A 57,671-nucleotide genomic window follows, 5' to 3' on the forward strand; every position below is an offset into this window, starting at 1 on the left:
GCCGCCATCGACGCGACGCACGCGAGGATCCGCCGGTCCATCCCGAGCCGCGTATAGAGCGGCATCATCGCGGGCAGCGTGACGAGAAACGTGACGGCGCCCGAGCCGTCCAGGTGGATCAGCAGCGCGAGCAGCGCCGAGCCGACCACGATGCGCGGCGGATGGCAGCCGATCACGCGCAGCACGCCCGCGATGATCGGGTCGAGCATCCCCGCGTCGGTGAGGATTCCGAAAAATAGAATCGCAAAAACGAACATCCCGGCGATCGGGCCGATGTTCTGCACGCCGTGCACGATGAACTTGCCCGTCGAGAGTCCGAAGCCGGCCGCGAGCGACGCGGCCACCGGCACGACGATCAGCGCGACGAGCGGCGACAGCCGCTTCGTGATGATCAGGCCGAACAGCGCGACGATCGCGATCGCGCCGATCCATGCGAGCATGATGTGTCTCCTGTTGCGCCGGCGCGCGTCGGGCGCGGCGCGGCGTGGTGTGGTTTGGTGTCCGACGGGTTGCGCGGTCGTGCGGCAGCGCTGGACGCCATCGCACGGCCGCCGGCCGCGATGCGTGTCAGTTGCCGCGTGTGCCGCTGTCGTTGCCGTTGCCCTCGCGTTCGTCGTCGGCAAACACCTGCGCCGCATGTTCGTTCAGCGCCGGCGGTGGCCGCCGATACGTGGCCGGCGTGCGGCCGAGCTTGATCGGCGACGCGATGCCGCGATGCCGGCCCAGTTCGACCTTCATCCGCCGATGCGCGACGTGCGGATGGTCGAGCGCCGCGTCGAGTCCGAGCACGGGCGCGCACGGCACGCCGCGGCGCATCAGCCGCTCGGCGAGCGCCGCGCCGTCGTGTGCGGCCAGCGCCGTTTCGAGCAGCGCGCGCAACGCGGTGCGGTTCGCGCTGCGCGCGCGGTTGTCGGCGAAACGCGGATCGTCGGGCCAGTCGCGCGTGCCGAGCACGTCGCACAGCGCGGCGAACTGCCCGTAGTTGCCGACCGCGAGAAAGATGTCGACGCTCGCGGTCGGAAAGCTGTCGTACGGCGTGATGTTCGGATGCGCGTTGCCGGTGCGCACCGGTGCCTTCCCCGAATGGAAGAAGTTCGGCGTATGCGGATGCAGGATCGACAGCGCGCAGTCGAACAGCGTCGATTCGACGAACTGCCCGCGCCCGCTCGCATCGCGTTCGCGCAGCGCCATCAGCACGCCGAGCGCCGCGTTCAGCCCGGTGACGAGATCGACGATCGGCACGCCGACGCGCAGCGGCGCGCCGCCCGCCTCGCCGTTTACGCTCATCAGCCCGGCCAGCGCCTGCACGGCCGCGTCGTAGCCGGGCAGCCCGCCGAGCGGGCCGTCCGCGCCGAAGCCCGACACGCGGCAATGGACGAGCCGCGGAAAACGCGCGTGCAGCGTGTCGAAGCCGAGCCCCCAGCGCTCCATCGTGCCGATCTTGAAGTTCTCGACCAGCGCATCCGCGTGCTCGAGCAGGCCGAGCAGCCGCTCCCGATCCTCCGGCTGGGTCAGGTCGAGCGCGATGCCGAGCTTGTTGCGGTTCACGCCGAGGAAATACGACGCGGTGTCGCCGTCGAACGGCGGCCCCCAGGTGCGCGTCTCGTCGCCCGACGGCGGTTCGACCTTGATCACCTCCGCGCCGTGGTCGGCGAGGATCTGCGTCGCGTACGGGCCGCCCAGCACCCGCGACAGATCGATGATGCGCAACCCCGCCAGCGCGCCCTGCTGTTCCAGCTCCGCCATGCGTCTCGCTCCTGCTTCCGGTTGATCGGATCGCCGGTTTCGCCGGGCCGACAGTGGCGGCACGGTTTCCCGGACTCGAAGAATAATTCTTGAACGTGAATTTATATTCACACCCAGGAATTTTATTGTCAAGCCGGACATGCCCCGGCAGCCGTGCGGAGTACGCGGCCGCCCGCAAGTGGGGACGACACCGAACGCGGGGCGGTTGCGGCGTCGTGCCGCCGTTCGCTAAGCTCGCGGAACGTACTTATCTGACCCAAGGCGGACTTTTCATGAAACGCATGCTGCTCGCGGCCATCGTGCTGGTGTCGACGCTGGGTGTCGCCCGCGCGCAAACCCGGACCTTCCATTTTGGCGAGGGACAATCCGGACCGCGGGCCACCGCGCCGGAGGCACGGCCCGCGCCCGCGCGCCCGCATGTGACGCCGCCGCATCACCACCGGCGTGTCGTCCACAAACGGCGCCACGTGCGGTCCGGGAAGCCGGCTCGCTCGGCGATCGACACGCACGCATGACGCGATGCGCGTTGCGCTGGGTAACGCACGGAACTGTCACGAACGCCCGGTATGATCGGCGCGGCGGCTTGCATGCCGTCGTGCCCGACGATCGGGCGACAGGCCGGCAACGCCGGTCGACGTGCATTTCCCTCCACGATTCAGCACCTGTTTTGCCGAACATGAATACCGGGCCGGATACCGTCGCCAGCATCAAGGAACGCGCCACGATCGTGTGCCGCCAGCGCAGCAGCGTGCTGCTGGTCGCCCGTAGCGCGGCGCGCTGGTCGCTGCCGGGCGGCACGATCCGGCGCGGCGAGACGCCGCTGGAGGCCGCGCAGCGGGAACTGGCGGAAGAAACGCGGCTGGAGGGGCTCGCGCTCGACTATGCAGTGCAGTTCGGCGGCCTCACGAAGCTCCATCACGTGTTCGTGGCCGACGTGCCGAAACACCTGACCCCGCGCGCGAGCAACGAGATCGCGCGCTGCAAGTGGTTCGACGTCGAACGGCTCGAGACGCTGCGTGCGAGCGTGCCGACCCGCAAGATCATCGAACTGCTGCACCTCGACCGCTTTTCCGCGCTCGCGGACGGCCCGCTTCGCTCGCGCTGAACCGGCCCGCGCCGCTCGCGCGCGCAGCAACGGCCCGGCCTTGCGGCGAACACCGCCTCGGCCGTCGGGCTGCGCAGCCGGTTGCGGCTGCAGACGAACAGGGCCCGCGTCATGCCGCGGCGCCGCCGCCGGATCGTCCGCTCATTCGTTCAACCCTGAGGAATCGTGCCGGGCCGCACGTACGCGAGCATGTGCGGCACGTAGTCGGCCTTGCCGAGATCGACGCCGTAATGGCGCAGGATCGCGTACGCGGCGATCGCGTGAAAGTAGAACTGCGGCAGCGCCCAGTCGCGCGCGTACTGCTCGCCCGTCATGTCGAACGCGATGCCGTTCGGCAGTTCGAGCGCGATAGGCAGCGCGGTGCCACCATCGAGCGCGTCGGGCGCGAGTTCGCCGAGGAAGGCGATCGTGCCGGCGAGGATCCCTTGCGCGTCGCTCAGCGTGCCGGGCTGCGCATCGGCATGCCAGCCGGCTTCCCGCAACGCCAGCAGCGCGTCCGGCAGCGGTTCGCCGCGCAGACGGTAGACGGGTTCCATGGCCTGGAAGCACGAAAACCGCACCTGGGCGGCGAGCGGATACATGTCGGGCGCGAGCTTCAGCGTCAGCACCGCGTCGGGCGCGCTGCCCTCGGCCTGCCGGTGCGCCGCGGCCTTGTCGAGCCACGCGGATTGCGCGCGCAGCATCTGGGTGAACGTGGGAACGAGAAGTTGGGTCGGTGACATCCATGCCCTCCGGTGGGTCGTTCGCGCCGCGACATCCATGTCGGGGCGAATCCGTATTCTGCCGTAGCCGACGATTCGACGCGAAACCGGTGACGCATCGCATGACCGGCTCCCGGTGCGTCACGGCGTGCCGCGGCGTGCCAGGAACCGGTCGAACTGCGACGCGAACGTCTTGCCGTCGCGTGCGCTGAACGGCGCCGGCCCGCCCGTATCGATGCCCGCGCTGCGCAGCTGATCCATCATCGCGCGCGTCGACAGGCGTTCCTCGATGTTCTCGCGGCTGAACCAGTTGCCGCGCGGGTCGAGCGCATGCGCGCCCTTGTCGAGGACGGCGGCGGCCAGCTGGATGTCGGCGGTGATCACGAGATCGCCGGCTTCCACGAGCTCGACGATCCGCGCATCGGCCACGTCGAAGCCGGCCGGCACCTGCAGCGCCTTGATGAACGGCGACGGCGGCGTGCGCAGGAACTGGTTCGCGACCAGCGTCACGCAGATCTCGGCACGACGCGCGGCGCGAAACAGCATGTCCTTGATGACGGCGGGACACGCGTCGGCATCGACGAGTACTTGCATGGCAGGCATTCCGGTGAGTTGAAACGGCGATCATAGCGCAGCGCCGGCGATCGTCCCGCGCGGCCGATCACCGGATCCGGATCAGCCGGCCAGCCCGGGAGACAGTGACGCGGCCGTCGTCCATTGCGCGCCCCATGCATCGGCGAGCCGCCTGCCCTGCCCGATCCGCACGGCCGCGTCGTCGAAGTCGACGAACACGACGTGATCGGCGGCCGCCGGCTTCGGCGGCGTTTCGCGCGTGCGTCCGTCGGACAGCACCCACAGCCAGCGCTGCTTGTCCGGCGTACGCCGCGCATCGCGCGCGAGCAATTGCGCGGCGGCCGCGATGCCGTCCGCGAGCGGCGTGCCGCCGCCGCCGTCCACCGGTTCGAGCCAGCGCGCATTCCACCAGCGCGGCACGGCCGGGCCGAAGCGCCGCGCGGCGCCGTTGCCGCCGAAGCAGATCAGCGCGGTTTCCACGCGGTGGCGCGCGGCCTGATCGAAGTACGCGACGATCAACCCTTTCGCGAGCGCGAGCCGTTCGTGCGACAGCATCGACGCTGAACAGTCGAGCACGAAGCAATGGAGTGCGCGTGGTGTGCCGGCCCGTTTGCGAAAACGCAGGTGGTCGGCGTGCAGCGGGCCGCCGCGCTTCGCGGCGAGCGTCGCCGGCCACGCAACGGCCGTGCCGGCACGCACCGTACCCGGCACGCGTGCGGCGGCGCCTGGTTGCCATCGAGGACCGCGAACCGTGTTCGCGGCGGCGTCGGCTCGATGGCTCAGCGTTTTTTTAGCGGCAGCGGCACCACGCTTTTCACGTCGCGCAGTCCGGCCGGCTCGGGCGGCAGGTAGCCCCAGTCGCCTTGCGACGCGGTCGCATCGTTTCGCGCCGCGTCCGGTCGATCGTCGGGCTGCCGGCGTGTGTGCGGTGGCGAACGGCCGTCGCGGTTACCGTCGCCGTCACCATTCGACTGCGACGTGCCTGACGACGGCGGCGTACCTGCATGACGCCGATGCCGCAGCACCGCGTCGGCCACGCGTTCGACATGCGGCACCGTCACCGCGTCGGCCTGTTCCAGCGCCGCGAGCGCGCGCGCGGCGCGCAGCATCACGAGGTCGGCGCGCAGGCCGTCGACGGCCGCGTCGATGCACAGCGCGCTGACGCGCGCGTGAACCGCGTCGTCGAAATCCAGCGTCGACAGTCGTGCCCGCGCCGCGTGGATCCGGTCGCCGAGCTCGCGCTGCGCGGCCGCGTGACGTGCACGGAACGCGTCCGGATCGAGATCGAACGCGAGGCGCGCCTTCACGATCTGCTCGCGCTGCGCGGCGTCGAAGCAGTTCTCGAGCTCGATCATCAGCCCGAAGCGGTCGAGCAGCTGCGGGCGCAGTTCGCCTTCCTCGGGATTCATCGTGCCGACCAGTACGAAGCGCGCGTCGTGCGCGTGCGACACGCCATCGCGCTCGATCACGTTCACGCCGCTCGCGGCGACGTCGAGCAGCGTATCGACGAGCCCGTCGGCGAGCAGGTTCACCTCGTCGACGTACAGCACGCCGCGATGCGCGCGCGCGAGCAGGCCCGGGCGAAAGCGCACGCCGTTTTCGGCGAGCGCATGCGCGAGATCGAGCGTGCCCGTGACCTGCTCGTCGCTCGCCGACAGCGGCAGCGTGACGAATGCCCCTTCGGGCAGCAGTTCGGCGAGCGCGCGCGCGGCGGTCGATTTCGCGGTGCCGCGCGGCCCGCTGACGAGCACGCCGCCGAGCGACGGGTCGATCGCCGCGAGCAGCAGCGCCTGCTGCAGCGGTTGCTGCGCGACCAGCGCCGCGAACGGGAACACCGCGCGTGCGCGATGCGTCGTCGGATCGGTCATCGCCGTCCCCCTTCCTGAAGTTGTTCGCTGTCGAGCCAGACCGCTTCGATCCGCTCGCGATAGTCGCCCGGCTGCTGCCACAGCCCGCGTTGCATCGCTTCGACGAAGCGTTCGCAGATGCCGTGCAGCGCCTTCGGGTTGTGGCGTTCGAGGAACGCGCGCGTGTCGTCGTCGAACAGGTATGCGTCGGCGACGAGCGCGTACTGGTGATCCGACAGCACGCGCGCGGTCGCGTCATAGCCGTACAGGTAGTCGACGGTCGCGGCCATTTCGGCCGCGCCCTTGTAGCCATGACGCTTCACGCCGTCGAGCCATTTCGGATTGACGACGCGCGAGCGGATCACGCGCGCGATTTCCTCGCGCAGCGTGCGCATCTTCGGCGCGACCGGGTTCGCATGGTCGCCGTGGTAGATGCTCGGCTGCTGCCCGGACAGGTGGCGCACGGCCGCCGTCATCCCGCCCTGGAACTGGTAGTAGTCGTTCGAGTCGAGGATGTCGTGTTCGCGGCTGTCCTGGTTCTGCACGACGACGTCGATCGTCGCGAGCCGCGCGCCGAACACGTCGGGCGCGGCGTCGCCCGCGCTGTTCTGCGCGTACGCATGGCCGCCCCACTGGCGGTAAGCGTCGGCGAGGTCGGCGTCGGTCTGCCAGCGGCGCTGGTCGATCAGGTCCTGCAGGCCGGCGCCGTAGCTGCCCGGCCGCGCGCCGAACACGCGCCAGCCGGCCCGGCGCCGCGCTTCGTCCGGCGCCACGCCCTGCTCGATCCATGTCGCGCGTTCGCGCTCGATGCGTGCGCGGATCGGGTTCAGTGCCTCGGGCTCGTCGAGCGCGGCCACGGCCTGCACGGCCGCGTCGAACAGGTGCATCAGGTTCGGGAACGCGTCGCGGAAGAAGCCCGACACGCGCAGCGTCACGTCGATGCGCGGCCGGTCGAAGATCTCGATCGGCAGGATCTCGAAGTCGGTCACGCGATGGCTGCCGTGCGCCCATTTCGGCCGCACGCCGATGAGCGCGAACGCCTGCGCGATATCGTCGCCGCCGGTGCGCATCGTGGCCGTCCCCCAGACCGACAGCCCGATCGCGCGCGGATAGTCGCCGTGATCCTGCAGATGGCGTTCGATCAGCTGCTGCGCGGATTTCAGCCCGAGCGACCAAGCGGCCTGCGTCGGCACCGCGCGCGTATCGACCGAATAGAAGTTGCGGCCCGTCGGCAGCACGTCGGGGCGGCCGCGCGACGGCGAACCGCTCGGCCCCGGCGGCACGAAGCGGCCGTCGAGCCCGCGCAGCAGCTGGCGCATTTCCTCGCCGCCGCACGCGTCGAGCGCGGGCAGCAGCGCCGTGCGAACGCGTTCGAGCACGGCGAGCGTGTGCGGCCATGCACCGGGCGGCGTCGCTTCGATGCCGGGATCGCCGCCGGCATGCGCGCACAACCCGTCCAGCCACTGCTGCGCGAACCGTTCGAGCCGCTCGCGCGTATCGCCCGCATGGCGCCACGGCGATGCGTCGAGCAGTTGCAGCGCGGCCGGCCGCGGGCCCGTCCACGGCGCGGCCCAGTCGGCCGCGAGCGGATCGAAATCGTCGCCGAGCGCGAGATCGCGCGCGAGCGCGCCGATCAGCCCCGCGCGTTCGCCCTTGCCGTCGCCGACCGGAAAACGCGCGAGCGCGAGCAGCGTGTCGCGCCGCTGACGATCGGCCGGCGATGCGCCGAACACGTGCAGCCCGTCGCGAATCTGCGCTTCCTTCAATTCGCACAGCCACGCGTCGACGCGCGTCAGCAGCGCATCTTCGTCGCCCGCATCGCGCGGCGGCGACACGCTCAGTTCGTCATGCAGCCGGTGTTCGGCGATCGTCGCGAGGATCGTCTTGCGCAGCAGCTTCGCGCGCCGCGCATCGACCATCAGCGCTTCGTAGTATTCGTCGACCTGCCGTTCGAGATCCTGCAGCGGGCCGTAGTTTTCCGCGCGCGTGAGCGGCGGCATCAGGTGATCGACGATCACCGCCTGCGCGCGGCGTTTCGCCTGGCTGCCCTCGCCCGGATCGTTGACGATGAACGGATACAGGTGCGGCAGCGGCCCGAGCGTCAGGTCGGGCCAGCACGCGTCGGACAGCGCGACGCTCTTGCCCGGCAGCCATTCGAGGTTGCCGTGCTTGCCGAGGTGGATGACCGCGTCGATGCCGAACGCATCGCGCAGCCAGAAATAGAACGCGAGGTACGCGTGCGGCGGCACGAGGTCCGCATCGTGGTAGCTCGCATAGTCGTTCTCGCCGCGCGAACGCGACGGCTGGATGCCGACGAACACGTTGCCCGCGCGCCAGCCGGCGATCGCGAAGCGCCCCTGCCGCAGCGTCGGGTCCGCTTCGGGCGGGCCCCAGCGTGCGTTCAGCGCGTCGCGCACGGCGGCCGGCAGCCGCGCGAAATGCGCGACGTAGTCGGCCAGCGCGAAACTCTGGAACGCCGGGCGCAATGCGCGCACGGCCGGATCGTTGGTCACGCCTTCGGTGAGCCGCGCGATCAGCGCGTCGCCGTCGGCCGGCAGGTCGGCCACGGCATAGCCGGCATCGCGCAGCGCCACGAGCACGCGCAGTGCGGACGCCGGCGTATCGAGCCCGACGCCGTTGCCGATCCGCCCTTCGCTTTGCGGATAGTTCGCGAGGATCAGCGCGATGCGCTTGTCGGCATTGTCGAGCGTGCGCAGCCGGCACCAGCCGCGCGCGAGCGCCGCGACGAATGCGATCCGTTCGGCGTCGGGCTGGTAACGCACGACGTCGACTTCGGTGTGCGGACAACGATACGCCAGCCCCTTGAAGCTCACCGCGCGCGTGACGATGCGCCCGTCGACTTCAGGCAACGCGATGTGCATCGCGATGTCGCGCGCGTGCAGCCCCTGGTTGTCGGCCACCCACGCGTCGCGGTTGCCGCCGGACAGGATCACCTGCAGCACCGGCGCGTCGCCCGCGAGCACGTCGGGCTCGGGGCTGTCGATCGCGCCGGCCGCGAAGGCCGTGGTGTTCAGCACGAGCGCGACGCCGTGCGTGTCGCAGAGCTGCGTGATGACCTCGCGGCTCACGGCGTCCTTCAATGACGTGACCGCGATCGGCAGCGGATTGAGTCCCTCGCGCACGAGTGCATCGGCCAGCGCGTCGAACACGGCGGTGTTCGCGGCCTGCCAGTGCGCGCGATAGAACAGGATCGCGACGACGGGCGCGCCGGGCGTCCAGCGCGCGCGCCAGTCGTCGACGCTCGCCGGGTCGCGCGCCGGGTGATACAGCGCGGCGGCCGGCAGCGGGCGCGGCGGCTCGGGTTCGTCGCCGAAGCCGAGCGTATGGAATGCGATGCTGCGCAGCAACGCTTCGGCGTTGTGCATTCCGCCTTCGCGCAGATAACGCCACCACAGCCGGCACAGGTCGGGCGCGACCGTGCTCTTCGCGACGAGGTTCGGGTCTTCCTGCAGGTCGCCGGAGAACATCGCGAGCCGTTGCCCGCGCTTGGACGCGAGCGACACGGCCTGTTCGATCCCGTACGGCCAGTACGCCTCGCCGCCGAGATGATCGATCACGACCGTCATCGCGTGACGCAGCACGTCGTCGACATAGAAATCGACCGACGCCGGCTGCCGCAGGAACGTGACGTTCGCGAGCCGCACGCTCGGAAAGCCGGCCGGCAGCTTCGGCACGACGCTGGCCAGCAGCGACAGCGTCGTGTCGGCCGAGCTCAGGATCACGATGTCGGCCGGCTGCTGGTCGATCCGGACGACACCCTGCGTATCGTCGACGAAGCCACCCGGCGTGGTGCGCAGCAGATGCATCGCGCGTTACGCCTGTTGCACGTCGGCCGCGCACGCGGCGTCGAACGCGCGCTGCAGCGCGGCTGCGTCGAGCTCCTCGCCGATCAGCACGAAGCGGCTCGCACGCGTTTCGCCGTCCTGCCAGCGACGGTCGAAATAGCTGTCGAAGCGGCGGCCGACGCCCTGGATCACGAGTCGCATCGGTGCGTCGGGCAGCGCCGCGAAGCCTTTCGCGCGGTAGATCGTGTGCGTCTCGACCACGCGCTGCAGCGCAGCGATCGTCGCCTCGCGCGACCCCGCGTCGCCCGACACCACCACCGAATCGAAATCGTCGTGATGGTGGTCGTGATCGCCGTCGTCGGCCGAGCCGTGATGGTCGTGCCGCAGATGGATCGTTTCCTCCGATGCAGATTCGAGGCCCAGCAGCATCGCGAGGTCGAGCTCGCCGCGCGTCGCGCGCACGATCTTCACCTGCGGCGGGATTTCCTCGCGGATCGCGGCTTCGACCGCGGCGAACTGCGCGTCGGCGACGAGGTCGGCCTTGTTCACGATCACGAGATCGGCGGACGACAGCTGGTCGGCGAACAGTTCGTGCAGCGGCGACTCATGGTCGAGATTTGGATCGGCGCGGCGCTGCGCGTCGACAGCCTGCGGGTTCTCGGCGAACTGGCCGCTCGCGGCGGCCGGCCCGTCGACGACGGTCACGACCGCGTCGACCGTGAAGCTGTTGCGGATCGTCGGCCAGTTGAAGGCCTGCACGAGCGGCTTCGGCAGCGCGAGGCCCGACGTCTCGATCAGCACGTGATCGATGTCGGCGCGGCGCTCGACGAGCGCTTCCATCACCGGATAGAACTCCTCCTGCACGGTGCAGCACAGGCAGCCGTTCGCGAGTTCGTACAGCTGGCCCGACGCTTCGCCCGGTGCGCCCTCCGCATCCTCGCAGCCGATCCCGCAGCCCTTGAGGATTTCGCCGTCGATGCCGAGTTCGCCGAATTCGTTGACGATCACCGCGATGCGGCGGCCTCCGGCGTGCTGCAGGATGTGGCGCATCAGCGTGGTCTTGCCGCTGCCGAGAAAGCCCGTGACGATCGTGACGGGAAGCTTGCGTAGGGTCATGGTGGGTCCTGTGTCGAAAAGGGAGTCAGGCCGAGAGCGTCACGTCGATCTCGTCGTAGCGTTTGATGCGGTAGATCGCGGCCGATACGATCCAGCACGCGAGGAACAGGCCGATCACGACGTAGCCGAGCATCCCGAAATGCGAGGCGACCATCGTCGAGAAATTCCACACCGGGCCCTGCAGCGAGAGTTTATCCGCGAGCAGCGCGAGCACCTCGATGCCGCCGATCAGCGCGGCAACCAGCACCGACACGAACGTGATCGTCATGTTGTAGTAGATCTTGCGGATCGGCCGCACGTATGCCCAGCGGTACGCGCCCATCATCAGGATGCCGTCGGTCGTGTCGACGAGCGTCATGCCGGCGGTGAACAGCACCGGCAACACCATCACCGACCAGAACGACAGGCCGCCCTGCACTTGCGTGGCCGAGATGCCGAACAGCGCGATTTCGGTCGCGGTATCGAAGCCGAAGCCGAACAGGAAGCCGACCGGATACAGGTGCCAGCTGCGCGACACGAGGCGGAACAGAGGCCGGAACAGGCGGGCCAGCACGCCGCGCTGGTTCATCAGCATGTCGAGGTCGGCGTCGACGATCGGCTCGCCGCGGCGGGCCGCGCGAAACGTCCGGTAGACGGAGATCAGGATCAGCAGGTTGGCGGCTGCGAGCACCAGCAGGAAGAATGCCGACACGCTCGTGCTGATCACGCCGCCCCAGGTCTTCATGCTCTCGAAGCGCGCGAGCGATGCCGCGGTCAGCGCGACCGCCACGGACATCACGATCACCACCGTCGAGTGGCCGAGCGAGAAGAACAGGCCCGCGCCGAGCGGGCTACGGCCCTCCTGCATCAGCTTGCGCGTGACATTGTCGATCGCGGCGATATGGTCGGCGTCGACCGCATGGCGCAGCCCGAACACGTAGGCGAGCAGCGCGGTACCCAGCAGCACGGGCTGGTCGCGAAACGCGACGAATGCCCAGATCCACGCGCCGGCGTTGAACGCGACGAGCAAAGAATAGATCGCGATGATTTTGCCGCGCAGCCCGGACGGGCTGTCGTTGAACAGACGGAAGAACGAGTCGAGCATGATGCTCCTTTGCGAACGGTCGACATGATGAATGCCAACACGGCCGTCGTCGGCCCGGCGCGCGGCGCCGGCCGTTCCTCGCCCCGGCCCGCGCGCAGCGGTTGACGGATCGGCGGAGGAAGCGGGCAACGCTCGGGCGTCCGGCGAACGGCGGCCGTGGACGATGCGCCGCCTCCCCGCGGCGCTGAACCCCAACGTTTCGGCCGGTATCCGGGCTGACGAACACGCCGCTTCGCCTTCCCGGATGCGCGGCATCCAGTGGCGGTCGTCCGCATGCGGCAGGCATGCGGCGAAGCGGCGCTGCATCGCGCTGGGCGCGACGCGTTCGCTTACCGTTGCGGGGGCAGCACAGGTTGGCTCGACTGCGGCGCAGGCAGGCTCCCTGTTTCCCGTTTAACTGCGCGCGCCGGAGGAGCGCGCGCGAGCACCGAAACGCGTGCGAGTGTAGGCGGCGGTGCGGGGAGCGTCAAGGCGGAACGGGCCGCCGCGGCGCGTTCGGCGTGGCCGCGCACCGTGCGGGGGCCGCTCGCGGCGCCCGCACGGCGGGTTCGCGCGGGCCGACCGCTGTGCTATCGTATGCGCCGCGTTCGGTGCTCGCATGCGTATTCCGCGCACGCAGTTAAACGGGAAACAGGAGGCGGAGGTCCGCCCGGCCTGTGCTGTCCCCGCAACGGTACGCCGCCCGCGCGCCGCGGTTCCCCCGCACGCGCCCAGGCCGCCCGCGATGCCACTGCCCTTCAGCGGGCGGGAAGGCTGCGGCCTGGCAAGCGGCCAGCCCGGATACCGGCCGACGCAAGGGGCGAGCCCGCTGCTCGCCGAACGCCCGATCCGCGGGGGACGGATGGGGTGCGCTTTCCGCCCGCGCTCGCGCGGGCTTTGCCCGATCCGTCATGCCTTGCCTGTCCGCCGGCCGCCGATGTGCCGCTCGCTGTCCCCTTTCCACCGCTACGACACGGTGTGCGCCGTGCCGCGTCCGATGAGCCGCGCCTGGCTCGTCGGCGCCGGCCCCGGCGACGCCGATCTGCTGACGCTGAAGGCCGTGCGCGCGATCGCCGCGGCCGACGTGCTGCTCGTCGACGATCTCGTGAACCCCGACGTATTGCGCCATGCGCGCGCCGACGCGCGTATCGAGCATGTCGGCAAGCGCGGCGGCCATGCGTCGACGCCGCAGCAAACGATCGTCGCCGCGATGCTCGCGCACCTGCGCGCGGGCCGCAGCGTCGCACGGCTCAAGGGCGGCGATCCGTTCGTGTTCGGCCGCGGCGGCGAGGAGTTGCTCGCGCTCGGTGCGGCGGGTTTCCCGGTCGAGGTCGTGAACGGCATCACGGCCGGGATCGCGGCCCCGGCCGCGCTCGGCATTCCGGTCACGCATCGCGGCGACGCGCAGGGCGTGATCTTCGTCACGGGCCACGGCGCGGGCGCCGACGAACCCGACTGGCGCGCGCTCGCCGCGACGCGGATGACGATCGTGATCTACATGGGCATACGCCGGCTCGACGCGATCGTGGCCGCGCTGCGTGACGGCGGCGTGCCCGGCGACACGCCGTGCGCGGCGATCGAGAACGCGACGCGCGATGCGCAGCGGCACGTGCTCGCGACGCTCGACACGGTCGTCGAACGCGTGGGCGCGACCGGTATCGGTTCGCCCGCGATCGTCGTGATCGGCCGCGTCGCGGCACTCGCCGACGATCCGGCGGTGCGCGCGGCGCTCGGCGGCCGCGCATGATGCGCGTCGCGCTCGGCGTCGGTTTCCGCGCCGGCGTGACGGCCGCGCAACTCGATGCCGCGATCCGCGCGGCGCTGGCGCACTACCCGGGCGCCGAGCCGGCCGTCGTCGCGACGCTCGCCGACAAGGCGCATGCCCGGCCGCTGCGCACGCTGTGCGCGCGCCGCGGCTGGCCGCTGGTTGCGTTCGACGCAGCGCAGCTCGCGCAGTGTCCCGAACCGGCATTGAGCGGCCCGTCGGCTGCCGCCCTCGCGCGTTTCGGCGTCGCGGGCGTGGCCGAGCCGTGCGCGCGGCTCGCGGCGCCCAATGGCCGGCTGCTCGGCCCCAAATCCATCCGGGACGGCGTGACGGTCGCGCTCGCCGGCCCGCTCTGAACCCTTTGTTTCGCTTTCGACAGGACGATTCCCGATGAAGACCGATGCCGAATCCCATCAGCGGATGACCGAACGCCGCCGCGCCGGCCATGAAAAGAAGCAGGCTGCCGCCACCCAGGAAAAGGGCCTGCTGATCGTCAACACCGGCAACGGCAAGGGCAAGAGCACGGCCGCGTTCGGCATGGCCGTGCGCGTGCTCGGCCATGGCATGCGGCTCGGCGTCGTGCAGTTCATCAAGGGCGCGCTGCACACGTCCGAGCGCGACTTCCTCGGCGCGGTCGCGGAATGCGACTTCGTGACGATGGGCGACGGCTATACGTGGAACACGCAGAATCGCGACGCCGACATCGCGACCGCGCGCAAGGGCTGGGACGAGGCGCGCCGGATGATCGAGAGCGGCGAGTACCGGATGGTGATCCTCGACGAGCTGAACACCGTGCTGAAGTACGAATACCTGCCGCTCGACGAAGTGCTCGCGACGATCGTCGCGCGGCCGGATTCGGTGCACGTCGTCGTCACCGGCCGGCATGCGCCCGATGCGCTGATCGATGCGGCCGACCTCGTCACCGAAATGCGGCTCGTCAAGCATCCGTACAAGGAGCAAGGCGTGAAGGCACAGCGCGGCGTGGAGTTCTGACCGATGCCGGCCTGCCCCGCGCTGTTCGTCAGCGCACCCGCGTCCGGCCAGGGCAAGACGTCGGTGACGGCCGGCCTCGCGCGGCTGCACCGGCGGCTCGGCCGGCGCGTGCGCGTGTTCAAGACCGGCCCGGATTTTCTCGATCCGATGCTGCTCGAACGCGCCAGCGGCGCCCCCGTGCATGCGCTCGACCTCGGGATGGTCGGGGAAGCCGGCTGCCGCGCGCTGCTCGCCGATGCGGCGCGCGACGCGGACCTGATCCTGATCGAAGGCGTGATGGGCTTGTTCGACGGCACGCCGAGCAGCGCCGATCTCGCGGCCGCGTTCGGCGTGCCGGTCGTCGCGGTGATTTCCGCGAAGGCGATGGCGCAGACGTTCGCGGCGATCGCGTTCGGGCTCGCGCGGTTCCGGCCGGAGGTGCCGTTTCACGGCGTGCTGGCGAACCGCGTCGGGTCGCCGCGACACGCGGAGCTGTTGCAGCAGGCGCTGCCGGACGACTTGCGCTGGCTCGGGCACGTGCCGGCCGATGCGGGCATCGCGCTGCCCGAGCGGCATCTCGGCCTGCACCAGCCGGCCGACATCGACGACCTCGATGCGCGGCTCGAGCGCGCGGCCGATGTGCTCGCGCGAACGGCGCTCGCCGAATTGCCGCCCGCCGTTGTGTTCGCCGAACCGGACGATTGCGCGCCGTTGCCGCGTGCGCTCGCCGGCAAGCGGATCGCGATCGCGCGCGATGCGGCGTTCTCGTTCATCTATCCGGCCAATCTCGCGCTGCTCGATGCGCTCGGTGCGCAGTTGCGGTTCTTTTCGCCGCTGGCCGACGAACCCGTGCCGGACGATTGCGATGCGCTGTTCCTGCCGGGCGGCTATCCGGAGCTGCATGCGGCGACGCTCGCGGCGAATGCCGTGACCGCGCGGACGATTCGCGCGCACGTGGCAGCCGGCCGCCCGATCGTCGCGGAATGCGGGGGGATGGTGTATCTGTGCGAATCGCTGACCGACGTGGACGGCGTGACGACGCCGCTGCTCGGGCTGCTGCCGGGCCATGCGACGATGCAGCGCCGGTTCGCGGCGCTCGGGATGCAGCAGCTGGACACGCGCACCGGGCCGATGCGCGGTCACACGTTTCATTACTCGCGGCTCGATACGCCGCTGGCGCCGGTGGCCGCCGCTGCCCGGCCCGATGGGGCGCCCGGCAGCGGTGAAGCCGTTTATCGCACGGGCGCGATCGTCGCGACGTACATGCACATGTACTGGCCGTCGAATCCGGAGATGGCGGTGGCGTTGTTCAGTGGGGACGTGTTCCAGTTCGACACATGCCGCAATTGAACCGAGACGGCGTGTCATACCGGAATGGCGGGCCGTTTCGGCATGATCGCACTGCGCGGTGCGCGTGATTACAGATGCCGCTCGATGTCCATTCGCTGATGCAGAATCCGGATGACATCGAGCGAGTCGTTCGTTTCGCGATAGAACACGACGTGTGAGCTCACTGCGTACCGGCAATAGCCATCGCGAACAACGCAAGTCCGGCCGACCTTTTCGCCGCGCGCCAGCGCTTCCATGGTTGCAATCGGATCGCGATGGTAGTGGTCTGCCTGCCCGATCGACCAATGCTTGGCGGTATCGCGCCAAATGTCTTCGAGATCGAGTTCGGCCAGAGGGGTCGATTGAAGCTGTCGACCTTTAACCGCCATGCGATCCCCGCACGCGCGTCAGGAACGCCTCGCTATCGAATGGCTTGGGCGCTCCCGAGGCTTCACCGGCCTTCAACGCTTCTTGCAACGCACGCACCTGCGTTTCGTGTGACTCGAGGAGCCGCGAACCGGCCCGTACGACATCGCTTGCAGAGCCATATCGCCCGGATTGCACTTTAGCATCGACGAATTCGGCAAAGTGGTCACCAAGGGAAACGGATGTGTTTCGGGGCATGGGTCACTCCTTTTCAAGGCAACCATCAGATACCAAAATTTGGTACACATTGCGTTCGGCCGGCGCGTCGGCTCACCGATGAGCGGCCCCGGACCTCACGCCGCACGCTCCGTCACGCCAGAAACGCCTCCGCCAGCTTGACCCAGTACGAGGCACCGGTCGGCAGTGCCGCGTCATTGAAGTCATAGCCAGGGTTGTGCACCATGCAGCCGCCCTCCCCGTCGCCATTGCCGATGATCAGGTAGCAGCCCGGCCGCTTCTCGAGCAGGAACGCGAAATCCTCGCTGCCGGTGAGCGGCACCATCCCGTCGATCAGGTTCGCGTCGCCGACCCACTCGCGCGCGACGCCGCGTGCGAATGCCGTCATCTCAGCATCGTTGACGAGTACCGGGTAGCGGCGCTGGTAGTCGATCGTCGCGGTTGCGCCGAACACCGCCGCCTGCGCATGAATGACCTCCTTGATGCGCGTCTCGAGCAGGTCGCGCACCTCGGGCCTCAGCGCGCGCACGGACAGGCGCATCTGCGCGCGGTCGGGAATCACGTTCGGCGCCTCGCCCGCGTGGATCGCGCCGACCGTGACGATCGCCATGTCGAGCGGCGATACGTTGCGCGACACGATCGTCTGCAGCGCGATGACGATTTGCGCGCACACGACGACCGGGTCGATCGCCTTGTGCGGCACCGCGCCGTGGCCGCCGCGCCCCTGCACGTCGACGATCACCGTGTCCGACGAGGCCATGAACGGCCCCGGCAGGAAGCCGAACTTGCCGGTCGGGAAGCCCGGCATGTTGTGCATCGCGAAGATCGCATCGCACGGGAACTGCTCGAACAGCCCGTCGTCGAGCATTTTCTTCGCGCCGCCGAGCCCTTCCTCGGCCGGCTGGAAAATCAGGTTCAGCGTGCCGGAAAAGCGGCGCTCGCGCGCCAGGTGCTTCGCGGCCGCGAGCAGCATCGCCGTATGGCCGTCGTGACCGCACGCATGCATCTTGCCGGGAATCGTGCTCTGGTACGGCAGGCCGGTCGACTCATGGATCGGCAGCGCGTCCATGTCGGCGCGCAGGCCGAGGCGCTGCGTGCCGCTGCCGACCTTCAACTGCGCGACGACGCCCGTGCCGCCGAGCCCGCGATGCACCGTATAGCCCCACGCCTGCAACTGCCCGGCGACGAGGTCGCTCGTCGCGAATTCCTCGAAGCCCAGTTCGGGGTGGGCATGAATGCGGTGGCGGATCTCGATCATTTCGTCGGCGAGGCCTGCGGGGATCACGCTGTGCGTCACGGTGTCGTCTCCTGGGTTCGATGGGGAATGTGCAGGCAAGGATAGTCGGTTGGACGGCAACCGGACAGACATAAAGTCGTCGTGGCGACAACCTGGAGTTGCCGGTCGATCAGGGTGGCACGCGACGAATCGCCCGACGGGAGGAAACCGGCCATCCGGGTGACTGCCGCGCCCGATCAGGATTCGCGACACTGTGTGTTCGGTGTCGATTTTTCAGGTGGGAGCGATCGTTGATTGCCATGCGTCATTCGGAAATAACTCCGTCACATCAACGGTTTGAGCGTATTTGTTCATTTTTTGACGGTTGTACATTTTTTGTGTACGCTGATGAAAAAGTGAACAAGCGATCCGCCCCGATGCCCGAGAACGCCACCCTGCCGATATCGGAACAGCACGTGCTCGACGAAGCCTGCGCCGCGTTCGAACGCGCGACCCGGCGCTTCGACGCACGGCCCGTGCGCGTGCCGGCCGCCTACCACGCGCATGCCGACGCAATGATTCGCTTCGGCATTGCCGGGCAGACCTTCGAGATGCCGGCGGTTGTGAGCGTCGGTGTCGAATCGCTGCAAGGCGCGCTCGCCGCGTTACGCCGCCGCGCTACCCCGACGCCCGGCGAGCGGCCGCTGATGCTGGTCGCGCCGTATTTTTCCGCCGAACTGGCCGCCCGCCTGATCGAGCACGAGATCCCGTATCTCGATACCGCCGGCAATGCGTGCCTGATCCAGCCGGAGGCGACCGTGATGATCTCCGGCCGGCCGAAACCTGCACGCACGCCGCGCCGGCCGGCATCGCGCGCGACAACGCCCAAGGGGCTCGCCGTGATGTTCGCGCTCGCGACGCAACCAGGCCTCGTCGCGCAACCGCTCCGGGCGATCGCCGCTGCGTCGGGCGTCGCGCTCGGCACGGTCAATCTCGCGATGGACGACCTGATCGCACGCGGCCTCGTCGCGCAGCGGCGCAACGGCGAACGCGTGTTTCCCGACTGGCCGGGCTTCGTGCGGGAATGGGTCGCGCTGTACCCGAGCCGCCTGCGCGCGAAACTGCCGAGCCGGCGGTTTGCCGCGCTCGCGCCCGACTGGTGGCGCGGCTTCGATTTCGCGGCGTTCGACGCGCGGCTCGGCGGCGAACCCGCGGCCGACCTGCTGACGCACGACCTGAAGCCGGCCGCGATCACCGTCTATACGCACGGCGCCGTGTCGAACCGCCTGCTGCTCCAGGCGCGCCTGCGCCCGGACGAGCGCGGCGACGTCGAGCTGCTCGAAGCATTCTGGCCGCCGTCGCCGGCGCTCGACTGGCGCGAGCAGGACGTGCCGCTCGTGCCGCCGCTGCTGATCTACGCGGATCTCGTCTCGTCCGGGGACAGCCGCAATCTCGCCGCCGCCGAACACCTCCATGACCGATACCTCGCCCACCCGCCCGCTTGAAGTCGACGCGCGCCGGCCGCTCGAGCCGGCGGCGGTCGCGCTGCTGCAGGCGGTCCGTGCGGCCTGCGCGCCACTCGACGCGGCATTCGTCGTCGCCGGCGCAACCGCGCGCGACATCCTGATGTGGCATGTCCACGGCATCCGGCCAGTGCGTGCGACGCGCGACGTCGACATCGCGGTGTGCGCGGTGAGCTGGCCGTTTCACGAACGGCTCGTCGAGGCGCTTGTCGCGACCGGACAATTCGCGCGCGCGCCGAAGCATCAGCAGAAACTGCTGTTCGACAGCGGAACGCAAGGCTTTCGCACGGAGCTCGATCTCGTGCCGTTCGGGCCGCTCGAAGCGCCGCCCGGCGAAATCGCGTGGCCGCCGGGCGGCGATGTCGTGCTGAACGTGCTGGGCTTTCAGGAGGCGGTCGATACCGCGCTGGCCGTGTCGATCGGGGCCGGCATCGCGGTGCCGGTGGCGAGCCTGCCTGCCCTTGCGCTGTTGAAGCTGCTTGCGTGGAAGGACCGGCGCGCGCGCCAGAACAGCGACGCATACGACCTGCTGTTCCTGCTCACGCATTTTCACGACGCGGGCAATCGCGAGCGCATCTGGGACGTTGCGCCCGACCTGCTCGAGCGGCACGGCTTCCAGCCGGAGCTGGCGGCGGCGGCGCTGCTGGCGCGCGATGCGAAGCGGATTGCTGCGCCGCAGACGCACGATGCGATCCGCGCGCTGTTATCCGACGACGCGACTTACGCGACGCTCGGGCAGGATCTGCAGGCCCGCGCGTTCGCGCTGCTGCCGGGCGAATTCAGCGATGACGCCGACCGGTATCTCGACGCATTCCGTGGCGCTTTCCTCGCGGATCCGCCCGTGCCCCGCACCTGACGTGCGATCGCGCGACGGCAACGCCATCGCGCATTCCCGGCGCTAGGCGGAGGCTGCCCAGTCTTCGAGCGACAACCCCGCGACGCGGCTGAACTCGCGACGATTGTTCGTGACGAGCACGGCCCCGGCCGCGATCGCGTGACCGGCGATCGACGCATCGTTCGCGCCGATCGGCGTGCCGCGTGCGGCTAGGTCGATGCGAATCGCCGCTGTTGCATCGACCGCCGCGGTATCCCACGACAGCACGCCGTCCAGCCGCGCGACAAAGGCCGTCACGAGTTCCGCATGCTTCGGCGATGCCTTTCTGCCGATCGCGCCGAACCGCATTTCGGCATAGGTAATCGCCGACACGACGATCCGGTGCTGCGCATTGACGCACGACTGCAACCGGGACAACACCACGGGCGGCCGCTCGCGCATGATGAACGAACAGATATTCGTATCGAGCATGTAAAGCGTGGTCACCGGCCCGACTCCGTCGGTGCGTCGTCATCGGCACCGGACAGGTCGAAACGGCCGGATTCGACGACAGCCGGGCGCTCGACGAGGAAATCGGCATCGGCCAGCGGTTCACTTGCGAACGACAGCCACGTCGGCCGCACCGGACGCAGCAGCAGCGTGTCGCCCTCGCGGCGGATTTCGAGTTCCGTCACACCCTCGAATTCCATGTCCTTCGGGATGCGGATTGCCTGGTTACGGGCGTTCTTGAAAATGGAAACGGTGCGCATGAGCCACTCCATGGGAGTACGATGCGCCCATTCTAGACATATGCCAGCATATGTCAATGTTGGGGAGCATGGATCGGGAATCGCGCCCGATGCCGTCGCGGGTGTGCTTGCCATGTTTTCGTGACCTGTCGGCGATGAGGGAGCGGTCCATTCTTCCTCATGCTGCTCGCCCGATCCATATCCCGAACGGCCGATGCCCGCCCCCTTCTCGCCGCGCGAAACGTCGACGCTTGCAAATCGACACATCGACACATCGACGCTTCGCGCACCCGTCCCGTCACGGCAACCGGAAAGTGTCGAAGAATGTCTCGCGCGCCATCACGGTGAGCGCCGCGCGCTTGTGCGGGAAGTCGAACTCCTTCAGCGTATGGAACCCGAGCCGGTGCATGTATGCGATATGGCGCACGTGATCGACGCGCGGCTCGCCGACGAGCCGCTGCGTGCGCGGTTCGTCGACGAACATGTAGTGCAGCACCCCGCTCCACCATGCATGCAGCTTGCCCGCGCTCTGGAAGCGCGAGTCGCCGATCAGCAGGTGCAGCCCGCGATCGTAGTCATGCGCGTCGTAGAACGGTGCGAGGCGGTCCTCCTTCGCCCAGTAGAACTCGAAATAGCCGAACGGCGTGTCGTCGAAATAGCCGATCATCGGATGCATGTGCGGATCGGCGAGCCGCTCCGCGAGATACGCGGCGTGCTCGTCGCGCGTGCCGCGCTGATCCCAGAAATGCGCGACGCGATCGAGGTTCATCCAGTCGCTGAACAGCTGCGCATGCGCAGCGATGTCGACGGTGCGCAGGCTGAACGTCATCCCGACCTGCGGCATGTCGCGCGCATAGATCTCGCCGGCCGGCGACGGCGGCCGCACCGGATGCCGATGACCGTTCGTGATCGTGTAGCGCAGCGGCATCCCGCCCGACGCGGGTGCCTTCAGCCACGGCCGCGGGTTCTGCCAGAACGTCGCGCGCGACGCGCTCAGGCGCAGCCGGTCGCCCGCGACCTGCGCGTCGTCGATCACGCCTTCGCGCACCGCGCGGTCGACGTACGACGCGACGGCCGCCGGAGCCGCGCCATCGAGCGGCACCGATACCGTCGCCGCGTCGTGCCGCGTGTCCGTGTTGAACAGCGCGACGAATTCCGCGAGCAGCGCGGCCGGCGGATCGTCGGGCCGCCACGCGTCGAGCGTGCGCTCGACGGCGGGCGGCTCCTGCTCTTGCGCGGCACCGTCGAGTGCCGCGGCCACCTCGCCTTCGACCGCGTCTGTCGCGTTGGCCGGTTTGGTCAGCGTGTCTTCCATCACAGTGCTCCCGCGTCGTGGCGATCGGCGAGGATGTGAAGCCCCCGCTCGAGCGCCGGAAACAGGCTGCGCTGGAAGTTGTTCCAGCGCAGTTCGAGAATCGTGTCGTCCGGCGCGATCGGCGTGTCGAGCACGTCGCAGATCACCTCGCCGGAATCGATGCCGTTGTCGACGTAGTGGAACGATGCGCCGGTCATCGTCACGGGTTCGATGCGCGAGGTCGCGCCGCTTGCCCAGTCGACCCGCTCGCCGCGCGCGCCGTGCAGCGCGTCGAGCGTCGCCCACGCGCCGCGCCGCTGGTACGGCGAATCGTCGGCCGTGATGCCGGGGTGGATGTTCGCGATGCGGCGGTGAAAGCGCGCGCCGGGACGCACGAGCTCGTCGACGATCACGAGCAGCCCGTCGAGCACGACCACGTCGGCGTCGAGTTCGAGCAGGCGTTCGAGCAGGCGGCGCTCGAACGCCTGCTTGCCCGTCACGCGCTCGCGTGCGTCGCGCGGCAGCCGGCGGTACGTCGACGCAATCGTGCAGAACAGTTCGTCGACCGGCCGGCCCTGCACCGTCAGCCCGTCGGGCAGGATCCACGGGCGGCCCGGCGTGCGCGCGAAGCCGTAGTCGGCGACCTTCGCGCGGTCGGCCGGCGAGCCTTCGTCGTCGTCGACGATCACGCCCTGGAGCGCATAGCGTTCGCCGAGCGGCGAGTCGTTCAGGCGCTCGACGAGGAATTCGAGCGGCGCCTTCATGTAGCGCGTGCCGCCCTGGTAAGCGACCGGCTGGCCGGCGCGATCGGCCGCGCCGTTGCGCAGCGACTGGATGTAGACGAGATTTTTCTTCGGCATGGAGGCGTCGTGGAAAGAGCGGACGACGGCGCCGCGGTCCGCCCGCACCGGCCCGAAGGCCGGCGGGCGCGCCGCGGCGCGCGGCGTCACCAGTTGTATTTCGCGGTGGCGATCACCGTGCGGTCGGTACCGAAAATGCAGACGTTCGTCGACTGGCAACCGCTGATGTAGTGACGGTTGAACAGGTTCGTCCCGTTTACGGCAAAGCGCCAGTTACGTGTGTCGTAGTGCACGCCCGCGTCGAACAGCGTGACGCTCGATACCGTCAACGAATTGTCGGCCGCGCCGGCCGACGCGCTCTGGTAGCGAATGCCGCCGCCGAGGCCGAGGCCCGCGAGCGGCCCCGTGTGCCACGTCCAGTCGGTCCACAGAGACGCCATCTGGCGCGGCCGCGGAATGTCGACCGGCCAGTTGTTCAGCGATGCGTCGTTGGCCTTCACGTTCTTCACGTCCTGGTAGACGTACGACGCGATCAGCGACAGGTTTCGCGTGAGCTTGCCGGTCGCGCTCAGTTCGATCCCGCGCGAACGCACTTCGCCCGTCTGCACGGACTTCGTGCCGGTATCGTCGAGATCGGTCGGCGCCGGCGTGAGTACGTTGGTCTGGTTGATCTGGTAGATCGCCGCGTTCAGCATCAGGTTCCGGCCGGCCGGCTGCCAGCGCAGGCCGGCCTCGATCTGCTTGCCGCGCGTCGGCTGCGGCAGGCCGCCGCCGAGCAGGTTCACGCCGATCAGCGGGTTGAACGACGTCGCGTAGCTGATGTACGGCGACAGCCCGTAGTCGCCCTGGTACGTCAGGCCGACACGGCCGGTAAACGCCGTGACGTCGGCCTTCGACTGCGTGCCGCCCGCGCGGTCGTCCATTCGCATGTCGACCCAGTCCTCGCGGCCGCCGAGCGTCAGCGTCCAGCGGTTCCACTTGATCTGGTCCTGCGCGTACAGGCCGAAGGTGTTCATCGTCGTGTACGTGTTGGTGCGGAACGTCGAGTCCGGATTGAACACCGACGTCGTCACCGGCAGGTAGACCGGGTTGTAGATGTTCAGCGGCGGCGCGGCGGCGAGCCATTCGCTGTCGGTCGCGGTCTGCCGGTTGTACTGGAAGCCGAGCAGCAGCGTGTGCTCGAGCGGGCCCGTGCCGAAGCGGCCCTGCACGTTGTTGTCGATGTCGAAGCGGCTGTAGTTCATCTGGAACACGCCGGCCCAGCGCGACACGTCGGTCAGGCTGCCGTCGACGAAGCCGTTGCCGAACACCGATCCGTTGTCGAGCGACAGGTGCATCCAGCGCACGTTCTGCCGGAACGTCCACATCGGGTTCAGGTTCCGCTCGAACTGATAGCCGAGCGACCACTGCTTCTTGCGGTAGTAGTTGAAGTCGCCGTCGCCTTCGTACACGTCCTTGTTGATCTGCCCGTTCGGGTTCGGCAGCACGGTGCCCTGTGCGGGCAGGAAGTTCGACGAGATGTCGCCCCAGTCCTGCAGGTACGTGGCGGACAGCGTCAGCGACGTATCCGCGTCCGGGCGCCAGCGGAACGACGGCGCGAGCGCGACGCGCTGGTCGTTGTTCGGGCCCGTCAGCGCGTTGCCGTCGCGTGCGACACCGACGAATCGGTACGCATATTTGCCGTCCGCATCGAGCTTGTCGCCGACGTCGATCATGAACTGCTTGCGCGCATAGTTGCCGAACTGCACGCCGGCTTCGCGCACGCGCTCGCCGTCGGCCGTCTTGGTCTGCACGTCGATGATCGCACCCGGATCGCCCGCGCCGTACAGCACCGACGTCGGCCCACGCAGCACGGTAATGCTGTCGATCATGTACGGATCGACGCGCCAGCTCGCCAGGTTGATCGTGTTCGGCACCTGCAGTCCGTTCACGTACGCGGTCGGCGTGAAGCCGCGCAGCGCCGCGTACCAGTCGGAACGGTTGTCCGAGCCGTACGACGAGAAGCCCGGCACGTAGCGCAGCGCCGCGTTCACGTCGGTCGCACCGGTCATCTCGATCTGCTGCGCGGTGACGACGTTGATCGTCTGCGGGATTTCATTGATCGCGGTGTCGGTCTTCGTGCCGCTGCGGCTGCGCTTCGCGACGAGCCCGACCGTGCCGTCGCCTTCGGAGCCCGCGTTGACGTTGATCGCCGGCAGCGCGCCGGACGTCGAGCCATTCGGCGCGCTGGCCGCCTTACTGGCCGCCACACCATTCTGCGTACTGCCGGCCGACGCCGCGGCGCCTGCGTTCACGGCCGGTGCCGTCTGGGCGAATGCGTGCCCTGCCGCCATCCCGAACGCCACGCTCGCCGCGGCTGCGATCGCACGCACACGCGTGCCTGTTGCCCACTCCATCTTTCTCTGCTCCACTTTTTCGATGCGGTCTCCGACCGCGCCTTTGTCAAAGAGCGAAAGCCATGCGGCCCGCGCTCGCCCCGTTGTGATGTCGTTGTTCGTGCAGTGCCCGGGCCGCGCCATCGTCATGGGCGGGCGCGATCCCTTCTTCGAGCGACGCGCAGATCTCGTCCGCGCGGCGCGCCAGGACCGACAGCAGCGTGTCGGACAGGCCGTGGCTGTCTTCGCAGCAGCCTTGCAGGTAGATGCGCGGCGCGAAGTGCTCGGGCGTCGCGAGCAGGTAGTCGCGCGTGACGTCGCCGCGCGTGAGCGCATCGCCCAGATGCGGCACTAGCCCCTCGAGCAGCGCCGAATGCGTGTCGCGCCGGTAGCCGGTCGCGAGCACGAGCGCGTCGAAGCGCTCGACGCGCGTGGCACCGTTCATCCGGTCGCGCAGCGTCATCTCGATGCGGCCGTCGGCGGTGCGCACCACGCCCTCGATCGCGCTGTTCGCGAGCAGCGCATGGCGCGGCGTGCCGTCGATGCGCTGCAGGTACAGCATTTCGTAGATCTGCTCGATCAGCGGCCGGTCGACCACCGCGTAGTTGGTGTCGCGATAGCGCTCGAGCAGCGCGCGGCGCGCGTCGTGCGGCTGCGCGTAGACGATGTCGGTGAACTCGGGGCTGAAGATCTCGTTGACGAACGGGCTGTCGTCGGCCGGTTTCAATGCGCCCGCGCGCATCACGAGGCTCGCGTCGACGTGCGGGAAGCGGCGCGCGAGGTCGATGAACACCTCGGCCGCGCTCTGCCCCGCGCCGATCACCGCGACGCGGCGGCGCTCGCCGTCCGGCGACGCGACCAGCCGGTCGATGTCGGTCAGGTAGGATGACGAATGGATCACGCGATCGCGGCCGAGCGCGGCGAATGCGGCCGGCACCGCCGGCGTGCCGCCGACGCCGACCGACAGCGCACGCGTCACGCGCTGGCGCTCGCGGCCGGCCGCATCGCGCGACAGCACGCGCAGTGCATCGATCCGCGCGCCGTCGCCGCGCACGGGCTCGATCGCCGTGACGGTCTCGCTGTAGTGGACGTGCTCGTCGAACGCGTCCGCGACCCAGCTCAGGTAGTCGTGGAATTCGACGCGGGTCGGATAGAAGTTCTTCAGGTTCACGAATTCGTTCAGCCGGCCACGTTCGAACAGATAGTTGATGAACGTGTAGCGGCTCTTCGGATCGCGCATCGTGACGAGATCCTTCAGAAACGAGATCTGCATCCTGCAGTCGTCGAGCAGCATGCCGCGGTGCCAGCCGAATTCCGGCTGGCGTTCGATGAAGCAATGCGCGAGCGGGCGCGCCGCGCGCCGCTCCTCGAGGCGCACGGCCAGCGCCAGGTTCGACGGCCCGAAGCCGACGCCGATCAGGTCGAATACGGTTTCTCTCTGCATGTCTCTCAGCTCCCTTGTCGGTGAAACCGGCCCGTCAGACGTGACGGCCGGAGAAGAAGGTCTCGCGCAGCGTGCGCATCCACAGCGGCTGCGCGTCGTCGCGCGCGGCGATCAGGCCGTCCGCGAACGCGAGACGGCAGGTATCGGGCATCGTGAATCCGTCCGGACGCACTTCAGCCAGCATCGCGCACCTCCTGCGCCGTTTGGGCCGACGCATCGATGCGCGCGCCCAGCGCCGCGAGCGTCGGCGACGCGAATACGTCGGCCACCGTCAGCGCGTGACCGGCGCGGCTGGCCGCGTCGACGAAGCGCACGACGTGGAACGACGTCGCGCCGGCTTCGAACAGATCGGCGTCGGGTGCGGGTGCGGCCGTCGCGAACGTGTCCGACCACAGGGCGGCAAGCGCGGCTGCAGCGCTCGGGGCACGCGATGCCGTCTTGACGTGCGTCGCCAGGCCTGTGGCCGGGCCGACTGCGACCGCCGCCGGCGCGGCGAACAGCGCATCGGGCAGGCCGAGTGCCGCTTCCGGCGCACCGGCGAAACGCGCGACTTCGTCGTGATAGCGTTCGACGAGCGCATCGACGAAACCCCCGTCGAGCAGTTCGTCCGCATACGAGAACGCGGCGCTCACGCGGCCGTCCGGATGCTCGACGACGTCCAGCTCCAGCGTGAACACCACGCGATGGCGCACGTCGTCGAAGTCGGCGAGCGACAGGCCGGCCCAGTCGCGCGCGGCGGCGCCGCTCGGGCGCAGGTAGTTGAACATCACCTGGAACAGCGGATTGGCCTGCGCGGCACGTGGCGCGCGCAGCGCCGCGACGACGTCGGCGAACGGCACGTCGGCATGCGCATACGCGGCGAGCGCCGTGTCGCGCACCTGTGCGAGCACGTCCGCGCGGCGGGCCGTCGCGTCGATCCGCGTGCGCACGACCACGGAATTGATGAACAGACCGAGCGCATCGCGCGCCGCATCGCCCGTCAACTCGCGCGTCGATGCCAGCACGCCGACCGGCTGGTCGGCCGCGCCCGTCACGCGGAACAGCGCGGTGTTGAGCGCCGCATGCAGCAGCATCGGCAACGTCGCGTGCGCAGCCGACGCGGCATCGCGCGCGGCACGGATCAGCGATGTGTCGAACTCGAACGCGATGCGCGCCGCGCGCCATTGCGGGACGGCCGGCACGTTCGCGCGCTGCGGCAGCACGGGGGACGGCAGGTCGGCCAGCGCGTCGCGCCAGTACGCGACGCGCGCCGGATGGCACGGGGCGGGCAGCACGAGCGGTGCGCTTTGCGCAGGCGTCGACACCGATGCCGCCAGGCCGCGGACCAGGTCGACATAGCGTGCCCGCACCGCGTCGAGCCACAGTTCGATCGATTCGCCATCCGACACGATGTGATGGATCGTCACCGACAGCACGTGATCGTCCGCGGCGAGCCGCAGCACGCACGCGCGCCACAGCGGCGCATCGGCCGCGAGATCGAACGGCGCGAGCGCATCGGCGTCGGTCAGTGCCGCCGCGCGGGCGAGCGCGTCGGGCTGCGCGGACAGGTCGACGAGCGGCAGCGCGACGGGCGCAGCGGCATCGATCCGCTGGCCCGGCAGCATGCCGTCGCGCATGACGAGCCGTGCGCGCAGCGCCGGGTGCGCGACCGCCGCCGCCGAGAACGCCGCGCGCAGTGCATCGACGTCGAGCGGACCGCGCACGCGCAGCACGACCGGAATGTTGTACGCGGCGCTGTCCGGCTGCGCGCGCCACAGGAACCACAGGCCGAGCTGCGCGGGCGACAGCGGCCACACGCCGTGCGCATCGGGTTTGACCACCGCGACGCCCGGCGCCGCGGCACCGGCGTGCGCGGCGCGCGGCGCGTCGGCCACCTGGCGCGCATACTGCGCGAGCACCGGCGCTTCGAACAGCGCACGCACCGGCACGTCGCGGCCGAGCCGCTCGGCGACGCGCGTCGCGACGCGCACCGCCGCCAGCGAATGGCCGCCGAGTTCGAAGAAGTGATCGCCGCGGCCGACACGCTCGACATTCAGCACGTCGCGCCAGATCGCCGCGAGCGCGGCTTCGTCGCCGTCGTGCGGCGTTTCGTAGGCACGTTCGACGCGCACCGGCGCCGGCAGCCGCGCACGGTCGACCTTGCTGTTCGCGTTGCGCGGCAGCGCGTCGAGCACGATCAGCTGCGCGGGCACCATGTAGTCGGGCAGCGTGCGGCGCAAATGCGCGTCGAGCGTCGCGGCTTCGACCGGTCGCGCGGCGGCCTGCGCGTCGGCGGTCAGTTCGACGTAGGCCACGAGCTGCGCCTGCGCGCCCTGCCCGTGCACGACCGCGCACGCTTCGCGCACCGCATCGTGCGCGGCCAGCTGCGCTTCGATCTCGCCGAGTTCGATGCGCAGCCCGCGCAGCTTCACCTGATGATCGACGCGGCCGATGAAGTCGAACACGCCGTCCGCGCGGCGCCGCACGAGATCACCCGTGCGGTACAGGCGCGTGCCCGGCGCACCGTACGGATCCGGCACGAAGCGCTCGGCCGTCAGCGCGGGACGATCGAGGTAGCCGCGCGCGACGCCGATCCCCTCCCCGCCCAGGTACAGCTCGCCGATCACGCCGACCGGCAACGGATGCAGCCGCGCATCGAGTACGTGCGCGGTGCGCGCGCCGACCAGCGTGCCGATCGGCAGATAGGCGGCGTCGCCGAGCTTCGCGAGATCGTCGCCGGGACGAAACATCCACAGCGTCGGCGTGATCACGGTTTCGGTCGGGCCGTAGCCGTTGACCACGCGCACGTTCGGCATCGCGCGGCGCAGCATCGCGAACGCCTCGCGCGACGTCGCCTCGCCGCCAACGGTCAGCGAGCGCAGCGTCGGCGGCGCGCCATGCGCGAGCGCCCATTCCGCGAGCTGCGCGGCGCAGCCGGGCGGCACGTAGGTCATCGTCACGCCGTCGCGAACCATCATCGCGCAGGTCTGCGCGGGCGGCCACAGCACGTCGGCCGTCACCGACACGGCGGCGCCCGACAGGTATTGCGAAAACCAGCCTTCGTGCGCACCGTCGAAATTGACCGACTGGAACAGCAGGAACACGTCGTGCTCGCCCGCGCCGTAGCGCTTCGCGATCGCCACGCAGTGCCGCGCGAACGCCGCGTGATCGACGACCACGCCCTTCGGCTTGCCGGTCGAGCCCGACGTATAGATCACATACGCCGCATGACCGGGCAGCACGTCCGGCAGCCCGACATCCGCGGCTTCGTCGAGCGCGTCGACTTCGTCCGCGCGCCAGACGCGCAGCGACGGCAGCTCGGGCAGCGACGCGGCGCTCGCGCCGTCGGTCAGCACGTGCGCGATGCCCGCGTCACCGACGATCTGCGCGACGCGTTCGCGTGGGTGGGCCGGATCGAGCGGCACGAACGCGGCGCCCGACTTCAGCACCGCGATCAGCGCGACCAGCAGGTCGACCGAACGCTGCAGTGCGACGCCGACGCGCATTTCGGGCCGCACGCCGGCCGCGACGAGATTGCGTGCGATACGTGCCGCGCGCGCGTCGACCTCGCCGCGCGTCAGCGCGCGATCGATGTCGGCGACGCCGCGTGCGTCGGGCCGTGCGTTCGCATGCGCGGCGATGCGCGTGTGCACCGGCACGAATGGTTCGGCGTCGGCGGCGCCCGCCGGCGCGTTCCACGCACAGAGCTGCGCGAGCTCGTCGGCCGGCAGCCAGTCGAGATCGCCGACCGGCATGTCGGGGCGCGCGAGCGCATCGCCGAGCAGCGTGACGAAGCGCGCGGCCAGCCGCGCGATCGCGTCGCCATCGAACAGGTCGCGCGCGTAGATGAACGCGGCGTCGAACGTGCCGTCGGGCGTTGCCTCGACGGCAAGCGTCAGGTCGAATTTCGCGGACGGCGTGCCGGACGGCAGCAACGTGGCCGAGGTCGCGCCGAGCGCGGGCAGCGCGCGGCGTTCGCCATACGCGGCCATCACCTGGAACAGCGGATGGTGGCTCGCGCTGCGCGGCACGCCGAGCGCGTCGACGACCTGCTCGAACGGCACGTCCTGATGCATCTGCGCATCGACGAGCGTACGCTGCGTGCGCGCGACCAGCGACGCGAAATCGCCGTGCGCGGGCACGTCGACGTCGATCGCGAGCGTGTTCACGAAGAAGCCGATCAGCCCGGCGGTTTCCGCACGCTCGCGGTTCGCGGCCGGCACGCCGACGCAGATCCGCGCATCGCCGGTCGCGCGCGCGAGCAGCGCGTCGAGCGCCGCGAGCAGCACCGCGAACGGTGTCGCGCCCGACGCGGCCGCGAACGCGCGCAATTGCGCACCGGTGCGCGCGTCGAGCGAAAACACATGACGTGCACCGCGCGCGCTGCGGCGTGCGGGCCGTGCGGCCGCGCCGGGCAGCGTGATCACGCCGCGCTGCGGATCGAGCCGCTCGCGCCAGAACGCCAGCTGGCGATCGCGTTCGCCGGCATCGAGCCAGCGGCGCTGCCACAGCGCATAGTCCGCATACTGGATCGGCAGCGGCGCGAGCGGCACCGGCTCGCCCGACGCATAAGCGCGATAGAACGACGCGAGCTCGAACATCATCACATCCGACGACCAGCCGTCCGACACGATATGGTGAACGGTCAGCGCAAGCCAGTGATTCGATGCGTCGAAGCGGATCAGATGCGCGCGCACGAGCGGCGCCGTGCCGAGATCGAACGCGTCCGCTTCGTCCGCCGACGCGACGCTTTCCGCGCGTGCGGCGCGCTGCGCGTCGGACAACGCTTCGAGATCGGTCTCGCGCCACGGGCAGCGCAGCGGCGGATGGATCGTCTGCGCGACACCGTCCTCCGCTTCGTCGAACGTCGTGCGCAGTGTTTCATGGCGTGCGATCAGCGCATCGCACGCGAGCCGCAGCGCGTGTGCGTCGAGCGGGCCCGTCAGCGCGAGCCGCTCGGTGATGTGATACGCGTCGGGCGCGTCGATCAGGCGCGCATGCAGCCACAGCCGCGTCTGCGCGAACGACGCCGGCACGCGGTCGCTACGCGGCGTGCGCGGCGGGATCGGCAGCACGCGAAAGTCGATGCCGGCCGCGCCGAGCTTGTCGAGAAACACCGCGCGCTGCGCGTCGGGCAGTTGCGCGAAACGCGTCGCGAGCGCGAGCCAGTCGGGTTGAACCTTCGTCATCCGTCGTCCTTATTGGGTTTCCAGTTCGCCGAGCAGCGCGTCGATCGCGCTCGCCGCGTCGGTCTTGCCGCGGGCCGCGCAGGCCGCGTCGATCGCGTCCGCGCAGCGTGCGAGCGTGCGGGTGTCGAACAGCGTGCGCAGCGGCAGCGCGAGACTCCAGTGCAGGTTCGCCTGCGCGTGGGCCTGCGTCGCGAGCAGCGAGTGGCCGCCGAGCAGGAAAAAATCGTCGTCGCGGCCGATCGCGTCCACGTGCAGCACGCGCTGCCAGATCGCCGCGAGCGCGCGCTCCGTGTCGGTCGCGAGTTCGACGGCCGCGGCCGTCTCGCGCACCGGCGCGGGCAACGCATGGCGGTCGCACTTGCCGTTCGGCGTGACCGGCAGCGCGTCGAGCTCGATCAGCTGCGACGGCACCATGTATGCCGGCAACTGCGCGCGCAGCGCATCCAGCAGGACTGCACGGTCGAGCGGCCCCGCGTCGCCGCGTGCGACATAGCCGACCAGCTGCTCGTCGCGCACGATCACGACCGCGTCGTGCACGCCCGGCGCCGTGCGCAGCAGCGCCTCGATTTCGCCCGGCTCGATCCGCTGGCCGCGCAGCTTCACCTGCGTGTCGACGCGGCCGAGGTAGTCGAGCGCGCCATCGGCGCGACGCCGTGCGAGGTCGCCGGTGCGATACATGCGCGCGCCCGGCACGAACGGATCGGGCACGAAACGCTCGGCGGTCAGACCCGGGCGGCCGAGATAGCCGCGCGCGAGGCCCGCGCCCGCCAGATACAGTTCGCCGGTCGCGCCGGCCGGCACCGGCTGCCAGGCCGCGTCGAGCACGTGCAGTTGCAGGTTCGCGATCGGATGGCCGATCGGCACCGCGACGGCGCGCGCGTCGTCGGGGCCGCAGGTCCAGTGCGACACGTCGATCGCGGCTTCCGTCGGCCCGTACAGGTTCACGAGCGTCGCGTTCGGCAACAGCCGTGCGACCTTCGCGACGAGTTCGGGCGCGAGCGCCTCGCCGCTCGCGACGATCAGGCGCACGCTGTCGCATTGCGCGGCGGCCGGGAAATCGTCGAGGTACGCGGCGAACGCGGCCAGCATCGACGGCACGAAGTGCAGCACCGTCACGCCGTGCGCATGGATCGCGGCCGCGAGGCGGGCCGGATCGCGATGGTCGCCGGGCGCGGCGATCGCGAGCTTCGCGCCGGTCGCGAGCGGCCACACGAATTCCCACACCGACACGTCGAAGCCGAACGGCGTCTTGTGCAGCACGACGTCGTCGCGGGTCAGCCGGTACGCGTGCTGCATCCATGCGATCCGGTTCGCGAGCGCGCCGTGCGAGTTGCCGGCGCCCTTCGGCTTGCCGGTCGAACCGGACGTGTAGATCAGGTACGCGAGCTGTGCAGCGTCGACGATGTCGGCGGCGGTGGCGCCCGCTTCATCGGCGAGCAGATCGGCGAGCGTCAGCAATTGCGTCGTCGCGTCGTCGCCGAGCGCGGCCTCGACCCGCGCGCGCAGATGCGGCTGCGTGATCGCGACGGCGGGCCGCGCATCGCGCAGCAGATACGCGATGCGCTCGGCCGGATAGTCGGGATCGACCGGCAGGTACGCGGCGCCGGCCTTCAACACGCCGACGAGCGCCGTCACCATGTCGAACGAGCGCTCGACGCACAACGCGACCGGCGTGTCGGGCTTCACGCCGCGCCGGCGCAATGCGGCGGCCACGCGCGTCGTGTTCTGGTCGAGTTCGCGATAGGTCGCACGCCGCATGTTGCCGTCAGCGTCCGCATACTCGAGGGCGATCGCGTCGGGCCTCGCGTGCGCGGCTCGCGCGAATTGCAGATGCAGCGGCCGCCTTTGTGCGGCCGGCCACGTCCGCGCGGTGCCCTGCGCGCGTGCCAGTGCGTCGTGCGTCGCGTCGTCGGCGATCGACAGTGTGCCGAGCAGCGCGTCCGGCGTGCGGGCCAGTGCATCGAGCGCACACGCGAACGCGCGGTGCCAGGTCTCGACCTGGTGCGCATCGACGCGCGTGGTGTCGTAGCCGTAGTCGATCGTCAGCTCGGCGCCGCTCTCGATCACGAGCGTCAGCGCGAAATCGGTCGACTCGCTACTGCGCACGCCGCTCAGCGCGAGCGCGCGCGGATCGGCGTCGCGTGCCGTGTCGTCGACCGGATAGTTCTCGAACACGACCAGCGTGTCGAACAGTGCGCCGCCCGCGCCGCGTGCCCAGCGCTGGATGTCGGCGAGCGGCGTGTGCGCATGCTCGGCGGCGGCCGCGTTCTCGCGCTGCAGCGCCTGCAGCCAGTCGGCCGCGCGTTGCTGCGGCGCCGGTGCCGTGATCACCGGCAGCGTATTGATGAAGAGGCCGAGCACCGTATCGACGTCCGCGAGCGCATCGGGACGGCCCGCGACGGTCGCGCCGAACGCAACGGCCGGCTGGTGCGTCATGCGCTGCAGCGCGAGCGCCCAGGCGCCCTGCACCAGCGTGTTGACGGTCAGCTTCAGCGTACGCGCCGTTTGTGCGACGCGCTTCGTCGCAGCCACGTCGAGCGTCGCGCGCCACGTGACCATCTCGGCGTCCGCGCGGTCGGCCGCGCGCCCGGCGATCAGCGTCGGCGCGTCGAGACGCGCGAGCCGACCGGTCCAGAAGCGCTCGTCGGCCTTGCGGTCGCGCGTGCCGAGCCACGCGATGAAGTCGCGATAGCGCAGCGTCGGGCGGCTCGCGAACGGCGACACCGCATCGGGGTCGCGATAGTCGCGCAGCACGTCCGCGAGCAGGCGCGCGGTGCTCCAGCCGTCGAGCAGCACGTGATGGCGCGTCCAGACGACGCGCCACGCGTCATCGGCGACGCGGATCAGTGTGAGCCGCATCAGCGGCGGCTTGCGCCAGTCGAAGCCGCGCGCGCGGTCGGCCGCGAGCCACGCGTCGAAGTCGGTGTCCAGCGTGGCGCCGCGCGTGCGCCAGTCGAGCTGCTCGACCGGCATCCGCGCATGGCGATGCACGCATTGCAGCGGCGCGGCCTCGTCGGGCATCACGCTCGTGCGCAAGATGTCGTGGCGCGCGACGGATGCGCCGAACGCGGCCGCGAGCCGATCGGCATCGAGCGCCGTCGCGGTCGCGACGAGCTGGTTCACGTAGCTTGCGTGCCCCGGCACGAACAGCGCATGGAACAGGATCCCCTGCTGCATCGGCGACAGCGGGTACACGTCGTCGATCGTGCGCCAGTCGAGCGGCGCGCGTTCGATCGCGGCCTGCGTGAGGCCGGCGGCCTGCGCGAGCGGGAAATCGCCGGGCGTCGCCCCGCCGCCGCGATGCGCGACCCGCGACGCGCATGCATCGGCGAGTTCGCGCAATGCGGCGGCAAAGCGTTGCGCGAATGCATCGATCGTCGCGCGCTCGAACTGCGGCGCGCCGTATACCCAGTGAACCTTCAGCGTGCGCGCGCCGTCTCGGTCGGTGTCCAGGTACGCATGGATCGCGAGCGTGTTGCCGAGCGGCCCTTGCGGGTCGCGTTCGATGCCGGTGCCGCCGAAGCGCGGCACGAGCGGCGCGTCGCGCGGTGCGTCGAACTGGCCGAGATAGTTGAACGTGACGCGCGGACGCGGCACGGCGGCCAGTGCCGCACGTGTCGCCGCGTCGCCGTAGTGCGCGAGCACGCCGAAGCCGAGCCCCTTGTGCGGCACCGCGCGCAGCGTGTCCTTGACCGCGCACAGCGTGTCGCGCGCCGTGGCTTCGACCGGCAGCGTCACCGGATAGTGGCTCGTCAGCCAGCCGATCGTGCGGCTCGCGTCCGCATCGTCGAACAGCGCCTCGCGGCCATGCCCTTCGAGTTCGACGCGGCACGAAGCAGCGCTGCGAGCACCGGCCAGCGTCAGGGCGAGCGCCGCGGCCAGCAGTTCGATCGTCTGCGTGCGATACGCGGCGTGCGCGTCGGTCAGCGCGGCGCGGGTCAGGGCCGCGTCGATCGTCTGCACGACGACGGCCGCGTCGGCGTTCGTCGCCGCTGCGTCGGGATGATCGGGCACGAGGTCGTCGCCCTGTGCCATGCCGGCCCAGTAAGCCGTTTCAGCGGCGAACGGCGATGCCGGTTCCGTCGCGGCGCGCGCGAGGCGTGCGGCCCATGCATCCGCGCGCAGGCCGGGCTGCGACAGGCGAACCGGCATGCGCTCGCATGCGGCGCGATACGCGGCGTCCAGGTCCTCGAGGAGGATGCGCCACGACACGCCGTCGACGATCGCGTGGTGAATCGCCAGATACAGCTGCGTCGCGCCGTCCGGCAGCCGTGCCGCGCATGCGCAGGCGAGCGGCCCGCGGCCGAGATCGAGACGGCGCTGCAGCGCATTGAAGCGCGCCAGTGCGTCGGCTTCGTCTTGTGCGGCGACTTCGACGAACGGCAGCACGTCGCATGGTTTGGCCGCCTCGCTCGCGTGCCAGTTGCCGTCCGCGCCGCGCGCGAAGCGCTGGCGGAATGCGTCGTGATGGGTCAGCAACGTATCGAACGCCCGCGCGAATGCATCGGCGTCGAACGGACCGCGCACGTCGAACGCGACCGACTGGTTCCAGTGGCCCGGATGCGGCACGTCGAGCGCGAAGAAGCGCTGCTGTGCAGGCGTCAGCATCACGTCCGCAGCCGCTGCGGGCCGAGTCGGCGCAGGCGCTGCAGAGCCCGCGGCCGGCGCGGGGGCGGCAACGTCCTCGGTCTTCGCGATGCGCGCGAGTTCGGCGACCGTCGGGCCGTCGAACAGCTGCTTCGGCGTGAAGCGCACGCCTCGCTTGCGGGCGCGTGCGATCACCTGCAGCACGAGGATCGAATCGCCGCCGAGCTCGAAGAAGTTGTCGTCGCGGCCGACGTGCGGCGCCTTCAGCACCGCCTGCCAGACTTCCGCGAGCGCCGTTTCGACCGGGCCTTGCGGCGCGTCGCCGGTAACTGCGGCCACCGGCGCGGCGGCCAGCTCGCGCAGCGCCGCGCGATCGATCTTGCCGTTCGTGGTCACCGGCAGGCGCGCGAGCGCGACGAACTGCGCGGGCACCATGTAGTCGGGCAGCGTCGCGCCGAGCGCCGCGCGCACGGCGGCTTCGTCGAATGCCGCGCCGTCGCGCGTCACGACGAACGTCGCAAGGCGCAGGCGGCCGTCGTGCGCGATCGCGAGCGTCTCGGCCTGCGCGATCGGGCCGGCCGCGCGTACCGCCGCGCTCACCTCGCCCGGTTCGACGCGATAGCCGCGGATCTTCACCTGCTCATCGATGCGGCCGAGGAACGCGAGATGACCGTCCGCGCGCAGGCGCACGCGGTCGCCGGTGCGATACAGGCGCGCACCGGGCGTGAACGGATCGGGCACGAAGCGCTCGGCGGTCTGCGCCGGCCGGTTCAGGTAGCCGCGCGCCACGCCCGGCCCGCCCAGGTACAGCTCGCCCGTCGCGCCGGCCGGCACGCATGCGCCGAACGCGTCGAGCACCAGCGCGCGCGCATTCGGCAGCGGCACGCCGAGCGGTACGCCACTCGCGGGATCGCGCGCATCGGCGGCGACCGATGTGGTGTCGCACGCGATCGCGCCGACGGTCGCTTCGGTCGGCCCGTAATGGTTGATCACGCGGCAGGCGGGCGCGAGCGCGGCGATGCGCGCCACCAGCGTCCACGTGAGCGTTTCCCCGCCGGTCACGAGCGCGTGGCGCGGCAGCACGTCGGCCGGCACGCGCGCGTCGAGCAGTGCCTGCAGGTGGCTCGGCACGATCTTCAGCACACCGACGTCGCGGCGGCGCATCTCGTCCGCGAACAGGTCCGGGTCGAACGCGCACGCGGCCGGCAGCAGGTGCAGCGTGCGGCCCGCGCACAGCGCGCCGAACAGCGTCGTGTGGCCGAGATCGGCGGCGACGGTCGACACCATCGCGAACGACGCGTCCGGTGCGAACGCGAGTTCGTCGAGCATCCCCTGCACGTAGTCGGCCAGTGCGCCGTGCGACACGACGACGCCCTTCGGCGTGCCGGTCGAACCCGACGTATAGATCAGATAGGCGCCCTGTTCAGGATGCGGCGCGACGCGTACGCCGGCTGCAAGTGCGAGCGCTGCGTCCTGCATGAGCGCGTCGACGTCGAGCGGCTGCGCGTCGCCGGCGGCCGGCCACGCGGCCACATCCCGGCCCTGCGCGACGAGCGCCCAGCGTGCGCCGCAATCGGCGGCCGCGGCCGCGAGGCGTGCGGCCGGCTGCGCCGGGTCGAGCAGCACGGCCAGCGCGCCGGCCTTCAGTGCGCCGAGCAGGCCGACGACGAAGCGGGCCGAGCGCTCGATGCAGACGATGACGGGTGCTTCGGCCGTCGCGCCGCGCAGTTTCAGTGCATGTGCGATGCGGTTCGACGCATCGTCGAGCTCCGCGAACGTCAGCGACGCCGACGCATCGGCGAGCGCGACACGATGCGGATACGCAGCGGCCTGCCGTGCGAATGCGGCGACGATGTCGGCGTGTTCGGTCTTCAATGCACGGCCGTCGCGCGGCTGGCGCGATGCCGGAGACGCATCGCACGGCAGTTCGGCCGTCGTGCGGTGCGGTTCATGTGCAGCAGACCCGACGAGCGTCGCATAGCTGTCGAGCCATGCGCGCGCGGTGTCGGCATCGATGCAGTCGGTCGCATGGGCGGCGACCAGTTCGATCCCGTGCGCGTCGTCGGTGAAATCCAGAGCGAAGTCGAAGCGTGCGGCGAGATCGGGCCCCGGCGTTGCAACCGCGGTCGCGCCCGGCAGCACGCTATCGTGCCGTGCATCGAACTGCTGCGCGAATTTCACGCGCAGCCATTCGTCGCCGCGCTTGACGGGCGGTTTCACCGCGTCGACGACGCGCTCGAACGGCACGTCCTGGTGCGCGACCGCGCCGAGTGCCGCCGTGCGTGCCGTGTCGACCAGCGCGCGGAACGGCAGCGTCGGCGTCACGCGTACACGCAGCGCGACCGTATTCAGGAACAGGCCGAGCAGCGCGCGCGTTTCCGGACGCTGACGATGCGCGACCGGCACCGCGACGACCACGTCGGTCTCGCCGGTCAGGCGCGACAGCCAGGCGTCGAGCGCGGCCAGCAGCACCGTGAAGACCGTGGCCTGCGCGTCGCGCGCGAGACGGCGTACGTCGGCCGCGACCGCGTCGGGCAGGCGGACCGACACGCGTGCACCCTGCAGCGTGCGCGTCGCGCCCGGCTGCCGGTCGACCGGCAGCGCGAGCGGGCCCGGCACGCCGCGCAACGCACCGCGCCAGTAGTCGAGCTGACGCTCGCCTTCGCCGCCGGCGAGCATGTCGCGCTGCCAGTCCGCGTAGTCGGCGTACTGGATCGGCAGTTCCGGCAACGACGGTTCGCGGCCCTCCGCATACGCGCGGTACGCGGCCGACAACTCGTCGAATGCGCAGCGCGAGCTCCAGCCGTCGGTGATCGCGTGATGCGCGGTGAGCAGCAGCCGATGGCGCGCGTCGGCAAACACGACGAGCGTCGCGCGCAGCAGCGGCCCGTTCGACAGATCGAACGGCGCGCCCGCGTCGCGTTCGGCGATGCGCGCGGCTTGCGCATCGCGTACAGCCGGCGGTTGCGTGCGCAAATCGAGCATCGCGATCGAAACCGGCAGATGAGCATGGATGCGCTGCATCACGATGCCGTCGTCATGGTCGACGAGCGTCGTGCGCCACGCGGCGTGCCGCCCGATCACGTGATCGAGCGCGCGCTGCAGCGCGGCGCGGTCGAGCGCGCCGTCGATCTTCCAGTGCGCGGCGATGTGATACGCGGCGCTGGCGTCGCGCGTTTGCGCGAGCACCCAGAACCGTTGCTGTGCGAGCGATGCGGCACGATCGACATACGGCACATCCGATGCTGCGCCATCGGCCGGTGCACGGCGTGCGGCAATCGCGGTCAGCGGCTCGCTCGTTTCGCGTTCCGCGCGATCGACGTGCGCGGCCAGCTCGGCCAGTACCGGATCGGCGAACAGCGTGTCGAGCCGCAGGTTCACGCGCAACCCGGCGCGGATCGCGGCCTGCAGTTGCATCGCGGCGAGCGAGTCGGCGCCCAGTGCGAAGAAGCGGTCGTCGCGCGACGGCGTCGTGTCGAGGCCGAGCAGCGTCTGCCAGAGACCCGCGATCTGCTGCTCGGTCGGCGTGCACGGCGCGTCGCCTGCGGGTTGCCCGGTGTCGCGCGCGGCGGCGATGCGCTCGCGCAGCGCGGCACGGTCGATCTTGCCGTTCAGCGTGTACGGCAGCGCGTCGCAGCGCACGAACCGGTGCGGCTGCCACGCGGCGGGCAACTGCGCGCCCACGTGCGCCTTCAGCGCTGCGTCGTCGGCAGCCGCGCGCAGCGCGACGCACGCGATCAGCCGCGTTGGCCCGTTGCCGTCTTCGGCGATCACGGCCGCATCGGCCACCGCCGGATGCGTGCGCAGGCATGCGGCGATTTCGGCGGGCTCCACGCGCACGCCGCGCACCTGGACCTGGTCGTCGAGGCGGCCGAGATAGTCGAAAGCGCCGTCGGCACGCAGTCGTGCGAGGTCGCCGGTGCGGTATACGCGCGCACCGGGCTCGCCGTCCGCATCGGGAATGAAGCGTTCGGCGGTCAGCGCCGGGCGGCCGTGATAGCCGCGCGCGATGCATACGCCGCCGAGCAGCAGCTCGCCGCCGTCGCCTGCTTCGCCCGATGCGCGTTGCGCGTCGCGATCGATGCGCGCGACCCGCGGGCCGATCGCGCGGCCGATCGGCAGCGACGCATACGCGTCGTCCGCCGCCAGCACGGGCGTTTCACCCGGCTCAACCGGCCACAGCATCGGCGAGATCACGGCCTCGGTCGGCCCGTAGCCGTTGATCAGGCGCACCGACGGGAACGTGCGGCGCACGAATTCGAATGCCTGTTGCGGCAGTGCTTCGCCGCCGAACGCGAGCACGCGCAAGGCCGGCGGCACGCCGTCGCGCGCGGCGACGGCCGCGAATTCACGCAGGTAGGCCGGCGGGAACGCGGCGACGCTGACCGACTCGCGCATCATCAGCGCATGGGCGGCGTCCGGTGAGAACGGCTGCGGCGGCGCAATCGTCACGCTCGCGCCGATCGCGAGCGGCGCGAGCCAGCATTCGTGCGCGGCATCGAAGTTGACCGACGCGAAATGCAGCAGGCGGTCGCCGCCTTCGATCGGCAGCGCGGCCGCGAGCGCGTCGCAATGCGCGGCGAGCGGCCCGTGCTCGACGACCACCGCCTTCGGCGTGCCGGTCGAGCCCGACGTATAGATCATGTAGGCGGCCGAGCGCGGATGCACCGGCACGTCTTCGTCGTCGACGTCGACGAAGGCGGCGTCCTCCGCGGACGCCGCGTCGAACACGTATTCGAACGACGTGACGAGCGCAGCGCGGCCCGCCGCATCGACGATCCCGTGGCGCAGTTGCGCATCGCGGACGATCCAGTCGAGGCGCGCGGCCGGATGACGCGGATCGAGCGGCACGAACACGCCGCCCGCCTTCAGTACGGCCAGCAAGGCGACGAACAGCTCGCACGAGCGTTCGACGCACACGCCGACCCGCACTTCCGCGCCGACACCGGCCGCACGCAGCTGGCTGGCAAGGTGCGACGCACGCGCGTCGAGCGCGCCGCGCGACAGGCGCAGGTCATTCTGGAAAGGCGCGGCGAGCGCGGGCGCGTCGGGCGCACGGCGCGCCAGTTCGCGGATTCGGTGATGCAACGCAGTCGGGAAACTCGTCATGTGCGTGAAGTCCTTCGGTCCGGCCGCTTCGGCCAAGTCTCGGGGCCGCATGGGGCGGCTTCACTGGTGTGACGAACGGCGCGGCCGATTTTTTACCGTTTTGCGGGCAAAGTCGGCACGGACGCATTTTTTGAAGGCAGGGCTAAATATTTGCGCGGCCCGTTCGTCTATCAGGGAGGAAAGCCGCGACCGGGCCCGTCCCGCGTGCTGCTTTCGCACCAGTCCTGCCGTTTCCGCAGGGTTTGCCTGCCCATCATTTACCGACGTTGCCGATGACAGCCGCCCACGAGCCTTCTTCCCCGCCGTCCCTCGACGCTTCCCCCGGCCGCCCCGCGGCCCGCCTGATCCTCGCGCTGCTGCGCGAAAGCCGCGCATCGCTCGCGCTGGCGCTCGTCGCCTGCGTACTCAACGGCGTCGCGAGCGTGCTGCTCGTCGCGACGCTGAACCGCGCGCTCGCGACGCCCGGCGCAGCCGATGCGTCGCTCGCGTGGCGCTTCGCGCTGTGCGCGGTGATCGCGCTCGTCACGCGCATCGTGTCGGGCACGCTGTTCGCCCGGCTGTCGCAGGACACGATGGCGCGGCTGCGCGTGCATCTCGCGCGGCGCGTCGGCGCGGCCGAGCTGCGCGATATCGAGCGGATCGGCGCGGCGCCCGTGCAGTCGGTTCTGACCGACGACGCGACCAACGTGTCGATGCTGTTCTTCGCGCTGCCGAACCTGGTGATGCACGGCTCGATCGTGTTCGGCTGCCTCGGCTATCTCGCGTGGCTGTCGTGGCCCGTGTGCGTGCTCGCGCTGACCGCGATCATCGCGGGCTCGCTCGGCTATCACACCGGCGATCGCCGCGCGATCGCGTCGCTCGAGGCGGCCGGCCACGCGCAGGACCGCCTGTTCGGCTATCTCGGCTCGCTGTTCTCCGGTGCGAAGGAACTGAAGCTGCACGACGCGCGCGCGCGCCAGTTCGTCGACGGCCAGCTCGGCGCCGCGATCGGCGAGGTGCGCGACCACCGCCGCCGCGCGTTCAGCGCGTACGCGGTCGGCGTCGGCTGGATCATCTTCCTGTTCTATGTGTTCCTCGGCGCGGCCGCATTCTGGCCGCAGCTCGGCGTGCATGCCGATGCGGGCACGGCGGCCGGCTACGTCGTCGTGTTCCTGTTCATGCTGGTGCCGCTCGACGGACTGCTGAACAACCTGCCGACCGTCAATGCGGCGCGCGTGTCGCTCGGGCGCATCGAAGGCGTGATGGCCGAATTCGGCGCGCTGCGCACGGTGCCGCCCGCCAGCGTTGCCCCCGACGTGCCGCCGGCCGGCGCCGTCACGTTGCGCGGCGTCACGCACGCCTACTTCCACGAGCGCGACGAACGGATGTTCCGCATCGGGCCGATCGACCTGACGATCCGGCCGGGCGAACTCGTGTTCATCGTCGGCGGCAACGGCAGCGGCAAGACCACGCTCGCGAAGGTGCTGACGGGCCTCTACGAGCCGGAGGAAGGCGCGATCGAGGTCGACGGCCACACGATCGGCTGGCGCGAGCGTGCCGCGTACCGGCAGCGCTTCAGCGCGGTGTTCAACGACTTCCACCTGTTCGATGCACTGCTCGGCATCGTCGACCCGGACGATCCTGACGATCCGGCGCGTGCGCAGGCCGATGCGCGCGCGAACGCGCTGGTCGCGAAGCTCGCGCTCGATCACAAGGTGAAGGTCGTCGACGGCGCGTTCTCGAACCGCGCGCTGTCGACCGGACAGCGCAAGCGGCTCGCGCTCGTCGTCGCGTATCTGGAGGACCGGCCGTTCTACCTGTTCGACGAATGGGCGGCCGACCAGGATCCGTCGTTCAAGGCAGTGTTCTACGAGCAGCTGCTGCCCGAGCTGCGCGCGCGCGGCAAGGCCGTGATCGTGATCACGCACGACGACCGCTATTTCGATCTCGCCGATCGCCTGCTGAAGCTCGACAACGGGCAGATCGTCAGCGACACGACGCCCTCGCGTTCGCGCGCACGGGAGGGGGCGGACGCGCTGAGCGCGTAAACAAGCATCAACACCGGCCGCCCGCGCGCAACCATTGCGGTGCGCGGGGCGGTGTTCGGTTCAGAAGATTCGGACGATCGGGAAGATCCGGAAGGAAATATTATTCGGTGTACTTAGACACGTGACATCACCGGAATGCCGCAGAACGAACGTCAATGCGGCACGCGGATGACAACGCGGCCCGACACGCTGCCCCGCCCGCTCACGACGAGCGACTCGTTCAGCGCACGGCCGGCAGCTTCAGCATCGTATCGGTCATCACGTCGGCCAGCTTCAGCGCCGACATCGGCCCGCCGAACCCCCAGATGTTCCGCTCGATGAGCGCGATCCTGTGCTCGCGCAGCGCGGGCACGAAACGCCACACCGGCGAATCGAGCTTCGACGACAGCGGCACGTCGATCCCCATCGCGGTGACGAACAGCACGGCGAGATCGCGTTGCCGGAGCAGATCGGCGGATGTCACGTAAAGCGTGCCTTCCCGCGTCGGCTTCTTCGGCCACGGATCGAGCCCGAGCGCGCGCGCGAGGCCCGCCGACGTGCTGTTGCCCGTATAGGCCCAGTAGCGGTCGGGCAGCCCGAGATCCTGCAGCAGTGCGATGCGTTCGCCGCCGCGCCCGGCCGTCTTGAGCCGCGCCGCATTGCGTACGATCCCCGCGTCGAGTTGCGCTTCGACCGCCTGCGCGCGCGCATCGCGTCCGGTCACGGTGCCGATCGTCCGGAAGATCTGCCGCATCCAGTCGAGCTGCGTGACCGGCATGCCGTGTTCCGACACGTTCGGGCTGAACTGGAACAGGATCGTCGGCGCGATCCGGTCGAGCGCGGCGAAGATCGGCGCATGCCGGAAGCCCACGCCGATGATGAGATCGGGCTTCACCGCGGCGATCGCCTCGAGCCCGGGCTCCTGGCGGGAGCCAATGTCGGTCACGTGCGCGAGCCGGTCGCTCTGGTAGCCGAGCCAGCCCGGATAGAACGCGGTATCGGCCATGCCGACCGGCACGATGTCGAGCGCGATCACGCTTTCGGCGAACATGAAGTCGAGCGCGACCACGCGCTGGGGTCGCTCGGGCATCGTCGCGCTGGCCTGCGAGACCACGGGATTGCCTGCGAGCGAGCGGCCTTGTCGCGTTGTCGTGCTGCCCTGCCCGGCGCGCGCGTCGCCGGCGACCGCGACGGCCGGCGCAACCCACGCGCCGCAGCATGCGGCGCCGAGCGCGGTCAGTGCGCCGAGCGCATGACGGCGGGCGGCACGTCTCACCGGCGTCACCGGATCGCGTCCTGCCCGGCCAGCGCCGCGTCGTCCATCGTCAATAGAAGGGGGCAGCTTCCACACAGTTGCGTTTCTCCAGGAATTTCATAGCGCAGGCAGCACACGCGGCGCGCGCGAAACGGCGTCGGCAGCAGCGGCGAGCGCGGCACGGCGTCGCGCACCGGCAGGCGCAGCGGATTCGGTTCGCCATGGACGCAGGACGCGCCGAACAACCAGTCGGCATCGCTTACGGGATTCGCCACGCACGGCAGCGCACGGTAGGTATCGAGCAGATAGTCGAGCAGGTTGCCCGCGTTGCTCCACAGCACGCGCGGCGTGACGCGGCCCATCGCCGCAAGCAGGTCGATCACCGCGCCGAGATGCGCGACGAGCCCCGCATAGCGCGACGCGGGCGCGTCGCACGGTGCGCCGAGCGCATCCGGCGAGAAATAAAGCGCGGCCGGCATCCCGTCGTCGAGCGCGACGAACGTGCGTTCCGGCGCCATGTCGAGCGGCCGGCCGAGCGTCAGCGCGGCGACCACGCCGGCGGGTGCCGCGCGGCCGAAGTAGTACTTGCTCCATTGCGACATCAGCGCACGCGCATGCTGCGCGGGATTGCCGCCGTAATGGCGGACCATTGCGTCGAGCACGGCCTCGCGATGATCGGGCAGCGCGCTGACCGGCACGAGGATCCGGCCCGGCGCGTGTGCATCGTCCGGCATCCCGAGCCACACGACATCGAGATGCGCGGCGAACGCTTCGGGCGCGAACGCCGAGAAGCGCGTGGCGCACGCGCCGTCGAGCGCCGGCGTCATCGCCCCGCGCGCCGGGCGCGGCGCCCCTCGAGGATCAGCAGCCCGAGCAGGTATGGCGCGCCGATCAGCGCGGTCAGCACGCCGGCCGGCACTTCGCGCGGCGCGACGACCGTGCGGGCGGCCAGATCGGCCAGGCCGAGGATCAGCGCGCCGCATGCGGCCGCGAGCCACAGCCGCGTGCGATGCCGGCGCGCGCCGAGCATCGTCGCGACATGCGGCGCCATCAGCCCGATGAAGCCGACCGGCCCGACCGCCGCGACGGCCGCGCAGGCGGCGAGCGTCGCGATCGTCAGCGCGAGCGGCCGCAGCGCGGCGACCGGCAGGCCGAGCGCGGCCGCCTGGTCGTCGCCGAGCGCGAGCATGTCGAGCGGCCGCGCGAGCCATGCGAATACGGGGACCGCGAGCACGCACCACGGCAGCAGCATCGACACCTCGCCCCAGCTGCGGCCATAGGTGCCGCCGACGAGCCAGACGACGAAGCGCGCGGGCTGCACGCTTTCCTGGGTGATCAGCCATTGCGCGAGCGTGGTCCACAGCGCGCCGATCGCGATACCGGTCAGCGCGACCGCGAGCGGTGCGTAACGATGCCGGTGATTCAGCACGAGCGTGATCGCGAGCGACAGCGCACCGCCGATCAACGCGGCCGCCGCGAGCGTCACGTGGCCCATCAGCGGCCACGTCGACAACGCGAACAGCGTGACGAGCCCCGCGCCCTGCGTGACGCCGAGCACTTCGGGGCCGGCGAGCGGATTGCGCACGACGCTCTGCATCGCGACCCCGCTCGCCGCCAGCAGAGCGCCCGCGAGGAGCGCGCACAGCAGCCGCGGCATGCGCAGGTCGATCAGCATCCGCGCGACGGCATCGTGGCCCGACAGCGCGGCGGACCAGCGTGCCGGCGACAGCCATTCGGGGCCGGCCGACACACCGACGAACACGACGAGCACGGCGGCCGCGACGAACAGCGCGCTACGCAGCGGCCAGCCGAGCCGTTCGAGCCAGCCGACCACGCGTGTCGAGCCGTTGCCGGCCGCGGGTTCGGCCTGCGCGTGCAGCACGCCCGACCACGCGGCGCCGCGCCGGATCATTGCGAGCATCAGCGGCGTGCCGACGAGCGCGATCGCGACGCCGGTCGACAGCGTCGCGTCGAGGCCCGACGCGAGTACCGCGCTGTCGGTGACGAGCACGAGCGCACCGCCCGCGAGCGCCGACAGCGGCACCAGCACGCCGAGCCGGGCCGCGCGGGCGCCGCGCACCTGGCGCAGCAGGTTCGGCGCGACGAGCCCGACATACGACAGCGGGCCCGCGATGCTGACGGCCACGCTCGTGAACGCGACCGCGACGATCGTCGCCGCGAGCCGCGTCGCATCGACACGCACGCCGGCCGCGGCCGCCGCCTCGTCGCCGAGCGCGAGCGGATTCAGCGGCCGGATCACGAACGGCAGTGCCAGCAGCGGCACGACCAGCCAGCGCGCGGCGAGCGCGAGCCCGGTCGCGCCCGGTTGATAGAGACTGCCGTTGGTCCACAGCGCGGCGCCTGCGATGTTCTGCTCGAAGAACGCGAGCACGAGCGTCGACAGCGCCGCGAACAGCAGCATGCAGACGCTGCCCGCGAGCACGAGCCGCAGCGGCGTCGCGCGCCAGCCGCCGGCCGCGACGATCGCGCACGCGGCGGCGATCAGCCCGCAGACGAACAGCAGCGGCACCGACGCGACACCGGCGAGCGCTGGCACCAGCATCGCCGCGAGCAGGCCGAGCTGGGCGCCGCCCGTCACGCCGAGCAGGTCGGGCGACGCGAGCGGGTTGCGCGTGAGCGACTGGAACAGCGCGCCCGCGATGCCGAGGCAGCCGCCCGCGACGAGCGCGGCAGCGACGCGCGGCAGGTTGAGGTCGAACAGGAACACGCCCGCGAGCGCAGCAGCGTCGCTGCCCGGCACCGCGTTCCACCACACGCGCAGGTCCGGTGCGACGCGCAGCACCGCCAGCACCGCGATCAACGCGACGAAGCCAAGCGCGATCGCGCCGGCACGGCGGCCGGATGCCGCTTCCTGCCCGCTCGCCGCGAGCCGCTTGCGCATCGCGAACGTCGTCATACGGCGATATCCGGGTCGACAGCGCGATCGACGGCGCGATCGAACGCGCCCGCCCTGCCGGATGCCGGCGGCCCGTAGGCCGGCACGCACATCGGCGCGCCCGTCCGCGGATGCGCGAGCTTCAGCATGTCGACGCCGAAGGCCGTGCGCAGCCGCGCCGGCTCCAGCATCGCGTCGGGCGAGCCCTGGGCGACGAGGCGGCCGGCACGCATCAGCACGATGTCGTCGCTGTACGCGGCCGCCTGGTTCAGGTCGTGCAGGACCCACACGATCGTCAGCCCGCGCGCGCGGTTCAGCGCACGCAATGCGTCGAGGATGTCGAGCTGGTGATGGATGTCGAGATAGGTCGTCGGCTCGTCGAGCAGGACGATCTGCGCCTGCTGCGCGAGCGCCATCGCGATCCACGCACGCTGGCGCTCGCCGCCCGACAGCGAGCCGACGTCACGCTCGGCGTCGCCGGACAAGCCGCTCGTGTCGAGTGCCTCGTCGATCGCCGCATGATCGGCGCGCGACAGTCCGCGCAGGAAGCCGCCATAGGCGTAGCGCCCGTACGCGACGAGCTCGCGCACGGTCAGCCCCGACGGAATCTGGTTGAACTGCGCGAGCATCGTGAGTTCGCGCGCGAGCGCGCGACGGCGGAACGACGCGAGCGGCTTGCCGTTCACGTCGATCTGGCCCGCACGCGCGGGCTGCAGGCCCGCGAGCGTGCGCAGCAGCGTGCTCTTGCCGCAGCCGTTCGGACCGCACAGCGCCGTGACGCGACCGGCCGCGATCGACAGGTCCAGCCCGTCGATCACGACATGGTCGCGATAACCCACCGTCAGTCCGCGCGCGGCAAGCGCGGCGGTACTACGCGTCATCGGTCCTCCGTTCGGTCGCGCGCGGGACCGTGTAACTCTGCGCCATCGCGACGACCACCTTGCGCGGCCCGTCGAACGGATCGCGCGCATGCGCGGTCAGCATGTTGTCGAGCATCAGCACGTCGCCCGTTCGCCACGGGAACACGATGCGCTGGCGGTCGAGCACGCCGCGGATTTCCGCGAGCGCGTCGGCCTCGAGCGGTTCGCCGTCACCGTAGTACACGTTGCGCGGCACGTTCTCGAGCCCGACCGCGTCGACGAGCGCTTCCTGCATGTCGTCGTCGAGCGCGGACAGGTGAAACAGGTTCGCCTGGTTGAACCACACGCGGTCGCCGGTGCGCGGATGGCGCGCGACGGCCTGGCAGCGTTCGCGCGTGCGCAGCAGCAGTTCGCCGTCGTCGTCGGTGCGCCATGCGCATTCGATCCCGCGCGCCGCGCACATCCGCTCGACCGAGGCTGGCTCGTCGGTGCCGAACGACTGCTGCCATGGCAGGTCGAGCCCCTGGCCGAAATTGCGCACGTACAGCAGCTCGCGCTGCTCGAAGCGCGCGACCAGCGCCGGATCGAGCGCGCGATGGACGGCGCGGCTGTCCGCGATCGGCGTCGCACCGCCCTTCGGCGCCGCGAGCGCGCAATGGAACCAGATCCGCAGCGGCCACTCGCGCGTGTACGACTGCTCGTTGTGCAGCGGAATCGCACGGTGCGGCGGGTATTCGGTCGACGTGTAGACGGCACCTTCGACCTGGCTGCGCGGCGTCGACGCGTATTCATAGCCGATCAGCGGATCGCCGAACGATGCCGCGAACTGCTGGAACGCATCGATCGACGGCACGTGAAAGCCCGTGAACAGCACACCGCCCGCCCGTTCGAGCGTGTCGGCCGCGATCGCATGCGCGAGCGGCGCGATCTCTTCGATCGACATGCCGTCGGCGCTGCGCGGCGATACGACGGTGGGCAGCCCCGGCTCGATACGCAGGTCGTCGAGCGTCGGCAACGAAAGCAGGGTCATGCAACGTCCTCTTCAGGTGGCGCGCCGCACACGCGGCGCAGCGGGTCACGACGCGCGCATCGCGCGGTCGCCGTCCATCGCGCGGCGCAGGCTCGCGGGGCGCATGTCGGTCCAGACGGTCTCGATGTGCGCGAGGCAGTCGGCCTTCGGGCCGCGCATGCCGACCTCGCGCCAGCCGGCCGGCACGGGCCGGAACGTCGGCCAGATCGAATACTGTTCTTCGTCGTTGATGACGACCGTGTAGACGAGGTCGTCGGTGTCGGCGGAAGGCGTCGTGGCTTGCGTCATGATCGAAAAAAGGCGGGAGGTGGTTGAAGGATGCGAAGCGGCGAACGGTCGAATCGGCCGCTCCTGTCTTGAAGACGATTGGCCGGCGCGATTTTTTACCGCCGTCGCGCACGGCCGCCGAGAAACACCGGGCACGCGACGCCGCGATGGCATGCGTCGAGGCATTCCGCGCAGTGCCGCTCCGCGTCGCGCACCATGAAATGCACGAGTGTTTGCGACACGTTCAGCGCGCGCGCCGCGGTCTGCAGCGTCTCCTCGCGCAGCCGTACCATCTCGAACGCCGCGCGGCTGCGCGCCGGCAGGTCGTCGAGCGCGGCCCACACGCGGCGCAACGTGTCGCGCGTCATCAGCGCGGCCTCGGGTGTCGGTTCCGGCGACGGCACATCGAAGCCGTCGTCCTCTTCCGTGTGATAGACGTTCTCGAGGCTTTGCCGGCGGCACGCGTCGATCGACGCGTTGCGCACCATCCGCGTCACGTACGCGACCGGCTGGCGCACCGCGTCCTGGTTCGGGAATTCGACGAGCTTCACGAACACGTCGTGCACGACATCCTCGGCCCGGCTCGCACAACCGACGAAGCCGCGCGCGACGTTGACGAGCATCGCGCGATGGGAAACCAGCACGTCGAGCAGCGCGCCCTGCGCACGCGGCGCGGCGCGCGATGGCAGGTCCGGATAACTGCCGAGGAACGGGTTCGCCGTTGCCGCCGCCGGTCGTTCGAGCACTTCCGCCATTGCCATCGATCTGCTCCGTCTAATTCCGAGATAGCGCAATTTAACGTAAACGCAAATCATTCTCAATACGATTACGAGATACCCCTTCGGACTGTCGGATTTGTCTGATCAATCGATGAGAGCGACGTTTCGGCTGATGGGGAGCGCGCGCAAAGGATCGCGCTGCGTTCGGATCTTTTCGCGGGTCGGTGCGCTGTCGAGCGTGTGTACGGTGCGCCCGGCTGCGCCCACGCCTGTCACGTCAGTAGATGAACAACCGGATCGTTGCGGTTGCATCGAATCGCCCGATCTTCGGCGGCCCGAACGATTTCAGCACCGCGTCCATCAGCACGCCTTGATTCATCACGTTCGACGGAAACTGCGCGAGCGTGAACTGCTGATTGAACGGAATGGCCTTGCCCTGGCTGTCCTCGATGCCGATACCGAAATTGCTGTCCTTCGCCGGCACCAGCAAACCGTTCTGCACCGGAAAGCTCGTTTCGAAATAGCCATCGACCCGCACCGCGACGTTGCACTTCTTGGTCAACGACAACGAGAACCGCTTGCGCGGCACCGCCGGCAGGAAGCCGTTACCCACCGCCTGTACCTGACCGAAATTGACGATGCCCGGTTCGGGCGTCACGAGCACGTCGACGAAGCATGGCGTCGGCTTGAGGTTGCGCAAGCCGCTCAGGCGATACTGGAAGCTCGGGTTGTACGCATTCAGCCCGAACTCGCCGTCGAACTGGAATACCGTGTAGGTATCGCTCGGCGGCTCGACCCAGTTGCCCTTCTTGCGCACGACGACCTGGTAGTCGATGCTGATCCGGGTCTGCTGACAACGCCCGCGGTCGAAGTCGTACCTGCTGCACGGCGGCACCGCATACCCGGTAAACACGCCGCCGCCGCGATTGCTCGTCTTGTCGAAGTAGTCGATACCCTGGTAGCGGATGCCGATTTCCAGCCCCCACGCGGCCGGGTTCGTGCGATTCGGGTTCGCGTAGAAATAGATGTTGTCGACGACTTTCAGGCTGCCGGCGTCGCCGAGGTCCTTGTAGCAATACCCCGACGTCGTGCGGACCGGCGACACCCAGATCACGTATCCATCCGGCGCGTCGGTCGGATACGACGCAACGCCGCCGATCGGCTCGGTCAGCGAGGTCGCGCCGCTGTTCGTCAGGCATCGCAGTGCCCACGCCGGCTGCGCCGCCGCGACCAGCAACGCGAGCACGAGCCAGCGCAGCCACGCCGCCGGCAATTGCCGTTCGCGCATCCCGCCGCTCATCGCTTCACGCTCTTGCACGCACCCGCGTCGCACGCATACTCGACCGCCACCTGGCCGCCGTAATCGTCGATATGCGTGACGAACAGCGTCGACGGCGCCGCGGCCTTGAACGGCACGTCGGCCGTGCTCATCGGGCTCACCATCACCGGCTCGATCGGCACCGGCGTCTTCTGCGCGCCTGCCGTCACCTCGACCACCGTCACGTGGTACGGCGTCGGGTTGTCGAGCACGAGCCTGTGCGCGGCCGTGTCCACCCGCAGCGTCATCGGCAGCGTCCAGTCCTCGTCGCGCACGGGCTGCACGGCCTTCGGCCGGTAGAACAGCTTCATCTGCGTATGCAGCGCGATCTGCAGCGTGTTCGGCGTATCGGTCCTGGGCGGCACTTCGCGGATGTTCAGGTAGAACACCGATTCGCGATCGGCCGGCAGCGCAGCGCCAGGGAGCTTCGCGATCCGCAGCACGTTGCGTTCGTTCGCCTCGACGCGCTGCAGCGGCGGCACGACCATCAGCGGCGACGTGATCTTGTTGCCCTTCGCGTCCTCGAGCCACGATTGCACGAGATACGGATACGTCGTGCTCTTGTTGGTGATCGTGACGATCGCGGCCTGTTCGCCTTCGTTGAAGATCACCCGCGTGCGGTCCGGCACGATCGCCGCGTGCGCGGCGCCGGCGAGCAGTGCGCTGGCCGCGGCCAGCATGCACGACATGCGTCGCAGGAAGGAAAGGGGGAAAGCATGGTTCATCGCGGGATCCGTGAAATCATCGTTCGTCCCGTGCGGCCGCTGCGTGCGACGCGCCGGGTGCCTGGCACGTCACCGGAATCGGCGTGCCTTCGAGTTGAAGCGGGTTCGGCAGTGCGTCCACCGTGCACAGCGTGCGTTCGCCCGCGCGCACCGCGAGCGCGGATTTCGGCTGAACCTGGGTCAGGAACGCGGCACCGCCCTCGCCGACGATGCCGAGCTCCTTGCCGTTCGCCGCGTCCTGCACCGATGCGCCGAACGGTAGCGGCTTGCCGGCCGCATCGGTCAGCGTCAGGTACAGGTTGCTGCCGCGCGCGACGGCGAACTTCGCGAAGCCGATCGCACCGTCGGTCAGCACCATGCGCTGGATCGGGTTCGACACCTGCACGTCGAGCGGCAGCTTCTCGACGTTGACGGTCGCGTCGTACACGTTGTACGGCGAGATCCCGTCGAGCACCGCATAGCCGCGCGAGTCGGTATGCGTGAGCGTGCCGGACAGCGGCACGCCGGGCACGCCGTCGGTCGACACCAGCAGGCGCGTATCGCCCGCATTGCCGTTCGCGTGCGCGGACACGCCGTACCGCGTCGCGACGAACGAGCCGTCGACCTCGAGCGACGCGGCCGCATACGCGTTGGCGAGCGTCGACGCCTGCGCGGTCAGCTGGTACGTCGACGTGCGCTGGCGGAAGCTCGCGTTCGCCGACGCGCGGCCGTCGGTCTCGCCCGCGTTGACCTGATAGGTCCGGCCGGCAGGATCGTCGTAGACGTAGCCCGCGTTCACGCTCGTGCTGCCACTGCCCGTCGTCAGGTTCGACGTGACGGTGTGGCGGCCGCCGATCGGCAGCGTCGCGGTCACCGAGAACTGGTTGCCGCTCGCGCCCGCGCTCTGCGTGCGGAATGCCGACACGCTGACGTTCAGGTTGCGCAATGCGCCGATCGAGAACGCGCGCGTCAGCGTGAAGCCCACGCGCTGCTCCGACGCGCGCGCCCAGTAGGTCGTCTGGTCGTACGAGAAATAGGTCGACGTGTCGCCGAAGCGCTTCGACATCGTCGCCGAGTAGCGCTGCTTGCTGTTGGCGAGGCCGTACGCGGTCGGGTCGCCCGAGAACTGCGCGAAGTTGGTGTACTCGCGCTCCGAGAAGCGATAGCCGAAGAAGCGAACGTCGGCGTCGAGCCCGTCGAAGTGCTTCGAATAGTTGATGCGGTACGAGTTGCCGTTGCGCGTCGCGCCGTTCCACCACAGGCGCGCGCGCGCATGCGTGACGTCGGCCGAAACCGCGCCGAACGTGCCGAAATCGCGGCCGACGCCGAGCGCGATCGACGTATAGCCCGAAGCGGCGATGAAACCGCCGTACACCGTGATGTCGAACGGCAGACCGTACGCGGCTTCGCCAAAGCCGAAGAACGGCGTGATGCCGGCGCCGCCGAACTGCCGCGGCTTGCCGACGGCCGCCTTGTAGCGCAGCTGTCCGGTGCGCGCGAGGAACGGCACGGCGGCCGTCGTTACCTGGAAGCGCTGCACGCTGCCGTCCTCTTCCTCGACCGCGACGTCGAGCGTGCCCTGCACGCTCGTGTTGATGTTCTGCAGCGCGAACGCGCCCGGCGACACGCGCGTCACGTACAGCACCCGCCCCGCCTGCGACACGGTCACGGTCGCGTTGGTACGCGCGACGCCCGAAATCAGCGGCGCGTAGCCGCGCAGCGAAGGCGGCAGCATGCGGTCGTCGCTGCGGATCGACGCGCCCGTCAGCGCGAACGTGTCGAAAATGTCCGAGCTCAGGTAGTCGTCGCCGAACGTCACCGTCGACTGGATCGACGGCAGCGCGCGAAACGCGTAAAGCCGGCTGAAGCGGAACGTGCGGTCCGCGTACGCCGTGTTGCCCACGTTCGACTGCGCCTGGTAGTCGCCGCGAAAGCGCCAGGCATCCCAGTTCGCGCCGATCGTGCCGTAGGCCTGGATCGAATTCGTCTGCCTGTCGCCCGAGCCGAAGTTGCGGTTCGTGTTCGCGATCACGCGATAGTCGAGCATCGCGCCCGGAATGCCTTCGGACCACCGCTCCGGCGGCAGGTAGGTCGAATCGGTGAATTCGAGCGCTGCCTGCGGAATCGTGATCTTCAGCCGTCCGTCGCTCTTCAGGTAACGCACGGTCGCCCCCTCGATCGCGCCGAGATCGACGCAACGTCCGCCCTGGAAGCGCGGCAGGTCCTTCGCGAGCGACGGCTTCAGCCCGAACTGCGCGACGAGTTCCGGCGCCAGGCACGGCTTGCCCGCGCCGGATGCGTCGAGCGCGATGAACTGGATCGCCTGCAGCCCGTAGAACAGGTCGTTGACCTGCACGTCGAGCATGTACTCGCCCGGCAGCGTGAAGTCGGCCTGCGAGAACTGCGACAGGTCGACATTGCTCGTGCCGTCGATGTCGAGGAACGACGAATTGAATTCCGTCGCATGGCTCTGGCTGCCGACCACCAGCACGGAGACGCAAAGGAAGGAATGTCTGATTCGCACGCGGCGCTACCGGAAGTCCGAGGAAGAAGAAGCAGGAAGGCAGGAAAGACGGAGAAAGGGTGTGCACACCCCTTCTCCGGTACGGACGCTTACTGGTAGCGGACCGTGAAGTTCGCGACGCCGTCGGCGGTACCCGGCGTCACGCCGGCTGCCGTCGCTTCGTACATCGCCGCGAAGCGCGCGACGTTGGTGCCGTTTTGCAGCACGGTCGGCGCCTTCTGCTCGGCGCCGTTGTCGAGGTATTCGCCCGACGCGGCCTGCAGGCGGATGCCGACGTTGGTGGCCGAGCCGATCGTGGCGAGCAGCTTCGGCTGGCCCGCGCTCGACGTGCCCGTGAACGTGAAGTACGCGCTCTGGGCGATGCTCGTGTCGCAGTCGGTCAGCTTGATGTCGAAGTTGGTCGGCGTGGACTTGTCGCCGGCCTGCTTGAAGGTGTGGGTCGGCACCTTGCCGAGGTTCACGGTCTGGTTGACCGAGCCCGAATCGATGCCGCATGCGCCCGCGACGATCTCGCCCGTGAAGTTGATCGTGCCGGTGCCATCTGCGAAGGCCGACGTGGACAGGGCCGCGAGTGCGACAGCGGTCAGGAGGGATTTTTTCATGACGTTTTCCGTGAGAATTGCAAAGGGAATGGACGACGTGGCGGATACAAAAGGCAGCGTGTGGTTGGCTCCCGTCCGTCACGAGGCGGCATTATCGAGATACGAATGAAAGAATTCTGTAAATCATTGTTAAATCATCCATGACAATCTTCGCTTTACGTACTTTCACACACACTCTTTCCCTGAAATCTTCAATCCCGATATTTTCGTCCGCAGTCCTTTTTGATCTTCGCGAACCCACTGAAATTTAAAGACATTTTCTTTTTGAAATTGCAGCAACCCCGCTTTTCCTTGCCGGGCTTGGCTTTTCAAAATCACCATTCGGGAATGACAAAATTCTGTCAAATCCTGCCATCGTTGTCCGATCGCAACGAAAACATTCGGCGATTTTCAACCGAGAGGAAATGAACGAGCGATTTTCACCATGCTGAATTTTCAGCGCAAACGATTGCGCAATCCGTACAAACGTTTTGCCGCGACACTTTGCCGCCCTGCATTATTCGTAATACGTGAATCAATTGAATCGTCAACCCGGGATTAAAAGCCGCATGTAATGCCGCGTGCCATCACGACATTCGGCGCACCTGAGCCACGACGTCCACGCAACGTTTCGGCGCACTGGATGGAATCGAAAAGGAGGAAGTCCGGCACGGTCGGGGGCCATGCGGCGACGCGATCGGTCGCCGGGATGCGTGTCGAGTCGAAGGCTGCCCTTCAGCGCGACAGCCAGGAGAAAAACATGGATGACGACGACGCGCGGATGCGCGCATCGCCGATCTCTGCCGGTGGCCCAATGGAAGCAACACCGAACACCGACCAGGGGGACGACGACCCATCGCAATGCGCGATCGCCCCCACGGCGACTGAATCACGCGGCAGCGTCCCCTGCCGATGCCGGCGCCCACCCGCCGCCTAGCGCGCGATACAGCGCAATCGCATTCGCGAGCCTGAGTTCCTTGAGCCGGATCAGCGCCTGCCCCGACTCGTACGTGCTGCGCTGCGCGTCGAGCAGTTCGAGATACGTCGCGACGCCGCCCGCATAGCGGCGCTCGGCGAGCTTCAGCCGCGCGCCGTCCGCCGTGTAGACGTCCCGCTGCGCGGCAAGCTGGCGATCGATCCAGTCGCGCGCGGCGAACGCGTCGGCCACTTCGCGGAACGCGGTCTGCCCGCGTTCGCCACGCTGCGCCGCGCGGCGTCGCATTATCTGCAGCAACGCGGCGAGCCGGGCCCGATGCAGCGCGTGCTCGTGATCCTCTATACGAAGTGCGAGCAGAGCGAGGAGAACGGCGCGCTGCTGCGCCGCGCGATCGCGGCCGGCGAAATCGCCGCCGATCTCGATGTTCATCTCGCGGCCGTCTATCTCGTGTCGCTGCTCGAAGGCGTGTTCGCGTCGATGATCTCGAACCGGTTGCGCGGCAATCTGTGGAACGACGCGGAAGCGATGCTCGACGCCGGTTTCGACGCGGTCGGGACGTCCACCGCGCTGCGCGTGCGCGCGCAAAAATTGCCTGCCCGACGAAAAGCCGCGCAATAAATGCTGATTTAACCCGATTTACCGCAGTGCGAAACGAATGAGCTGACCCTCTTTAAAATTTTTAACGTTCCGCGGAACATCGGTAGACTGACGCTGTCATCTTTCTTTAGCGTCTTCGTGATAAACCGGGTTCGACCCGGAAAGCTCACGCCGCCGTTCGAAGCGGGCTCGCCCGCGAGTTGGGTCGAACGGAAACGACACAGGCCCCTGGCGGGGCCTGTTTTGTTGCACGCCCGTCGCCCGCCCCCGTC

At 69.7% G+C, this 57,671-nt stretch carries 41 protein-coding genes, 3 pseudogenes and 2 riboswitches (1 of these 46 running past the window's edge); of the genes and pseudogenes, 10 read left to right on the top strand and 34 right to left on the bottom strand.

All coding sequences use genetic code 11. The features are described 5' to 3' along the window. Both DIE06_RS10425 and DIE06_RS10430 read right to left on the bottom strand, forming a co-directional pair. Window positions 1–440: the 5' portion of a CitMHS family transporter gene (locus DIE06_RS10425; protein ID WP_124661349.1), read on the bottom strand. 862 nt of this gene lie to the left of the window's left edge; only the first 440 of its 1,302 coding nucleotides appear in the window; the start codon lies at window positions 438–440; its stop codon lies off the left edge, out of view. A 127-nt stretch (window positions 441–567) separates the two neighbouring features. Then, window positions 568–1,746 carry a CaiB/BaiF CoA-transferase family protein gene (locus DIE06_RS10430; RefSeq protein ID WP_124661350.1) on the bottom strand — a complete coding sequence of 393 codons (1,179 nt, stop codon included), beginning with the start codon at window positions 1,744–1,746 and terminating at the stop codon, window positions 568–570. 272 nt (window positions 1,747–2,018) lie between these two features. On the opposite strand from DIE06_RS10430, the gene DIE06_RS10435 reads away from it, so the two are divergent. Then, window positions 2,019–2,261 carry a hypothetical protein gene (locus DIE06_RS10435; RefSeq protein WP_124661351.1) on the top strand — a complete coding sequence of 81 codons (243 nt, stop codon included), beginning with the start codon at window positions 2,019–2,021 and terminating at the stop codon, window positions 2,259–2,261. A gap of 161 nt (window positions 2,262–2,422) precedes the next feature. Further along, entirely contained in the window at window positions 2,423–2,851 is a 429-nt protein-coding gene (locus DIE06_RS10440; protein WP_124661352.1) for an NUDIX hydrolase, read from the top strand. A 32-nt stretch (window positions 2,852–2,883) separates the two neighbouring features. Here the strand turns inward: DIE06_RS10440 and DIE06_RS38960 are convergent. The 8 genes and pseudogenes from DIE06_RS38960 to DIE06_RS10480 all read right to left on the bottom strand — a co-directional run. Next, window positions 2,884–2,964, bottom strand: a pseudogene (locus DIE06_RS38960) (phosphotyrosine protein phosphatase); the annotation flags it as partial. Window positions 2,965–3,000: 36 nt separating this feature from the next. Next, window positions 3,001–3,573: a DUF1993 family protein gene (locus tag DIE06_RS10450; protein WP_124661353.1), complete on the bottom strand. Its 573-nt coding sequence runs from the start codon at window positions 3,571–3,573 to the stop codon at window positions 3,001–3,003. Window positions 3,574–3,693: 120 nt separating this feature from the next. Then, window positions 3,694–4,146, bottom strand: a complete 453-nt coding sequence (locus DIE06_RS10455; protein WP_124661354.1) for a YaiI/YqxD family protein — start codon at window positions 4,144–4,146, stop codon at window positions 3,694–3,696. 81 nt (window positions 4,147–4,227) lie between these two features. After that, a complete protein-coding gene (locus DIE06_RS10460; protein WP_124661355.1) occupies window positions 4,228–4,836 on the bottom strand; it encodes a VWA domain-containing protein in 609 nt (202 codons plus the stop codon). Window positions 4,837–4,904: 68 nt separating this feature from the next. Further along, window positions 4,905–5,993: an ATP-binding protein gene (locus DIE06_RS10465; protein WP_124661356.1), complete on the bottom strand. Its 1,089-nt coding sequence runs from the start codon at window positions 5,991–5,993 to the stop codon at window positions 4,905–4,907. Next, entirely contained in the window at window positions 5,990–9,799 is a 3,810-nt protein-coding gene (cobN, locus tag DIE06_RS10470; RefSeq protein ID WP_124661357.1) for a cobaltochelatase subunit CobN, read from the bottom strand. Before cobN ends, DIE06_RS10465 begins: the two co-directional genes overlap by 4 nt. A 6-nt stretch (window positions 9,800–9,805) precedes the next feature. Next, the gene (gene cobW / locus DIE06_RS10475) at window positions 9,806–10,894 is read right to left on the bottom strand and encodes a cobalamin biosynthesis protein CobW (protein ID WP_124661358.1); all 1,089 of its coding nucleotides are present in this window, start codon (window positions 10,892–10,894) and stop codon (window positions 9,806–9,808) included. Window positions 10,895–10,919: 25 nt separating this feature from the next. Then, on the bottom strand, window positions 10,920–11,978 hold the full coding sequence (locus DIE06_RS10480; RefSeq protein ID WP_124661359.1) for a HoxN/HupN/NixA family nickel/cobalt transporter: 1,059 nt from the start codon (window positions 11,976–11,978) through the stop codon (window positions 10,920–10,922). A gap of 183 nt (window positions 11,979–12,161) precedes the next feature. Next, window positions 12,162–12,425: riboswitch (cobalamin riboswitch) on the bottom strand. 124 nt (window positions 12,426–12,549) lie between these two features. Continuing rightward, a riboswitch (cobalamin riboswitch) is annotated at window positions 12,550–12,785 on the top strand. A gap of 109 nt (window positions 12,786–12,894) precedes the next feature. Here DIE06_RS10480 and cobA point away from each other — a divergent pair. The 4 genes from cobA to DIE06_RS10500 are packed head-to-tail and all read left to right on the top strand — an operon-like array spanning window position 12,895 to window position 16,044. Further along, window positions 12,895–13,704, top strand: coding sequence for a uroporphyrinogen-III C-methyltransferase (gene cobA / locus DIE06_RS10485; RefSeq protein WP_124661360.1), 810 nt, complete (start codon window positions 12,895–12,897; stop codon window positions 13,702–13,704). Then, a complete protein-coding gene (locus tag DIE06_RS10490; RefSeq protein WP_124661361.1) occupies window positions 13,701–14,078 on the top strand; it encodes a cobalamin biosynthesis protein in 378 nt (125 codons plus the stop codon). The genes cobA and DIE06_RS10490 overlap by 4 nt, the downstream gene beginning before the upstream one ends. A 34-nt stretch (window positions 14,079–14,112) precedes the next feature. Next, window positions 14,113–14,715, top strand: a complete 603-nt coding sequence (gene cobO / locus DIE06_RS10495) for a cob(I)yrinic acid a,c-diamide adenosyltransferase (RefSeq protein WP_124661362.1) — start codon at window positions 14,113–14,115, stop codon at window positions 14,713–14,715. Between the two features lie 3 nt (window positions 14,716–14,718). Next, the gene (locus tag DIE06_RS10500; RefSeq protein WP_124661363.1) at window positions 14,719–16,044 is read left to right on the top strand and encodes a cobyrinate a,c-diamide synthase; all 1,326 of its coding nucleotides are present in this window, start codon (window positions 14,719–14,721) and stop codon (window positions 16,042–16,044) included. 68 nt (window positions 16,045–16,112) lie between these two features. On the opposite strand, the gene DIE06_RS10505 is transcribed toward DIE06_RS10500, so the two are convergent. The 3 genes from DIE06_RS10505 to DIE06_RS10515 form a co-directional block, all read right to left on the bottom strand. Then, window positions 16,113–16,412 (bottom strand): type II toxin-antitoxin system RelE/ParE family toxin, encoded by a 300-nt coding sequence (locus DIE06_RS10505; RefSeq protein WP_124661364.1) that lies wholly within the window; start codon window positions 16,410–16,412, stop codon window positions 16,113–16,115. Beyond that, the gene (locus DIE06_RS10510) at window positions 16,402–16,647 is read right to left on the bottom strand and encodes a type II toxin-antitoxin system ParD family antitoxin (protein WP_124661365.1); all 246 of its coding nucleotides are present in this window, start codon (window positions 16,645–16,647) and stop codon (window positions 16,402–16,404) included. The genes DIE06_RS10505 and DIE06_RS10510 overlap by 11 nt, the downstream gene beginning before the upstream one ends. Window positions 16,648–16,759: 112 nt before the next feature. Continuing rightward, complete coding sequence (locus DIE06_RS10515; RefSeq protein ID WP_124661366.1) at window positions 16,760–17,923, bottom strand: M20 aminoacylase family protein; 1,164 nt, start codon at window positions 17,921–17,923, stop codon at window positions 16,760–16,762. Between the two features lie 356 nt (window positions 17,924–18,279). Between DIE06_RS10515 and DIE06_RS10520 the strand changes: the two genes are divergently transcribed. Beyond that, window positions 18,280–19,347, top strand: a complete 1,068-nt coding sequence (locus DIE06_RS10520) for a type IV toxin-antitoxin system AbiEi family antitoxin (RefSeq protein WP_124661367.1) — start codon at window positions 18,280–18,282, stop codon at window positions 19,345–19,347. After that, window positions 19,316–20,221: a nucleotidyl transferase AbiEii/AbiGii toxin family protein gene (locus DIE06_RS10525; protein ID WP_124661368.1), complete on the top strand. Its 906-nt coding sequence runs from the start codon at window positions 19,316–19,318 to the stop codon at window positions 20,219–20,221. Before DIE06_RS10520 ends, DIE06_RS10525 begins: the two co-directional genes overlap by 32 nt. 42 nt (window positions 20,222–20,263) lie before the next feature. Here DIE06_RS10525 and DIE06_RS10530 read toward each other — a convergent pair whose 3' ends face one another. From DIE06_RS10530 to DIE06_RS10565, 9 genes are all read right to left on the bottom strand, one after another. Beyond that, window positions 20,264–20,686 (bottom strand): PIN domain-containing protein, encoded by a 423-nt coding sequence (locus DIE06_RS10530; protein ID WP_124661369.1) that lies wholly within the window; start codon window positions 20,684–20,686, stop codon window positions 20,264–20,266. Next, window positions 20,683–20,949: a type II toxin-antitoxin system VapB family antitoxin gene (vapB, locus tag DIE06_RS10535; RefSeq protein ID WP_124661370.1), complete on the bottom strand. Its 267-nt coding sequence runs from the start codon at window positions 20,947–20,949 to the stop codon at window positions 20,683–20,685. Before vapB ends, DIE06_RS10530 begins: the two co-directional genes overlap by 4 nt. Window positions 20,950–21,226: 277 nt before the next feature. After that, on the bottom strand, window positions 21,227–22,243 hold the full coding sequence (locus DIE06_RS10540; protein WP_124661371.1) for a GNAT family N-acetyltransferase: 1,017 nt from the start codon (window positions 22,241–22,243) through the stop codon (window positions 21,227–21,229). Next, a complete protein-coding gene (locus DIE06_RS10545) occupies window positions 22,243–23,082 on the bottom strand; it encodes a formyltransferase family protein (RefSeq protein WP_124661372.1) in 840 nt (279 codons plus the stop codon). Before DIE06_RS10545 ends, DIE06_RS10540 begins: the two co-directional genes overlap by 1 nt. A gap of 86 nt (window positions 23,083–23,168) precedes the next feature. Continuing rightward, entirely contained in the window at window positions 23,169–25,418 is a 2,250-nt protein-coding gene (locus DIE06_RS10550; RefSeq protein ID WP_124661373.1) for a TonB-dependent siderophore receptor, read from the bottom strand. Between the two features lie 46 nt (window positions 25,419–25,464). After that, window positions 25,465–26,841 (bottom strand): lysine N(6)-hydroxylase/L-ornithine N(5)-oxygenase family protein, encoded by a 1,377-nt coding sequence (locus DIE06_RS10555; RefSeq protein ID WP_124661374.1) that lies wholly within the window; start codon window positions 26,839–26,841, stop codon window positions 25,465–25,467. 34 nt (window positions 26,842–26,875) lie between these two features. Next, window positions 26,876–27,025, bottom strand: a complete 150-nt coding sequence (locus DIE06_RS38245) for a hypothetical protein (RefSeq protein ID WP_185733384.1) — start codon at window positions 27,023–27,025, stop codon at window positions 26,876–26,878. Continuing rightward, on the bottom strand, window positions 27,015–32,009 hold the full coding sequence (locus tag DIE06_RS10560) for a non-ribosomal peptide synthetase (RefSeq protein WP_124661375.1): 4,995 nt from the start codon (window positions 32,007–32,009) through the stop codon (window positions 27,015–27,017). The genes DIE06_RS38245 and DIE06_RS10560 overlap by 11 nt, the downstream gene beginning before the upstream one ends. A gap of 9 nt (window positions 32,010–32,018) precedes the next feature. After that, window positions 32,019–41,705, bottom strand: coding sequence for a non-ribosomal peptide synthetase (locus tag DIE06_RS10565; RefSeq protein WP_124661425.1), 9,687 nt, complete (start codon window positions 41,703–41,705; stop codon window positions 32,019–32,021). A gap of 272 nt (window positions 41,706–41,977) precedes the next feature. Between DIE06_RS10565 and DIE06_RS10570 the strand changes: the two genes are divergently transcribed. Further along, window positions 41,978–43,732 (top strand): cyclic peptide export ABC transporter, encoded by a 1,755-nt coding sequence (locus DIE06_RS10570; RefSeq protein ID WP_124661376.1) that lies wholly within the window; start codon window positions 41,978–41,980, stop codon window positions 43,730–43,732. 220 nt (window positions 43,733–43,952) lie between these two features. Here the strand turns inward: DIE06_RS10570 and DIE06_RS10575 are convergent, their stop codons facing one another. The 12 genes and pseudogenes from DIE06_RS10575 to DIE06_RS10630 form a co-directional block, all read right to left on the bottom strand. Further along, complete coding sequence (locus DIE06_RS10575; RefSeq protein ID WP_124661377.1) at window positions 43,953–44,987, bottom strand: ABC transporter substrate-binding protein; 1,035 nt, start codon at window positions 44,985–44,987, stop codon at window positions 43,953–43,955. A gap of 5 nt (window positions 44,988–44,992) precedes the next feature. Then, window positions 44,993–45,793 (bottom strand): siderophore-iron reductase FhuF, encoded by an 801-nt coding sequence (gene fhuF / locus DIE06_RS10580; RefSeq protein ID WP_124661378.1) that lies wholly within the window; start codon window positions 45,791–45,793, stop codon window positions 44,993–44,995. Then, on the bottom strand, window positions 45,790–47,883 hold the full coding sequence (gene fhuB / locus DIE06_RS10585) for a Fe(3+)-hydroxamate ABC transporter permease FhuB (RefSeq protein ID WP_124661379.1): 2,094 nt from the start codon (window positions 47,881–47,883) through the stop codon (window positions 45,790–45,792). Before fhuB ends, fhuF begins: the two co-directional genes overlap by 4 nt. After that, complete coding sequence (locus tag DIE06_RS10590) at window positions 47,880–48,743, bottom strand: ABC transporter ATP-binding protein (RefSeq protein ID WP_124661380.1); 864 nt, start codon at window positions 48,741–48,743, stop codon at window positions 47,880–47,882. The genes fhuB and DIE06_RS10590 overlap by 4 nt, the downstream gene beginning before the upstream one ends. Next, window positions 48,733–49,752 (bottom strand): TauD/TfdA family dioxygenase, encoded by a 1,020-nt coding sequence (locus tag DIE06_RS10595; RefSeq protein WP_124661381.1) that lies wholly within the window; start codon window positions 49,750–49,752, stop codon window positions 48,733–48,735. The genes DIE06_RS10590 and DIE06_RS10595 overlap by 11 nt, the downstream gene beginning before the upstream one ends. 45 nt (window positions 49,753–49,797) lie before the next feature. Beyond that, window positions 49,798–50,040, bottom strand: coding sequence for an MbtH family protein (locus DIE06_RS10600; protein WP_124661382.1), 243 nt, complete (start codon window positions 50,038–50,040; stop codon window positions 49,798–49,800). Window positions 50,041–50,135: 95 nt separating this feature from the next. Then, window positions 50,136–50,780: an RNA polymerase factor sigma-70 gene (locus tag DIE06_RS10605; RefSeq protein ID WP_124661383.1), complete on the bottom strand. Its 645-nt coding sequence runs from the start codon at window positions 50,778–50,780 to the stop codon at window positions 50,136–50,138. Window positions 50,781–51,015: 235 nt separating this feature from the next. Then, on the bottom strand, window positions 51,016–52,038 hold the full coding sequence (locus DIE06_RS10610) for a fimbrial protein (RefSeq protein WP_124661426.1): 1,023 nt from the start codon (window positions 52,036–52,038) through the stop codon (window positions 51,016–51,018). Next, window positions 52,035–52,781: a molecular chaperone gene (locus tag DIE06_RS10615; protein ID WP_124661384.1), complete on the bottom strand. Its 747-nt coding sequence runs from the start codon at window positions 52,779–52,781 to the stop codon at window positions 52,035–52,037. The genes DIE06_RS10610 and DIE06_RS10615 overlap by 4 nt, the downstream gene beginning before the upstream one ends. Window positions 52,782–52,797: 16 nt before the next feature. Further along, entirely contained in the window at window positions 52,798–55,251 is a 2,454-nt protein-coding gene (locus DIE06_RS10620) for a fimbria/pilus outer membrane usher protein (RefSeq protein WP_124661427.1), read from the bottom strand. Between the two features lie 122 nt (window positions 55,252–55,373). Further along, window positions 55,374–55,886: a fimbrial protein gene (locus DIE06_RS10625; RefSeq protein ID WP_124661385.1), complete on the bottom strand. Its 513-nt coding sequence runs from the start codon at window positions 55,884–55,886 to the stop codon at window positions 55,374–55,376. A gap of 868 nt (window positions 55,887–56,754) precedes the next feature. After that, window positions 56,755–57,051: pseudogene (locus DIE06_RS10630) on the bottom strand (multidrug transporter); the annotation flags it as partial. Between DIE06_RS10630 and DIE06_RS10635 the strand changes: the two are divergent. Further along, a pseudogene (locus DIE06_RS10635) lies at window positions 57,043–57,420 on the top strand (TetR family transcriptional regulator); the annotation flags it as partial. The pseudogenes DIE06_RS10630 and DIE06_RS10635 overlap by 9 nt on opposite strands. Window positions 57,421–57,671: the final 251 nt, after the last annotated feature.

This window comes from Burkholderia sp. Bp8998 (genome assembly GCF_003854235.1).
Lineage (GTDB): Bacteria > Pseudomonadota > Gammaproteobacteria > Burkholderiales > Burkholderiaceae > Burkholderia.

Excerpts from the sequence above, each read along its gene's own strand:
- DIE06_RS10430 (WP_124661350.1), bottom strand. The coding sequence starts at position 1,746 with ATGGCGGAGCTGGAACAGCAGGGCGCGCTGGCGGGGTTGCGCATCATC.
- DIE06_RS10435 (WP_124661351.1), top strand. The coding sequence starts at position 2,019 with ATGAAACGCATGCTGCTCGCGGCCATCGTGCTGGTGTCGACGCTGGGT.
- DIE06_RS10440 (WP_124661352.1), top strand. The coding sequence starts at position 2,423 with ATGAATACCGGGCCGGATACCGTCGCCAGCATCAAGGAACGCGCCACG.
- DIE06_RS10450 (WP_124661353.1), bottom strand. The coding sequence starts at position 3,573 with ATGTCACCGACCCAACTTCTCGTTCCCACGTTCACCCAGATGCTGCGC.
- DIE06_RS10455 (WP_124661354.1), bottom strand. The coding sequence starts at position 4,146 with ATGCAAGTACTCGTCGATGCCGACGCGTGTCCCGCCGTCATCAAGGAC.
- DIE06_RS10465 (WP_124661356.1), bottom strand. The coding sequence starts at position 5,993 with ATGACCGATCCGACGACGCATCGCGCACGCGCGGTGTTCCCGTTCGCG.
- cobN (WP_124661357.1), bottom strand. The coding sequence starts at position 9,799 with ATGCATCTGCTGCGCACCACGCCGGGTGGCTTCGTCGACGATACGCAG.
- cobW (WP_124661358.1), bottom strand. The coding sequence starts at position 10,894 with ATGACCCTACGCAAGCTTCCCGTCACGATCGTCACGGGCTTTCTCGGC.
- DIE06_RS10480 (WP_124661359.1), bottom strand. The coding sequence starts at position 11,978 with ATGCTCGACTCGTTCTTCCGTCTGTTCAACGACAGCCCGTCCGGGCTG.
- cobA (WP_124661360.1), top strand. The coding sequence starts at position 12,895 with ATGTGCCGCTCGCTGTCCCCTTTCCACCGCTACGACACGGTGTGCGCC.
- DIE06_RS10490 (WP_124661361.1), top strand. The coding sequence starts at position 13,701 with ATGATGCGCGTCGCGCTCGGCGTCGGTTTCCGCGCCGGCGTGACGGCC.
- cobO (WP_124661362.1), top strand. The coding sequence starts at position 14,113 with ATGAAGACCGATGCCGAATCCCATCAGCGGATGACCGAACGCCGCCGC.
- DIE06_RS10500 (WP_124661363.1), top strand. The coding sequence starts at position 14,719 with ATGCCGGCCTGCCCCGCGCTGTTCGTCAGCGCACCCGCGTCCGGCCAG.
- DIE06_RS10505 (WP_124661364.1), bottom strand. The coding sequence starts at position 16,412 with ATGGCGGTTAAAGGTCGACAGCTTCAATCGACCCCTCTGGCCGAACTC.
- DIE06_RS10510 (WP_124661365.1), bottom strand. The coding sequence starts at position 16,647 with ATGCCCCGAAACACATCCGTTTCCCTTGGTGACCACTTTGCCGAATTC.
- DIE06_RS10520 (WP_124661367.1), top strand. The coding sequence starts at position 18,280 with ATGCCCGAGAACGCCACCCTGCCGATATCGGAACAGCACGTGCTCGAC.
- DIE06_RS10525 (WP_124661368.1), top strand. The coding sequence starts at position 19,316 with ATGACCGATACCTCGCCCACCCGCCCGCTTGAAGTCGACGCGCGCCGG.
- vapB (WP_124661370.1), bottom strand. The coding sequence starts at position 20,949 with ATGCGCACCGTTTCCATTTTCAAGAACGCCCGTAACCAGGCAATCCGC.
- DIE06_RS10540 (WP_124661371.1), bottom strand. The coding sequence starts at position 22,243 with ATGGAAGACACGCTGACCAAACCGGCCAACGCGACAGACGCGGTCGAA.
- DIE06_RS10545 (WP_124661372.1), bottom strand. The coding sequence starts at position 23,082 with ATGCCGAAGAAAAATCTCGTCTACATCCAGTCGCTGCGCAACGGCGCG.
- DIE06_RS10550 (WP_124661373.1), bottom strand. The coding sequence starts at position 25,418 with ATGGAGTGGGCAACAGGCACGCGTGTGCGTGCGATCGCAGCCGCGGCG.
- DIE06_RS10555 (WP_124661374.1), bottom strand. The coding sequence starts at position 26,841 with ATGCAGAGAGAAACCGTATTCGACCTGATCGGCGTCGGCTTCGGGCCG.
- DIE06_RS38245 (WP_185733384.1), bottom strand. The coding sequence starts at position 27,025 with ATGCTGGCTGAAGTGCGTCCGGACGGATTCACGATGCCCGATACCTGC.
- DIE06_RS10560 (WP_124661375.1), bottom strand. The coding sequence starts at position 32,009 with ATGACGAAGGTTCAACCCGACTGGCTCGCGCTCGCGACGCGTTTCGCG.
- DIE06_RS10565 (WP_124661425.1), bottom strand. The coding sequence starts at position 41,705 with ATGACGAGTTTCCCGACTGCGTTGCATCACCGAATCCGCGAACTGGCG.
- DIE06_RS10570 (WP_124661376.1), top strand. The coding sequence starts at position 41,978 with ATGACAGCCGCCCACGAGCCTTCTTCCCCGCCGTCCCTCGACGCTTCC.
- fhuF (WP_124661378.1), bottom strand. The coding sequence starts at position 45,793 with ATGACGCCGGCGCTCGACGGCGCGTGCGCCACGCGCTTCTCGGCGTTC.
- fhuB (WP_124661379.1), bottom strand. The coding sequence starts at position 47,883 with ATGACGACGTTCGCGATGCGCAAGCGGCTCGCGGCGAGCGGGCAGGAA.
- DIE06_RS10590 (WP_124661380.1), bottom strand. The coding sequence starts at position 48,743 with ATGACGCGTAGTACCGCCGCGCTTGCCGCGCGCGGACTGACGGTGGGT.
- DIE06_RS10595 (WP_124661381.1), bottom strand. The coding sequence starts at position 49,752 with ATGACCCTGCTTTCGTTGCCGACGCTCGACGACCTGCGTATCGAGCCG.
- DIE06_RS10600 (WP_124661382.1), bottom strand. The coding sequence starts at position 50,040 with ATGACGCAAGCCACGACGCCTTCCGCCGACACCGACGACCTCGTCTAC.
- DIE06_RS10605 (WP_124661383.1), bottom strand. The coding sequence starts at position 50,780 with ATGGCAATGGCGGAAGTGCTCGAACGACCGGCGGCGGCAACGGCGAAC.
- DIE06_RS10610 (WP_124661426.1), bottom strand. The coding sequence starts at position 52,038 with ATGAGCGGCGGGATGCGCGAACGGCAATTGCCGGCGGCGTGGCTGCGC.
- DIE06_RS10615 (WP_124661384.1), bottom strand. The coding sequence starts at position 52,781 with ATGAACCATGCTTTCCCCCTTTCCTTCCTGCGACGCATGTCGTGCATG.
- DIE06_RS10625 (WP_124661385.1), bottom strand. The coding sequence starts at position 55,886 with ATGAAAAAATCCCTCCTGACCGCTGTCGCACTCGCGGCCCTGTCCACG.